The organism is Micromonospora sp. NPDC003944 (genome assembly GCF_053605225.1).
On the sequence record NZ_JBSGIV010000021.1, the window covers coordinates 56916 to 101077 of the forward strand.

Sequence of the window (44162 nt, forward strand, 5' to 3'; positions counted from 1 at the left end):
GCTGCGAGGCCATGCGCGGATGGACACCGGGAAGCAGCGGCAGAATCACCGTCAGTGCGATCCCGACGTGCACGATCCCGAACAGCGCCCCGATCCACCAGTCCGCGCGGTGCAACAGCGCGAACGTGGCCGCGTACCCCAGGGCGAAACCCTGACCGGCGCCAAGGTGAAGGAAGAACCCGACGACCCGGGCCCGGTCGGGGTCCGCGGTGACGAAGGTCCCGAGCACCAAAGGGATGTCGAGCCGGGTGAGACCGGCCAGTTGGGCGGTGATCATCGCCGCAGTGAGCGCCGCGGTGGCGACCAACCCGAACAACGCCCATCCGGCCCAGTCCATCTCAACAGTCGTCGACGCCGCGGGCGCTCTTGGTCATCGGTCCACCCTCCGGCTGAACAGCATGAATCCCACAGCACGGACCGCACACCACCCACCGGCAGTCCGATTTCTCACCATAGGCCACCGGGCCTGTCCCGCTGACCTGCTCGCCCAGACGTCCCCGGCGAGTCGGCGGCAGGGTGGCGAGCGGCGACCTCAGCGCCATGGTGACGCTGCCAGTGGCTACCGCTTCGCCGCCGACCCGCGAGCCTTGTCGACCGGGTAGCGACGAGCCACCTCCTCCAGTTTGGTCGACGCCGCCTCGACCAGGTCGATGCCGAGGACATCGGCGAGCCGGGTCAGGTAGATCATCACGTCGCCCATCTCGGCCTTGACCCGGTCGCCGGCCTCTCGATCGGCCATGACGGCTGCGGCCTGCTCAGGTGTGAGCCACTGGAACTCGGCGATCAGTTCACCGACCTCACCGGCGAGAGCCATGGCCAGGTTCTTGGGCGTGTGGAACTGCTGCCAGTCTCGCTCTTCGGCAAACGCCCGTACGCGGCCCGTCAGGTCATCCATGGATGGGAGCATCCCAGACGTCAGGGAGGGCCCTTTGGACTGCTCTTACTTGTCGGCGAGGCCCACCGAGTTGGCGGCGGCTATGAACGTGAGCCAGGCGCGGTGCTCGAAGCGAAGAGCTGGCCCGTCACCATCCTTGGAATCGCGCACGGCGACCATCCCGGGGACGTTGGTGGCGACCTCGACGCAGTTGCCGCCGTTGTCGCCGCTGCGGGTGCTCTTGCGCCAGGCGGCGCCGGTCAGGTCAGTCATGCCGCATCTCCCCAGCGATCCGCTTGATCATGTCTCTTGAGTCTGCCTGATCGAGGGCGAGGGCATCCAGACCTCTCCAGACGTCTTCATAGGCCCGAAGCTCGTCTGGCTTATCGAGGTAGAGTGCCCCGGTCAGCGATTCGCTGTAGACGACCGACGGTTCCGGGACGGCCCGGCCGCCCTTCGTGGCCGGGAAGTCCAGAAGCACAAAGGAGCCTGCGACCGCACCGGGATGTGGCCCCGCCGCGTGTGGCGCTATGCGAACCGAGACGTTCGGCAGCTCCAATGCTTCGAGCAGGCGAGCAAGCTGCCCAGTCATCACCGTATGGCCGCCCACAACACGACGCAGCACCGCTTCGGAGAGGATGGCGTCCAGGTGTGGCGGCTGTGGAAGCCGACGAGTGAGCAGACTCTGACGCTTCAGTCGCACCTCGACCGCCCGCTCGCGCTCCTCGATGCTCAACCGGCTTGTGGGTCGGAACAAACCCAATGCGTACGACCGGGTCTGCAGCAGCCCGGGGATGAGGTTCTCGCCGTACTCGCGGAGGTGGGCGGCGGCGGATTCAAGCCCCACGTACAGCTCGAACCAGCTCGGCACCGCATCGCCGTACGCGTGCCACCAGCCCTTTGACTTCGTTTCGACGGCCAGCCCGCGCATCGCCTCGGTCATCTCGGGCGACACCCCGTACAGCTCGCACATCGCCTTGACGTCGAGCACCCGGACCGAGCCCTGGCCGCATTCGAGGCGCCAAATCTTCTGCCGACTGTATTCGAGAGCCTCGGCGGCGGCGTCGAGCGTCACGCCGGCCTCGTTGCGGAACTGTCGCAGCAGCCGGCCGAGTTGCCGACGCGGCACGGTCGATCCAACGTCTTCGGGCATCCGCACACTCCCTGGTTCCAAAACGCAACACTGCGTGACCCACTCCTGCAACTCGTACGGGTTTCAGTAAAGAAAGTCAATGCATAACAGGGAAATCACGGTATAGAACGTTGCGTTTCCGCTGCGGAATGTCGCAGGCTGGTTACAGCACGCGGCAGACCGAGGCAGGGCAAACGACCAAGAAGGCGGACGGACATGACCGCTCGTAACCAGGGATCATCCGCGAACGGCGGCGGCGCGACCTATCGCGCTGCCGCGTATACAAGTCTGTTGCCGTGGCAGGTGCGTGAGCGCCGCTTCGCGCAGGTCGGGTTCGGACGTCGCGGTCTGAACCCCGACGACGTGTACGCCTTCCTCGGTCGGGTCGCCGCCGACATGGCCGCTGTCCACGCCGCGCTCGCCGAGAGCCGCCGCGAGACCGCCCGGATCAAGGCCGGCCTGCGTCGTTGGCAGACCGATCAGGCCCGCGCCCGCAACGAGCGGGGCCAGGGGCGATGAGCCAGCGGTACGTCGTCCACCTGCCCGTCGTCGCCCCCGACCTGCCTGCCGCGCAGCGCCTGGCCCGGGTCATCGGCCGGTGGATGCTGGTGCTGCCAATGATCGACCCGGGGGAGACCACCGTCTCCGAAGAGGACCACCAGCTCGTCCGGCACCGGGCCTTCTGTGACCTCCGAATGCCAGGCGGCCGGCGCTGCCTGCTCCGCGATGGCCATGACGGTGCCTGCTCCCGCCGCCTGGGCCGCTGACCAGCCGAACCGCTCTAGCCGAGGTCGCTGCGGGCCCCGTCCTCGTTCCGTCCTCACGTCACCAGGCGGTAGTTAGGGACGCGAGGGTGGCGTTCCTCGGGCGGCTGGTCCATCTGTTGGACGGTGACTCCATCCGGAGTAGGCGCCCGACATATGTGGATGCCACCCGTGCAGGTGTCACACCAGAGCAAGACGCACTTGGCATTGAGCGCAGGCTATGCGGTGAAGACCATCCTTAGGGTCCGCTGCGCGCAGTTCGGGCAGGCAAGACTCGACGTCGCCGGCAGCGCACGGTAGACGACGTCTTACGCCGTCCGCCACTCATCAACGGTGGCCGTTGCGCTGCACTATCTGGTCGGCCCGAAGCGTGACCATGGCGACGGTGCGGCCATCGGTGTCGGTGAACTCGACTTCGTACACAGGCGGGGGGCCGTCGAAGACATCGACGATAGCTCCCACTGCCCCGGCGGGCAGGTCTTCCCACGGTATGGCTTCTCGAAGCTCGACCACGTCGTACAGCTCTAGCATGTCATTCTCCCTTGGGCGGGAACGAGATGGTCACCATCCGAGGTGCAGATGTCTCATTCTTCAATATCCAGGCTGTGCGCACGATGATCGTGCCATTTGGCCCGGTTAGAGGTAGGTCCACGTTCCACCGCTGGCCGAACTCGTCGGCCTTGCCCAGCAGAGGCTTACCGGCGAGTACGCCTTCGCGGATCTGCTGCAAGACTGCGTTGGCGTCATCTGGGCCGAGGCCGGTGGCGGAGTTGATGACGCGATACTTGTGCCCCCCGACAGGGTGGTCCGGGTTCATGGCGTAGTCGGCGATCTTCCGCGAGTCGATCTCGGCCGTGGTGAAGTCCGGTCCGGTGGGATCACGTGGAATCTTTGTCGGCTCTGGGCCGTCAGGTCTCTGCGGTTCGGGTGACTGCTTCAGGAGCCGCCCCAGCGCCTGCTTGAGTTTCTCGATGAGGTCGCCGAGCCGGCGGATCTCCGGCATCAGGCGTCGCAGGCTCGCCAGCAGTCCACGCAGCAGCCGCGCGATCCGCGCCCCCCACGACGCCACGAGCGTGGAGACCTGCTCTACGACCAGCGGTGCGGCCAGTCCGCCGGTGATGAGGAGTTCGCCCGCGTACACGATGATGCGGGACACGCAGGTGGCGATGGCGTCGCGGACGAGGAGCCGGACGGCGGCCACCAGGCCGGCGGCGCCCTCGGTGATCGCGGCCATGGTGTCGGCACCCTGGGCGAGGCCGGTGATGGCCTGTTGCTGCTCGGAGGCCCAGGTTCGGTAGGCGGGACCGGCGCTGCCGCCCCACCTGGCGACGTCCGTGCGCACGGCGCGGGCCAGTTCGGCGGCGTCGTCGCGGAGCGAGCCGGCGACGTTGCGCCAGGTCTGGGCGTGTGCGGTGATCTGAGCGGGGTCGCCGGCGAGCCAGTCCAGCGCTTCGCTGAGCGGTTTGACGTGTTCGATGAGCCAGGCGATCCCGTACTGGAGCAGGGCGCCGACCGGGTCGGAGACGAGGGCGAGGGCATCCAGGCTCGCGCTGACGACGCCGAGGCTGCCGTCGATCCACCTACCGGTGCGGACGCCCTGGGCGATGAGTTCGATGTCCTCGCAGATCCACACCCCTGCCCATGCGCTGGGCGGGGTGTCCGCAGCGGCGGCGACGAGCGGGTTCGACGTCACGGGCGCTGTCGCACCCTGTCGAGCAGCTGCTTGGCGTGGGCGTCGGAGCTTCGGTAGCGGTCGGCGCCGACCCGTAGCCTGCCGGAGGTGTCCCGTATCGATGCGGCGGCGGCGCCGATGCCGTCGACAAGGGTTCGTTGCAGGCCGTCGAGCAGCACCGGCATCATGGCGCAGAGCTGCCCGTATGCGTCGGCGCCCAGTCGGACGTGTCGGCCTGCTTGTTGGGCGGTGTCGAGACTGGCGGCGCTGTGATCAAGGCGTGCGGCGTGGGCGGTCAGGTCGTCCGGGTCGACCTGGATGCCCTCAGCGGCGGGCATCGTCTGATCCCTGGTCGCGGATCAGACGGGTGCGGTACGAGTCGATGATGGCCTGGGCGCTCGGGTCGTCGCCCAACGACTGCGTGGTGGCCTCCCTGACCTGTCGGAGCAGGTCGGCCCGCGCTGCAGTGGTGGTCTCCATGATCTGCTGAGCGGTGTGCGCCGCGGGGTGTTGGCGGACGCGCTCGTCGAGCCGTAGGTCGATCAGCAGGCCGGCCGCGTCGACGGTGACGTCGACGGTCCGGTCGGCGTTGCGGGCGGTGCCGGTCAGATCGCGCATCGTCGCCGACAGGGTCTTCGCTCGTGCTGCCCGCTCGGCGAGCGACGTTTCCCACTCGTTGAGCCGGCGCTCCGCTGCGTCGAGTGCGGCGTCGTCCGCCCACATGTCGACCCTCCCCAGGGGACCACTGCCGGCGACAACCGGCCGACATCACCGGCACGCTACCAACCAGTCGCGCTACGTGCATGCCCGCCAGCGTCAATGCCAAGAGCGTTGCGCCAGACTGTTCGTCAAGCCCCGTCACCTCGTCGATCAAGGAGTTGTGGTGGGCGACAAAGGCCCCGAGGCGACGCCAAACCGGCACCACAACTCCATGATCGACGAGGTGACGGGGCGCGATCTTGCACTTTCTGTCGCGACGAATTGGGCAGAACTGCGCATCTTGACCACCGAAACTGCAAGATCGGCGCAGCGGGGCGGGGCGGGGCGGGGCGCAAGAGGGGTCGGGCGGGGCGTTCGTATTATCTCGGCATGGTGCTGGTCAGTCGGCGGGCGGTGTTGTTGGCTGGCGGCGGGCTGCTACTTGGGTGCTCACCGCGGCCTGAGGCGGACGAGGTCCACCTGCGACTGGCTACCGGGCCGGCGGGGGCGGTCTACCGGCGGATCGGTGGGGCGTTGGCCGAGCACATCTCCGAGCAGGTGCCGGGCGCGACGGTGACCACGGTGCCGAGCGGGGCGTCCACCGACAACATCCGGATGCTGCGGGCCGGCGAGGTGCACCTGGGGTTGACCAGCCTGGATGCGTTGATCACCAGCGATGGCAGCGCGCCCGGTGGGTTGTCGGCGATCTGCCGGCTCTACGACAGTCATCTGCATCTCGTGGTCATGGCCGGTTCGGAGATCGGCGCGTTCGGGGACCTTGCCGGCACGAAGGTGTCCCTCGGTGCGCGCGACTCGGGCACGGAGTTCACGTCGTTGCGGGTCCTGAAGCTCGGCCCGCTCGAAGCCGATGGCCGCAACCTCAGTCAGGCGGAATCGGCGGCGGCGTTGCGAGACGGCACGATCGACGCGATGTTCTCGCTGACAGGTGTTCCGACGCCCGCCATTACCGAGTTGGCGCAGCGGCACCCGATCCGGCTGATCCCGTTGGACGCGCAGGCAGACCGGCTCTTCACGGCGTACCCGGGTCCCTACGCCCCGGCCATGATCCACGCGGCCGCCTATGCCGGGGTTCCGGCGACCCGCACCGTCGCCGTACCGAATGTGCTGCTCGCGCGCGACGACCTGCCCGACGATCTGGTGTACGCCATCACCGACACGGTCTTCCGGCACACCGGGGCGATCACCTCCGCTGGCCGTGATGGCGCCGAGGCCCTTCCGGAGGCGTGGCAGATCAATGTGCGTACCGGAATCTCCACCGCGTCGGTCCCACTCCATCCGGGGGCGGCGGCCTGGTTCCGCGACCGCAAACGCTGACGCCGGGACCAGGTCAGGCCGAGGCGGGAGCGACAGGCAGCACCACCAGCGCGGCCAGCCCGTGCCCGGAGTCGTCCGGACGTGGCAGGCCGTCCGCCAGCCGCAGCTCACCCCCGGCCGCCGTGATCAGGCCGGCGCAGATCGCCAGCCCCAGGCCGGTCCCGGGCACGTTCTGGTGCCGGGGTGAGCGCCAGAACCGGTGCAGCGCCTGGGCCCGCTCGGACGCGTCGATGCCCTGGCCGTCGTCCCGCACGGCGAGCGTGACCACCGCGCCGGCGGGATCGAGGTCGGCGCTCACCTCCACGACCTGCGCGCCGGACAGCCGCAACGCGTTGCTGATCAGCTCGTCGAGGATGCTGCCCAGGCCGCCCGGCGGCTCCAACAACCGCAACCCAGGGGGTACGTCGACAGTCAGTGTCTGCCCGGCCGTGGCTGTCAGGGCCCGCCACCTGTCGACCCGGGTCGCCAGTACCTCGTCGAGGTCCACTGGCGAGGCCTTCCGCATGCTCTCCATCCGCGCGCTGGCCTGGAGGGAGTTCAGCATCCGCTGCATCGCCTTCAGTTCGTCGACGGCGACGTCGTACACCTGCTGCCCGTCGCCCTCGGGCCGCAGGTGCGGTGCCAGGCTCTCCACGGCGAGCCGGAGGCTTGTCAACGGGTTGCGTAACTGGTGCGACGCGTCGGAGATGAACGCGCGCTGCCGCTGGGCGGCGTTCTCGACGGCGTCCATCATGGTGTTGAACGACTGCGCGAGCCGTCGCAGCTCGATCGGGCCGGCCTCGGCGTCGGCGCGGATGGTCAGGTCGCCCGCGGAGATCCGCGAGGTCGCCGCGTCCAGTTTCCGCACCGGCCGCAGCACCCACGCCGACACGGGCCAGGCGACGGCCGTCAGCGCGAGCAGCGGCAGCAGCCCGAGCCCGGCCAGCCGGGCCCAGCGTACGAGGATGAGTTCGCGCGTCCGGGACAGGTCGGAGATCGTCACGACGGCGCCGACCACCTCGCTGTCCCGGCCGACCGGCTCCGCCACGACGAGTGCCGAGTCGTCCCACGGTGCCCACTCCCAGGACGGTTCGGACCGCGAGCCGGCAAGCGCCGCGGTCACGATCGTGGGCAACGTGGCCTCGGTGCGGGCCGCCTTCCGGTACGCGTCGGCCGGTCCGAGCAGCACCGCGCCTGACGTGTCGATAAGCGCGACCGGGATGCCGTAGAGCTCGTGGTACCGCGTCAGCTCCTGCTGCAACGCCTCGGTGCGGCCGGTCGACAGGGCGGTCTCGGCAAGCGAGGCGAACCGGCCCACGTCGCCCAGCCGGTTGACGTACGTCTCCTGCATCTCGCGTTCGGCCACGGTGACGCTGAGCGGCACCCCGAGCGCCGCGACGAGCAGGGCCGCGAGGGGGACGAGGACGACGAGGAGCCGGCGGTGCATGACGTCAGCCGGTCAGCTCCGGCTGGTCGGCCAGCAGCCGATAGCCGACGCCGTGGACTGTACGGATGGCCACGTCCGGCCCCAGCTTGTGCCGGAGCGTCGCGATGTGGGTGTCCAGGGTGCGGCTCGACGACTCCCAGGTCGCGCCCCAGATCTGGTCGAGGATGACGTCGCGGCTGACCACGTTTGGTGCCCGCCGGGCCAGCAGCAGGAGCAGCTCGAACTCCTTGCGGGTCAACGACACGAGGGTGCCGTCGACGCTGACCTCGCGGGTGCCGACGCCGATCCGCATCGGGCCGAGGAGGAGCTTCTCGTCCGTCTGTCCGACGGCGCGAGCGGCCCGGGTCCGCCGCAGGACGGCGTCGATGCGGGCGAGCAACTCCGCGACGCCGAACGGTTTGACGATGTAGTCGTCCGCGCCGGCGCGCAGGCCCCGGACCCGCTCGTGCTCCTCGGATCGTGCGGTCACCGCGATGACTGCGGTCTGCGGGTGGTCGCGCAGCCTGCGGATCACGTCGAGCCCGTCGCCGTCGGGGAGACCCAGGTCGACGAGGACCACGTCGGACGGCGCGGCGCGCACGGCCTGGGCGGCGGTGGCGACGCGGTGGACCTCGAAGCCCGCCTGGGTCAGGACGGTCACCAGCCCTCGCGCCACGCGGTCGTCATCCTCGATGACGGTTATCCGCATAGCAGCGGATTGTACGGCCCGGATCGGCTCTCGTGCCGGCCCTGGTTCTTGGGATTTTTCTGACACCAACCCGGCTCCGACCAGCAGAGACTGGGGGCCACTGACGCGCCGAGGAATGTCCATGCGTTGATGGGGAGGTCGCCGTATGCGAACGACAAGCAGGTACCGGGCCGCCGCGCGGATGATCGCCGCGATCGGTGTCGTCTCGCTTGCCGCCGCGTGTTCCGGTAACGGGGGCGCCACCGGCGGCGACGTCGCGAGTTACCCGGACGAGAACATCACAATCGTCGTCCCGTTCAGCGCGGGCGGTCCGACAGACACGGTCACCCGCATGATCGCCGAGCCGATGGCCGCGAAGCTCGGTGGCAAGATCGTCGTCCAGAACGTCGAGGGCGCCGGCGGTACCGTCGGCGCCGGCCAGGTCGCGCGGTCCAAGTCGGACGGCTACACCGTGCTCATGCACCACATCGGCATGTCGACGGCGCCCGCCCTCTACAAGAGCCTCGGCTACAAGCCTCTGGAGGACTTCGAGACGGTCGGGCTGGTCACCGAGGTGCCGATGACGATCGTCGCCCGCAAGGACTTCGCGCCCGCGACACTCCAGGACCTGGTGACCCACGTGAAGGCGAACGCCAACAAGGTCACGCTCGCCAATGCGGGCATCGGCGCCGCGTCCCACCTGTGCGGACTGCTGTTCCAGACCACCACCGGCGTGAAGCTCCAGGAGGTCCCGTACCAGGGCACCGGTCCCGCGCTGACCGACCTCGTCGGCGGCCAGGTCGACTTCATGTGCGACCAGACGACGAACACCAGCGGCCAGATCGCCGCCGGGAAGGTGAAGGCGTACGCGGTCACCACGCCCGAGCGGGTGAAGAGCCTTCCCGACCTGCCCACCACCACCGAGGCCGGCTTGCCGCAGCTGAAGGTCAGCGTGTGGCACGGTCTCTACGTTCCGGCCGACACGCCGAAGGAGATCGTCCAGAAGCTGTCCGAGGCGCTGCAGGTGGCCCTGGCCGACCAGAAGGTCATCGACCAGATGGCCAAGCTCGGCACCGCTCCCGTCCCGGCCCAGGACGCGACCCCGGACGCTCACCGGGCGAAACTCGACGAGCAGCTCGGCACCTGGGCGAAGATCATCGCCGACGCCGGGGTCAAGGTCTCCTGAGGTGGAGCGCCGTCGGTCGTACCCGGACGTCCTCGCCGGGGGAATCTTCGTCCTGATCGGTGGCGCATTCGTGGTGGGGGCGCTCGGCTACGAGCTGGGCACCCCCACGCGGATGGGTCCCGGCGCCTTCCCGCTGCTGGTCGGCGCGGCCGTGGGCGCGCTGGGCCTGGCGATCATCGGCAAGGGGCTCGTCGCCGGTGAGGTGATCTCGTTCGGGCCGGTCCCGTGGCGGGCGGTCGCCGTCATCGTGCTCGCGGTCCTGTTCTTCGGGTTCACCATCCGGCGCCTCGGGTTCGTACCGACGACGGCGGTGACCGCGCTGCTCACCACCCTGGCCAGCGCACGCGTACGGCCGCTCACGGCGGTGGCCGTGGCCACCGGGCTGACCGTGGCCAGCACGCTCATCTTCGTCGTCGGACTCCAGCTACGGATCCCCCTGTGGGGCCCCTGGCTGGGTCCTGACGCGACATCCGGATTGAGGCATGGAACTCCTCGACAACCTCGCGCTGGGCTTCTCGACGGCCCTGCTGGTCCAGAACGTCCTCTACTGCTTCGTCGGAGTGCTGCTCGGGACCGCGGTGGGTGTGCTGCCCGGCATCGGGCCCACGGCGACGGTGGCGATGCTGCTGCCGATCACGTTCAGCTTCGAGCCGGTCACGGCGCTGATCATGCTGGCCGGCATCTACTACGGGGCCCAGTACGGCGGCTCGACGACAGCCATCCTGATCAACCTGCCCGGTGAGTCGTCCGCCGCGGTGACCGCGCTGGACGGGCACGAGATGGCTCGCCAGGGCCGGGCCGGTCCGGCCCTGGCGGCCGCGGCGATCGGGTCCTTCGTCGCGGGTACGGTCGCCACCGTGGTGCTCGCCGCCGCGGCCCCACCGTTGGCAAGTGTCGCGTTGAAGTTCGGTCCCGCCGACTACTTCTCCCTCGTGCTGTTCGGTCTGATCGTGTCGATCGCGCTGGCACGGGGCACCGCGCTCAAGGCACTGGCGATGATCGCGCTCGGCGTGCTGCTCGGCACGGTCGGCCAGGACATCTACACCGGCACGCCCCGGTTCGTGTTCGAGCAGCGCGAGCTGTACGGCGGCATCGACTTCGTGTCGGTCGCCGTGGGCCTGTTCGGGGTGGCCGAGATCCTGCGCAACCTCGAGAACGAGCAGACCCGGACGGCGATCGTCAGCAGGGTGACAAACCTCTGGCCGACGCGCGAGGACCGGCGTCGGATCGTCGCCCCGATCCTGCGCGGCACCGGCCTCGGCGCCGCGCTCGGCGTCCTGCCCGGCGGCGGCCACGTGCTGGCATCGTTCACCTCGTACGCCGTCGAGAAGCGCATCTCGAAGCGGCAGCAGGAGTTCGGGCGCGGCGCGATCGAGGGCGTCGCCGGCCCCGAGTCGGCGAACAACGCCGCCGCGCAGACGTCGTTCATCCCGCTACTCACCCTGGGCCTGCCCGCCCACCCGGTGATGGCCCTGATGATCGGCGCGTTCATCGTGCACGGCATCACCCCGGGCCCGAACGTCATCAACGACGAGCCGGCGCTGTTCTGGGGCCTGATCGCCTCGATGTGGATCGGCAACGTGCTCCTGCTGCTGCTGAACCTGCCGCTGATCGGCCTCTGGGTACGCATGCTGCGCATCCCGTACCAGGTGCTCTTTCCGATGATCATCCTGTTCGCCGCGATCGGCACCTACTCACTGAACTCCAACGCGTACGACGTCTACGCGATCGCGTTCTTCGGGATCCTGGGATACATCCTGATCAAGTGCGGGTGCGAGCCGGCGCCCCTGCTGCTCGGCTTCGTCCTCGGCCCACTGCTGGAGGAGAACCTGCGCCGCGCGCTCATCATCTCCCGTGGCGACCCGTCGGTCTTCCTGACCCGACCGATCTCCGCGGCGCTGCTGGCCCTGACGGTCGCCGCGCTCGTCGTCGCCGTCCTCCCGACGATCCGCCGGCGTCGCGAGGTCGTCTTCGCCGAGGAGGAGTAGTAATCCGAACCGCGTGACGGTCAGGTCGACGAAGATTGTCCCCGTGACGAGCGACAACCCGCATCGGGGCTGGACCAGCCGAACCGCCTGGGAGGGGCGGTTCAACGCGCCGCTGCGCGCGTTCCTGCGTACCGAGACCGGCGGCGCTCGGGTGGTGCTGGTCGCCGCGGTGGTGGCTCTCGTCTGGGCGAACCTCAGCGCGTCGTCGTACGAGTCGGTCTGGAGCACCTCCTTCTCCGTACAGCTCGGCGACTGGCACCTGTCGGACGACCTGCGGACCTGGGTCAACAGCGGTCTGATGACGTTCTTCTTCCTGGTCGCGGGGCTGGAGTTGCGCCGCGAGTTCGACATCGGCGAGTTGCGGGATCGGCGTCGCCTGGCGTTGCCGATGCTCGCCGGGGTCGGCGGCATGCTCGTGCCGATCGCCATCTACCTCGCCATCAACGCCGGGCACACCACCGCTGCGGGCTGGGGCGCGGTGATGGCCACCGACACGGCGCTCGCGCTCGGCGCCCTCGCCGTCTTCGGGCCGCGCTTCTCGGAACGGCTGCGGGGTTTCCTGCTGACCGTCTCCGTCGTCGACGACGTGGTGGCGATCGCGGTGCTGGCCATCGCGTACCCCCATCACCCCTCGTTGACGGCGCTTGTCGTCGCGGCGGCGATCTTCGGCGTCGTGCTGCTCGTCCGGGGCTGCGGGGTGCGGTTCGGGCCGGTCTACGCGCTGCTGGGCGTGGCGGCCTGGATCGCCGTCTCGATGTCCGGTGTCGACCCGGTCGCGGTGGGCCTGGTGATGGGGTTGCTGACCTACGCCTACGCCCCCGGCCGCGGTGACCTGCAACGGGCCAGCGACCAGTTCCGCCTCTTCCGGGAACAACCCACCCCGCAGCTCGCCCGGATGGCCCGGTCCGGGCTCATCTCGGCGCTGTCGCCGAACGAGCGGCTGCAGACGCTCTACCACCCGTGGGCGAGCTACGTGGTGGTACCCCTGTTCGCGCTTGCCAACGTCGGCATCGTGATCGACGGCGACCTGTTGGCCAGGGCCGTGACCTCCCCGGTCACGCTCGGCGTCGTGGTCGCGTACATCGTCGGCAAGCCGGCAGGTATCACCGCCACCGCGTGGTTGGTGACCCGGTTGAGCGGCAACCGATTCCGGCCACCTGTCGGCTGGCTTGCCGTCGCGGGGGTCGGGACGATCTCCGGCATCGGGTTCACCGTCGCGCTCCTGATCGCCACCCATGCGCTCAACGGCCCGGCCCTGGACGAGGCGAAGTTCGGCATCATCGTGGCGACGCTCGGCGCGTCCCTCGTCACCTGGCTGCTGTTCCGCTCCGTCGGGCGGCTCTCGCCGGCGCGGCGAACCCGCGCGCTGCTGGGCGTCACCGAGGGGATCGTCGACCTGATGCTGCCGGTCGATGCGGATCGCGACCACATGCGCGGGTCGCTCGAGGCGCCGGTGACGGTGGTGGAGTACGGCGACTTCGAGTGCCCCTACTGCGGGCAGGCCGAGCCGGTGGTCAGGGAGTTGCTTGCCGACTTCGCAAACGTCCGGTACGTCTGGCGGCACCTCCCGCTCACCGACGTCCACCCCCATGCCCAACTGGCCGCGGAGGCCGCCGAGGCGGCGGGGGAGCAGGGCGCGTTCTGGGAGATGCACGACCTGCTGCTCGCCCACCAGGATGCTCTCGACCCCGCCGACGTGCTGGGCTACGCCGAACAGCTCGGCCTGAACCTGGACGCGTTCCGCGAGCACATGGTGAAGCGGATGGGCGTGGACCGGATCGCCGAGGACGTCGACTCCGCCGACCTCAGCGGCGTCACCGGCACCCCGACCTTCTTCATCAACGGCCGGCGACACCACGGCGCGTACGACATCGCCGCGCTCTCGGCGGCGGTGAAGGCGGCGTTCGCGAGCGCGAAGCTCCGCCCCGAGTACCACCCCCGCGAACCTGGGCGCCGCGAGGCCGGGCCGGCGCGCTGACCGTCGGGCGCGCGGTCGTTGCGGGCCAGGTGGTCGACGGGCGCCGCGGTCGCCTGTCGGCCGTCGGCGGTGCCGGCTTGCTCAGGGGTACGGATGGACACCTCGCCAACAGTCGGCCTGCGTGACCTGCGTGCTCTGTCTGCGTGACCTGCGGTCCGCCTCCGTGACCTGGGATCCGCCTCCGGGCCACCTCGGTCGTGAGGTGTCGGTCGGCACCTTTGGAGCTGAATCGTTTGCGACATCAGCGACCAGTGTGGGTCGTTCTTTCGGCCAGTGGGGACGAGCCCTCGCCCCCTGCCCCTCGATCAGGGAGTTGTGGTGGCCAAAAGCTCCGTGTAAGCCCCTGATGTGGCGCACCACAACTCCATGATCGACGCAGGCCGGGCCGGCAGCCCCGGCGATCTTGCAGTTTGGGTTGCCGAGATGTGGGAGATGAGCCTTATGTCGCCACAGAAAGTGCAAGATCGCGGTGGTTGGGAACCGCCCGCGCCGAAGCCCTGGGCTCGCAGTTGATTGCGATGCCTGGCCGACTCCGATCACCGGCAGGTTCAGCGCCGCACGCGACAGCGCGCGGCCATGTCCGAAGTGGAACAGTGCGCGGAACGTGTTCGTGGAATCACGCTGGACTCGAGCCCTTGACTCGCGGGAAACATCGAGCCACCATCTGACAACGTTGTCACAGATCCTGTCGTCTGACAACGTTGTCATGTCTGGAGGCTCGATGTCCGACCCATCGCCGATGTCGCGGCGTACCTTCCTCTCCGCCGGCGCGACGCTGCTCGCCTCGGTCGGGGTGACCGCGGCGCTGCCGGACGCCCCCGCGTCCGCCGCCGTGCCGACGCCGCCGGCTACCCCGACCGCCACCCCGACCGCCACCGACCTGGCTCGGTACCGCCCGGTGGCGGTCTCCTCGACCGACTACGCGCCGACACCCGCCACCTTCGCCGTGGACGGTCTGGCGCAGGTCGGCGTCCGGGGGAGTGGGTGGCGCGCCGCCAACGGTGACCCACAGTGGATCTCGGTGGACCTCCAGGCGCTGTGCCGGGTCGAGGCCGTCTCGCTGGTCTTCGAGGCCACGCTCGCCGACGGGCCGTTCGACGGCAACTACACCGACACCGACGGTGACGAGATCCTCTCCAGTGCCGCGACGGCGTACCGGATCGAGGTCTCCACCGACGGCAGTGCCTGGCGCACGGTGTACGAGACCAGCGAGGGCCAGGGCGGCGTGCAGACCATCAAGCTGCCCGAGCCGGTCACCGCCCGGTGGGTACGAATGACCGCCATGAAGCGCTCGAACAGCAACCCGGTGGGCCTCAACGGCTTCCAGGTCTACGGCGTGCCGCTGGCCGGCCGACCGAAAGCCGAGGGCTGGACCAGTTGGGAGGGTGGCAACACCGGCCCGGCCCCCGAGCTGAAGGTCGCCGCCGACGGTACGGTGCCGCTGGAGTCGGGCTGGTCGTTGACGATTGACGACTTTGCCGGCACCGCCGACGGCGCCGAACTCTCCCGCGCCGGTGTCGACGTCCGGTCGTGGCTGCCGGCGACGGTGCCCGGCACCGTGCTGGGCACCCTCGTCGAGCAGGGGCACCTGCCCGACCCGGTGAGCGGCCTCAACAACATGCGCATCCCGGAGGCGCTGTCCCGGCACACGTGGTGGTACCGGCGCGCGCTGCGCCTGCCGCGCGACCTGGACACCTCGGCCGGCCGCCGGGTCTGGCTGGAGTTCGACGGGATCAACCACGAGGCGACCGCCTGGGTCAACGGCGTACAGGTCGGCAGCGTCAAGCACCCGTTCGCGCGGGCGGCCTTCGACATCACCGACGCCCTCGCTGGTCACCGGGGCGAACACGTCCTCGCCGTCCGGGTCACCCCGATGCCGCACCAGGGCACCCCCGGCGACAAGGGCCCCGACGGCCGTACCTTCCTCCAGTCGGCCCACCACTACCTGGACGCGCCGACCTACCTGGCGGTGTCCGGATGGGACTGGATGCCGGCCGTCCGCGACCGGGTCACCGGCCTCTGGGACCACGTCCGGCTGCGCAGCACCGGCGCCGTCGTCGTCGGCGACCCGCACGTGCAGACCACGCTGCCCGACCTGCCCCGCACCGACACCGCCGAGGTCACCATCCGGGTGCCGGTCCGCAACGCGGCCACCACCGCGACCACTGTCACCGTCCGCGCGGAGTTCGACAAGGTACGCGTCGAGTCCACCGTCACCGTACCCGCCGGCGGAAGCACCACCGTCACCTTCGCGCCGGAGCGCTTCCCCGCCCTGCGCCTACGCAAGCCCCAGCTGTGGTGGCCCAACGGCTACGGCGACCCCCACCTGTACGACCTCACGCTCACCGCCACCGTCAAGCGCTCGGTGAGCGACCGGCGCGCACTGCGCTTCGGTATCCGCGAGTTCGCCTACGACTGGCACCAGCCGATCGTGATCTCGCCGCCCGGCGAGCCGGCGCTGGAGTTCGTCGACGGCGCGGCCACCCAGTTGGTCACGTTCGCCCGGCAGTACGCGCGGCACGTGCGCATCCAGGCCGGCCAGCGCGCCACCGGCTGGGGCATCTCGATGTTCTCGCTGTCGGTGGCCGACGGAACCGGCCCGGATCTCGCCCTGCGCCGCGACGCCACCGCCTCGTCGTCGGAGAGCGACAGCAACGGGCCGGCCAGGGCCGTCGACGGCGACCCGGCGACCCGCTGGGCCTCGCAGGCCGAGGACGACCAGTGGATCCAGGTCGACCTCGGCGCGGCTGTCGACTTCGACCGGGTCACCATCGTGTGGGAGCAGGCGTACGCGCTGGACTACCGCGTGCAGGTCTCCGTCGACGGCGACGCCTGGGGCGACGTGACGTCGGTGAGCAACGACACCCCGCTGGGCAGCCGGGCCACCCAGGTCGAGACGTTCGCCAGCCAGACCGCCCAGCACCTGCGCATCCAGACCGGCGCGCGGGTCACCTCGTGGGGCGTGTCCATGTGGGCGCTCTCGGTGCAGCGGCAGGCCGCGCCGGAGGTCGACCTGGCCCTGCGCAAGGCCGCCACCGCGTCGTCGTCCGACGGCGACTCGAACGGCCCGGACCGGGCCGTCGACGGCAACCCGCGGACCCGGTGGTCGTCGGCGTTCGAGGACAACCAGTGGATCCAGGTCGACCTCGGCGCACCTGTCACCTTCGACCAGGTCACCATCGTCTGGGAGCAGGCGTACGCCCGCGACTTCGTCATCCAGGTGTCCGACGACGGGCAGCGCTGGACGGACGTCAAGGCGGTCAGCAACAAGATCACCGAGCTGAAGATCAGTGTCAACGGCGTGCCGGTGTTCGCCCGGGGTGGCAACTGGGGCTGGGACGAGCTGCTGCGTCGGGTGCTGCCCGACCGGCTGGCCGACACGGTCGAGATGCACCGGGACATGAACTTCACGATGATCCGCAACTGGCTCGGCAGCAGCAACCGTGAGGAGTTGTACCAGGCCTGCGACGAGCAGGGCATCCTGGTGTGGAACGACTTCTGGCAGGCCGGCGGGTTCCTGCCCAACCCGCCCGGCTACGTGGACATCGCCGCCGACACGATCCGCCGGTTCCGCCACCACCCGAGCATCGTGGTCTGGTGCGGCGCGAACGAGGGGGACCCGCCGCCGATCGTCGACGCCGGCCTCAAGCAGGCCGTCAGCACCGAGCACCCGGAGATCCTCTACATTCCCAACTCGGCCAGCGGCATCGTGAGCGGGCGCGGGCCGTACCACTGGGTCGACCCGAGCACCTACACCGACGTCACGATGTACGAGGCCGACTCCTTCGGCTTCCACACCGAGATCGGCATGCCGGTCGTGTCGGTGGTGGAGAGCATGCGCAACCTCGTCGGTGACGCGCCGGAGTGGCCGATCAGCGAGGTGTGGAACTACCACGACTGGTCGACGATCGGTAACCAGCGCGTCGGCACGTACCAGGCGGCGATCGACGCGCGGCTCGGTGAGTCCGCCTCGCTCGACGAGTTCGCCACCCGGGCGCAGTTCGTCAACTACGAGAGCCACCGGGCCATGTTCGAGGCGTGGAACGCCAACCTGTGGCAGGACGCCACGGGTCTGCTGCTGTGGATGTCGCACCCGGCGTGGCACAGCACGGTCTGGCAGACCTACGACTACGACCTCGACGTCAACGGCGCCTACTACGGCGCCCGCAAGGGGTGCGAGCCGGTGCACGTCCAGGCCGACCCGGGCAGCTGGCAGGTCCGGGTGGTCAACCACACCGCCGCGCCGCTGAGCGGGGTCACGGTGAGTGCCCGACGGTACGACCTGAGCGGCCGGCCGTTGGGTGCGCCCCAGCGTCAGCGCGTGGACGTGGCCCGGTCGGCCACCACTGCGGTCTTCCCGCTCGCCGCGCCGGACGGCGGCGGGCTGCACCTGGTGCGACTGGAGCTGCGCGACGGCCGCGACCGGCTGCTTGCGGAGAACACGTACTGGCGCTACGACAAGGCCGAGCAGTTGCGGGCGCTCAACGACCTGCCGAGCACCCGACTGTCGACGTCGTCGAGCACCGTCCGCGTCGTGGACGGACGCAACACCGTCACCACGACGGTCCGCAACCAGGGCCGTACGGTCGCCGCGTTGGTGCGGCTCGCGGTGCGCGACAAGGGTGGTGAGCGGGTCCTGCCGGCCCGCTACGACGACAACTACTTCTGGCTCCTGCCGGGGGAGACTCGCGAGGTGCGGATCTCCTGGCCGGTGCGGTCGAACCTCGCCCGCCAGGTCACCGTGACCGCGCAGGCGTACAACTCCTAGGAGTACGCGGTGGGAGGCGGCATCCCGAGCCGCTTCCCACCGTGTCGTGCCTGTCCCGCCACCTGATGCGGGTGTTTAGGTCGGTTACCGCACTCCGGCTCGACGCCGACGCCCATGCTGTACGAGTGACACGGTCCGGTTCCACGTCCGGCGCGGTGCGGGTCGCGTTCGCGTTCTGGATCACGCTCGTGGGCACCACCGTGCCGACCCCGCTCTATCCGCTCTACGAGATGGAGTTCGGGTTCTCGTCGTTGACCGTGACAGTGGTCTACGCCCTGTACGCGCTGGGAGTCGTGGTCGGGCTACTGGTCTTCGGCCGACTCTCCGACCAGATCGGGCGACGTCCGGTCATCCTCATCGCGCTGCTCCTCTCGGTCGCCGCCGACGCTGTGTTCCTGGCCGCCGTGGACCTGGCGATGATCATCGTGGGGCGGATCCTCGCCGGTCTGTCCGCCGCGCTGATCATCGGGGCGGCGACCGCGGCGCTTGCGGAGCTGATCGACCCGCGGCACCCGAGGCGGGCCGCCACCGTGTCGATCTTCGCGAACCTGGGCGGCCTGGCGACCGGCACCCTGCTGTCCGGGATCGTGTCGGACGTGGCACCCGACCCGCTCCGGCTGCCCTGGGTGATCGTGCTGGTCCTGGCGGTGATCGCGATCATCGCGCTGCGAGGGGTGCCGGAGACGGTACGGGAACGGTCCGCGGTGACCCTGCGGGTGCAGCGGTTGCACGTGCCGGCGGCCATCCGCGGCGACTTCGTCCGTTCGGCGATCACCGCCGGTGCGGGCTTCGCGGCGCTCGGAGTGCTGACGTCGGTGAGCGGGTTGTTCCTCGGCATGGTCCTGCACGAGACCTCACACACCCTGGCGGCGCTCGTGGTCTTCGTGGCGTTCACCGCAGCGGCGTTCGGTCAGCTGCTGACCCGCGTCCTGTCCTCGCGCGCCGCGCTCGCCTACGCCTGCCTGGGCCTGGTCGCGGGGGCCGGCCTGCTGGCGTACAGCATGTGGATGGCCCTGCTGGCGACGCTGCTCGCCAGCGCGGCGCTCATCGGGGTCGCGTCGGGAATGGCGGTCGGCGACGGCATCGCGACGATCACGATGAAGACCGAACCGCAGCACCGGGCCGAGGCGGTGTCGACCTTCTTCGCCATCCTGTTCGCCATGCTCGGCGTGCCCGCGGTCGGGGTCGGTCTGCTCATCCAGACGATCGGCCTGCGTCCCGCCGGCGAAGTGTTCAGTGCGGTGGTGGCGGTGCTCGCCCTGGTCGTCCTGCTCAGCCTGGTGCGGGGCGGCCGGACCCGGCCCGCGAGTTGATCCGGACTGACGGTTCCGGGCGCCCGGGGGCGTTCCGGTAAGCCATTCACGGAGCTCTTGCGGCGGTCATCGTATACAACATACGCTCCCCGAATCGCCCACTCGAGGAGCTCTCCATGACGAACCTCTCCGTCCGCGACACGAACCTGCCCCGCCGCCGGGTGCTCCGGGCCGCCGTGGCGGCGGCCGCCGTCGTCTGCACGGTCGTCGCCTGCTCACCGGTGTCGAACAGCGACGGCGGCGACCGGTCCGGCGGCGACCAGTCGGCGGGCCAGGATTCCTTCGGTACGCCCGCAGACCCCGCTGCCGTGAAGCAGGGCGGCAAGCTGGTCATCGCCCTCTCCGCCGAGCCCGACGCGCTGGACCCGACACTGTCCAGAAGCCTCTACTCCCGCTACGTCTTCCAGGCGATGTGCCAGAAGCTGTACGACGTCAACGAGCAGGCGCAGGTCGTACCGCAGCTCGCGACGGCCCTGCCCACCACGAGCGGCGACGGCCGGACGGTGACCATCCCGCTGCGGCCCGGCGTGCGCTTCGCAGACGGGACGGCGTTCGACTCGGCCGCGGTGAAGGCCACCCTGCAACGCCACCTCACCAACGCCAGGTCGGCGCGCAAGAGCGAACTCGGCCCCATCGACGGCATCGACACCCCGGACCCGCAGACCGTCATCCTGCGACTCAAGCAGCCGTTCGCGCCGCTGCTCGGCGCCCTCGCCGACCGGGCCGGCATGATCATGAGCGCACAGGCGCTCAGCGCTCGCGGTGACGACTTCGCCTCGGCGCCGGTCTGCGTCGGCCCCTTCAAGTTCGCCAAGCGCGTACCGCAGAACTCCATCGAGGTGGTGCGGGACCCGAACTACTACGACGCGAGCGCGGTGCACCTGGACGGCATCTCGTGGCGGATCCTGACCGACGCGAGCATCCGCGCGGCCAACCTGCGCTCCGGCGATGCTCAGGTCGCCGACTCGGTCTCCACCCAGGACGTCGCCTCGCTCCGGCAGGACGCGGCGGTCTCCGTCCTGCAGTCGCAGTCCCTCGGCTACCAGGGCCTGACCATCAACGTCGGCAACGTCGACGGCGTCGGCACCACCCCCAAGCCCATCAACCGGCCGCTCGCGCAGAACGCCAAGGTGCGGCAGGCCTTCGAGCACGCCATCGACCGCGAGGCCCTGGTCGACGCGGTCTTCAGCGGTGAGCACGCCGCCGCCTGCTCCCCGATCTCGCCCGCGAGCACGTTCTCGTCCCCGGAGGCGCAGACCTGCCCGGCGCACGACCCGGCCAAGGCCAAGCAGTTGCTTGCCGAGGCCGGCGTCCAGACGCCGTACGCGGTGACGATGCTCGCCTCGAACACCCCCGACACGCTGCGCCTCGCGCAGGCCCTGCAGTCCATGGTCAAGGACGGCGGATTCGACCTGAAGATCAACCCGGTGGAGTACTCGTCGCTCCTCGACGAGCAGGACCGGGGCAACTTCGAGTTGCTGCAACTGGGCTGGAGCGGTCGGATCGACCCGGACGCCAACATCACCAACTTCGTCGGCACCGGCGCCAGCCAGAACGTCGCCGGCTACGGCAACCCGCAGCTCGACACGCTGCTGACCCAGGCCCGCCAGTCCGGCGACGTCGCCGAGCGCCGGAAGCTGTACGGGCAGGCGGTCACCCTGCTCCAGCAGGACGACGCCCTGATCTACCTCTACCGGCAGCGCAACCTGACCGCCGTCGGCAAGCAGATCCAGGGTCTCCAGGTCTTTCCGGACGGCGTGATCCGGGCGGCCTTCGCCGGCTTCGGCAAGTAGGTCGTCGTGGCCCGATACCTGCTCACCCGCGCCTGGCAGTCGGCGCTGACCCTGCTGTTGTCGACGATCGTGGTCTTCGTCGGGGTGCGGGCGCTCCCCGGCGACCCGGCCCTCGCGCTGGCCGGGGAGGACCGGTCACCGGAGGCCCTGGAGGCCATCCGTCGGCACTACGGGCTGGACCAGCCGCTGCCGGTGCAGTTCGCCCAGTACGTCGAGCGGATGGCGCAGGGCGACTTCGGGGTGTCGATCCGCACCGGTACGCCGGTCTCCTCGATGCTCACGACCGCCCTGCCGGTGACCGTCGAACTGTCCGTCCTGGCGATCCTCATCGCGGCGGCGCTCGGGGTCGGCGCCGGGGTGCTCGCGGCGGTCCGTCGTGGACGCCCGGCGGAGTGGCTCGCCAACGGCCTGGCCCTGGTCGGTCTGTCGGTGCCGCACTTCTGGCTCGGCCTGCTGGCGATCCTCTACCTGTCCGTGGCGACCGGGCTCTTCCCCGCCTCCGGCTTCGTGCCGATCCTTGAGGACCCGGTGAGCAACCTGCACCACATCGTCCTGCCGGCCGTGATCCTCGGCACCGGCCTGGCCGCCATCATCATGCGGCAGACCCGGTCGGCCATGCTGGACTCGCTCTCCTCCGACTACGTGCGCACGGCGAAGGCGAAGGGTCTGCGCCCGCGCGCCGTCATCACCCGGCACGCCCTGCGGAACAGCCTCATCGTGGTGGTGACCGTGGTGGGCCTCCAACTCGGCGGGCTGATCTCGGGCGCGGTCGTCACCGAGCAGATCTTCGGGCTGCCGGGCTTCGGCAAGATGACCATCGACGCGGTGTTCCAACGGGACTACCCGGTGATCCAGGCCGTCGTCCTGCTCACCGCGGCGGCCTACATCGTGATCAACTTTCTCGTCGACCTGCTCTACTCGGTCATCGACCCCCGCATCCGGGTGACGGGAGATCCGGCATGACCGTCCTCACCGTACCCCTGGCCGGGACCGGCACCGCCGGTGTCACCCGGCGGACCCGGGTGCTGCGGCGGCTGCGGCGCAACCCGCTCGCCGTGGTGAGCTTCGTCGTGCTCGCGCTCGCGGGCGCGATCGCCGTGCTCTCGCCCTGGCTCGCGCCCTACTCGGTCGACCAGACCGACTTCGCCCGTACGCTCGCACCTCCCGGCACGGCCGGGCACCTGCTCGGCACCGACGACCTCGGCCGGGACGTCCTCTCCCGCATCATGCTCGGTGCGCGGGCGTCGTTGCAGGTGGGGCTCCTGGCGGTGGCCACCTCACTTGTCATCGGGGTGCCGCTCGGGCTCGCGGCCGGCTACTTCCGGGCCTGGGACGCGGTGATCTCGCGTCTCACCGACCTGCTGCTCGCGTTTCCGTTTCTGATTATGGCGGTGGGGTTGGCGGCGATCCGGGGCGCCAGCCTCGGCAACGCCGCGGTGGCCATCGGCATCGCCCAGATCCCCGGGGTGATCCGGGTCGTCCGCTCGGACACTCTGCGCCTCAAGTCGCTTGACTTCGTCGCGGCGGCGGTCGTGGACGGCGCGAGTGACCTGTGGGTGCTCGCCCGGCACATCCTGCCGAACGCGACCTCGGTGATCCTGGTGCAGGCCACTGTCGCCATCCCGGCCGCGATCCTCGGCGAGGCGGTGCTGTCCTTCCTCGGCCTCGGCATCCAGCCGCCGGCGCCGAGTCTCGGCACCATGCTGGCCACCGCCCAGCAGTTCGCCGCCCGCGCACCGTGGGCGGCAGTCTTCCCCGGCGTCGTGATCATGGGTCTGGCGCTGGCGTTCAACGTCTTCGGTGACGCCCTGCGCGACGCCCTCGACCCGAAGGGAGACCGGCGATGACCACGGCCTCCACGCCCGTGCTGGAGATCCGCGACCTGTCCGTGTCGTTCCCGACGGAGACCGGCACCGTGTCGGCGGTCGACGGGGTCAGCCTGGACCTCGCCGCCGGTGAGATCGTCGGGATGGTGGGCGAGTCGGGATGCGGAAAGAGCGTCACCGCGATGAGCATCGCCGGTCTGCTGCCGGGCAGCGCCCGGGTCACCGGTTCGGTACGCCTGGACGGCGCGCAGCTGGTCGGCGCCCGCGAGTCGGCCCTGCGTCGGGTCCGTGGCCGGGAGATCGCCTACATCTTCCAGGAGCCGATGACGTCGTTGAACCCGGTGCTCACCGTCGGACGGCAGATCGGCGAGGTGCTCCAGGTCCACGAGCGGATGTCCGGACGGGCAGCGCGGGCCCGCGCCGTCGAGTTGTTGACGCTCGTCGGGATCCCGTCCGCCGCCCAGCGGGTCGACAGCTACCCGCACCAGCTCTCCGGCGGGATGCGCCAGCGCGTGATGATCGCGATGGCGGTGGCGTGCGGGCCGAAGGTGCTGGTGGCCGACGAGCCGACCACCGCGCTGGACGTCACCGTCCAGGCCGGCATCCTCCAGGTGCTGCGGGACCTGCGCGACCGGCTCGGCACCAGCGTCCTCATCATCACCCACGACCTCGGCGTGATCGCCGACATCGCGGACCGTGTGGTCGTCATGTACGCGGGCCGGGTGGTGGAACGGGCGCCGGTGGACGACCTGTTCGCCACCCCACGGCACCGCTACACGGCCGGGCTCCTGTCGGCGTCACCGCAGCCGGGCCGGCACGCCGGCACCGACCGGTTGACCGAGATCCCCGGGTTGGTGCCGGTCCTGGAGAGTCAACCCGACGCCTGCACGTTCGCCGATCGCTGCCCGGCCGCCGACGAGCGGTGCCGGGCGGCCGCCCCGCCGCTCGAGGGCGTCGGCGGCACCGACCATGTCGCGGCCTGTTGGCACCCGTGCGAGATGGCCCCTCAGGAGGCGAACCGATGACGCCACAGCCGAACGCCCTGGAGATCGCGGACCTGGTGATGCACTTCGGCCCGGTGCGTGCGGTGGACGGGGTGTCCCTGACCATCCCGCGCGGCCGGGTCACGGCCCTGGTGGGGGAGAGCGGTTCCGGGAAGTCGACAGTGGGTCGGTGCGTGGTGCGGCTGGTCGAGCCGACCGCGGGAACGGTCCGTATCGCGGGCACCGACGTCACCCACCTGTCCCGTCGGCGGCTGCGCCCCCACCGCGGCGCGGTGTCGATCGTCTTCCAGGACCCGGCCGCGTCGCTGGACCCGCGCATGCTCGTCGGCGAGATCGTGGCCGAGCCGCTGCGGCTGGCGGGCAAGCGGCTCTCCCGACGTGACCGCGACGCCCGCGTCGCACCCCAACTCGAACGGGTGGGCCTGCGCGCCGAGGTGGCCCGTCGTTACCCCCACGAGCTGTCCGGCGGGCAGCGGCAGCGGGTCAGCATCGCACGGGCCCTGATCTCCGAGCCGATGCTGCTCATCGCTGACGAACCCACGAGCGCGCTCGACGTGTCCGTGCAGGCGTCGGTGCTCAACCTCCTCGCCGACCTGCAACGCGACATCGGGTTTGCTTGCCTCTTCATCACCCACGACCTCTCCGCGGTCGAGTACCTGGCCGACGACATCGCGGTCATGTACCTCGGTCAACTCGTCGAGACGGGCAGTCGCGAGCGGATCTTCGCCCGGCCCGCCCACCCGTACACGCAGGCGCTGCTCTCCGCCGCTCCGGTGGCCGACCCGGTGCGCCAACGGCAGCGTCAGCCGGTGCTGCTCGGCGACGACCTGCCGTCCGCGCTCGACCCGCCGTCCGGCTGCCGGTTCCGGACCCGCTGCCCGCTCGCCTTCGACAGGTGCGCGACGGAGGTGCCGGCGCAGACCCTTGTCGGCGACGGCATGGCCGCCTGCCACCTGGTGCAGTCGGACGGCACCGGGCCCGACGTTCGCTCCGCAGACCCCCGTGAGGTGTTGTCATGACGTTCACCACCCGACCCACGTTGCAGGGCACCTTCGGCATGGTCTCCTCGACGCACTGGCTCGCCAGCCAGGCGGCCATGGGCATCCTGGAGCGCGGGGGCAACGCCTTCGACGCCGCGGTCACCGCCGGGTTCGTCCTGCACGTGGTCGAGCCGCACCTGAACGGGCCGGGCGGCGAGGTCCCCGCCATCGTGGCCACCGCGCAGGACCCCACTCCGAAGGTGCTGTGCGGGCAGGGCCCGGCACCCGCCGGTGCCAACATCGCGCACTTCCGGTCCCTCGGGATGGACCTCATCCCCGGCGCCGGGCCGCTCGCGGCGGCCGTGCCCGGTGCCGTGGACGCCTGGCTCCTGCTGCTGCGCGAGCACGGCACGCTCACCCTCGCCGAGGTGCTGGAGCCGGCGATCGGCTACGCCGGCGCCGGGCACCCACTTGTGGGCCGGGTCGGTGACACCGTGGCCGCCGTCCGGTCGTTGTTCGAGGACCACTGGCCGACCTCCGCCGCGCTCTGGCTGCGCGGCGGCCGACCGCCGGCCGCGGGGGAACTGGTCACCAACCCGGCGTACGCGGACACGCTGCGCCGACTCGTCCAGGCGGCGCAGGCGGCCGGCGCGGACCGGGAGGCCCAGATCGAGGCCGCGCGACGCGCCTGGAGCACCGGGTTCGTCGCCGACGCGATCGACGCGTTCAGCCGGCTGCCGTTCCAGGATTCCAGCGGTCGGCCGCACGCCGGGCTGGTCACCGGCGACGACCTGGCCGCCTACTCGGCGAGCTGGGAGACGCCCGCCACCCTCGACTGGCACGGCTACTCGGTGTCGAAGACCGGGTTCTGGGGCCAGGGCCCGGTGCTGCTGGAGTCCCTGGCCACACTTGACGCGCTCGACGACCCCGCCGCGTACGACCCGGGGACCGCGGCGGGCATCCACGCCCAGGTCGAGGCGCTCAAGCTCGCCTTCGCCGACCGGGAGGCCTGGTACGGCGACGGCGTCGACGTGCCCGCCAAGGCGCTGCTCTCCCCGCAGTACGCGCGGGAGCGGGCCGCCCTGATCGGTGACCGCGCGTCGACGGAGCTGCGGCCGGGGCGTCCGGACGGCGCGCAGCCGCGGCTGCCCGCCCACGTCCGACCCGGTGCCGCGCGGCGTACCGGGCCGACGGACGCCGCCACCGGAGAGCCGACGGTGCAGTCGGACGGGGTGACCCGGGGCGACACCTGTCACGTGGACGTGGTCGACCGCTGGGGCAACATGATCTCCGCTACGCCCAGCGGTGGCTGGTTGCAGAGTTCCCCGACGATCCCGGAGCTCGGCTTCCCGCTGGGCAGCAGGTTGCAGATGTTCTGGCTGGAGGAGGGGCTGGCCTCGTCGCTGGCGCCGGGGCGGCGTCCGCGTACGACGTTGAGCCCGACGATGGTGCACCGAGACGGCGAGCCGGTGCTGGCCTGCGGCACTCCCGGTGGCGACCAGCAGGACCAGTGGCAGCTGCCGTTCCTGCTGCGACACCTCGTCGGTGGTCAGAGCCTCCAGGAGGCCATCGACGCCCCGGCGTGGCACACGCTCAGCCTGCCGGGGTCGTTCTATCCGCGGGACATGGAGCCGGGCGTGCTGGTGGTGGAGGACCGGCTCGACGACGGTGTGCTGGCGGCGCTGAGGGCGTACGGGCACGAGGTGCGGGTCGTCGACGGGTGGAGCCTGGGTCGGCTCTGCGCCGTGACCCGTGACCCGGCGACGGGTGTGCTCGCGGCCGGTGCGAACCCCCGGGGGATGCAGGGCTACGCGTGCGGCCGTTAGGTCGTCACGCCGTAGCCGCCTTCGGCGTTCTCGTGGGCTGCGGCCGATGCCGCGTCGAGGTGGGCGAGCGCGGCACGTTCGGCGCGGTCGCCGTCGCCTGACTCGATGGCGTCGACGAGCTGGATGTGCTCGGCCCACGAGTGTGGTGCGCGTTCCGCCGCCCCGAGCCGGAAGACCCATTGGACATGGAGGTAGAGCGACTTGGCTATCGACGACAGCCAGGGGTTTCCGCTGATCTGGAGGATGCGCAGGTGCAGCGTGCTGTTCAGCTCGGCGACCCGGGCCAGGTCCTGCCGCTGCGTCGCCTCGCGGCCCTGTTCGAGCAGGGCGCGCAGGGACGCCACGTCGGTTGCGGTCGCCCGCTCGGCGGCCAGGCGGGCGGCGAGCGCCTCCAGGCGCTCGCGGACGGCGAACATGTCGGCGATGGTTCCGCTGCTCGGCGCGGCGACGACGGCTCCCCGGCGGGGAAGGATCACCACGAACCCCTCCGCCTCGGCCACCCGCAGCGCCTCCCGCACCGGGTTGCGGGAGACGCCGAAGTCCTCGGCGAGCCGGTCTTCGGTGAGCCGCTCCCCGGGCAGGTAGTCGCCGTCGATGATGGCGGTCCGCAGCGCGGCGAGGACCTGATCGCGGAGCGGCAGGTGTTGCGCGCCGAGCTTGTCCCGTAGGTCTTCAGCCACCTGGTCGCCTCTCCGTGAACGTATCCGGGCAAAGTGTATACGAAGAACAATTACTGGAAGGCGGCCGACAGTGTCGAGCGCAGCGCCCCGGGTCACCCGCCCCCGCGTCTCCCCTCACCACGACGAACGCCTGCTGCGGCACCGGCACGCGCTCGTCGTCGTCCTCACCTTCCTGACCGGCAGCGCGGACGCCCTCGGGTTCCTCGCCCTCGGCGGCGCCTTCGCGAGCGTGATGACCGGCAACATGGTCCTGCTCGGGCTCTCGGCCGGCCGGGGCGAGGCCGAGCTGGCCCTGACGTCGGGCTGCGCCATCGCCAGCTTCATCGTCGGTGTCCTCGCGGGCGCCCGCGTCGTCGGCTCGGCCCGGCCCGACGACCCGGTCTGGCCGCGTCGGGTCACCTGGGCGCTGGTCCTGGAGCTGTCGGTGTTCGTGCTGTTCGCCGTCGTCTGGGAGGTCACGCTCGACACCCCCGACGCACGTGTCCACCTGGCGCTGCTGATGCTGTCCGCGGTCGCGCTCGGCGTGCAGAGCAGCGCGATCCAGCGATTCGGCGTGTCCGGCCTCTCGTCCACGTACCTGACCGGCACGCTCACCAGCCTGATCGCCGGGGTCGCCGCGCGCAGGCCGTGGGCCGTCCTGCGCCCGAAGGCCCAGGTGCTGCTGGCCCTCATGGTCGGCGCGGCGGTCGGCGCGCTCGTCGCCCTGCACCTGCCGGTCGTCGCCCCGGCGCTGCTGATCGTGCCACTGGTGCTCGTCATCGCCGTGTCTGCGCGGATGCGGGCCTGAGCGTCAGACGCCGCGAGCGAACGGGGCGAGACGGACCCGGTGGGGGCGGCGCACAACGGTGGTCATGCCTGCAGATGGTCGTGGCCGCGCGCGCCAATCGCGTCCGACATCGAGCCCTGGTTGCGGCCGCTGGTCGGAACGGTCCTCCTTCCTGGATAGGAGACGAAACCCGTCGAAGTCGTTCTCTCTTGCTGGCACAATGGCCGGCCTGCCGACGGGGACGGAGAGCGACGAGTGACGCCACATGAGGACCAGATCCGGCCCAACGAGACCGCTGTGCCGCTGCTGCACTGCCCGGCGCCGGAGGAGACGGTGGCGTTCTGGCGGGCGCTGGGATTCGAGGTGGCCTTCGAGCAGCTCAAGCCCTACGTGTACCTGGCCTTCTCGTGGAGCGGGTTCCAACTGCACTACGGCCCCGCGCCGAAGGACCTCGACCCGGCGAAGGAGCATTCCGGCGGCTGCCTGGTGATGGTGGACGCGGTGGCGCCGTACCACGCGGTGTTCACCGAGGCGATGCGCCGCGCCTACGGCAAGGTGCTGGTCAAGGGGGTGCCCCGGATCACCCGCTACCGGGCCGGGACGTCGCGGTTCAGCATCGTCGACCCGTCGGGCAACACCATCGTCTTCATCCAACGGGACGAGCCGGAGGACGTGGAGTACGGCGGGTCGAAGGAGCTCGACGGGCTGGCCCGGGTGCTCGACAACGCGCGGATCCTGCGCGAGTTCAAGATGGACGACCGGGCGGCCTACCGGGCGCTCGACTCGGGGATGCGCCGCCGGGCCGAGGACGCCCCGGTGGTCGAGCAGGCGATGGCGCTGGCCGCCCTGATCGAGCTGGCGACCGCGTTGGACAAGGCGGACCGGGTGCCCGAGTGGGGCGCCCGCCTGCAGGCGCTGTCCCTGACCCCGGAGCAGCGGACGCAGGCGGCGCAGTACGTCGCCGACCCGGCCGTCCTCGAACGGTGGTGGCCGGACGCGCCCTGACCGTCCGCCCTTCGCGTCTCGCCCTCCGCTCCGCAGTACGTCATCTCGGGACGTCCGTCCGGCCGTTCCCCGGAACTGCGCATAATTCCCGCTTTAGGGTAAGTGCCACTAACATGCCTACCTGCTCCGATAGCTTTCGGAAGAGAGGAAAACTCGTATTCCTCCCTTCGGGTGCAGAAGGAGTCAGAGATGAAGCGCAGCGTCGCCCTCGCGGCCGCCCTCCTGGCGGGCCTCAGCAGCGTCGGATCGATCCCCGGGACCGCCCTCGCCGACGGCGGTGGCCCTGGATACCACGACGACCGCAAGGGGGGTGATCACCACTACGGCGACGAGGGCGCGGTCTTCGTCCAGACCAACAAGGCCGAGGGCAACACCATCAAGGTGTACGACCGCGACGAGGACGGCCGCCTCACCAGGGCGGGCGAGTACGAGACCGGCGGGCTCGGCGGCTTCACCATCGGCGCGCCGCTCGACGCGTTGGCCTCGCAGGGGTCCCTGACCTACCACAAGGGACTGCTGTTCGCGGTGAACGCCGGCAGCAACACCGTGACGGTCTTCCGCGTCGACGGCACCAAGCTGCACAAGCTCCAGGTCATCTGGTCCGGCGGTCTGCTGCCGGTAAGCGTCGCGGCCCGCGGCGACCTCGTCTACGTCCTCAACGCCGGCGGCGAGGGCTCGGTGCAGGGCTTCGAGCTGCACAAGGGGCGCCTGTCCCGGATCGAGGACGCCAACAGGTCGCTCGGGCTGCACAACGGCAACCCGCCCGCGTTCGGGACCGCCCCGGCCCAGGTCAAGATCGACCCGGACAGCGAGTTCGTGCTGGTCTCGACCAAGGGCGCCAACGTCATGTTCAGCTACGAGATCGGCCGCCACGGCGAGCTGTCCCGCAACCCGGTCATCAGCGACGCGGGGAACGGCCCGTTCGGCTTCACCTTCGACACCAGGGACTCGCTGCTGGTCACCGAGTCGGGTGCGAACGCGGTCAGCCGGTTCGAGCTGGAGGACGACGGTGAGCTCGACCAGATCGGGCCGTCGGTGCCCAACGGGCAGCAGGCGCCGTGCTGGATCCAGCGTGTCGGCGACTACTTCTTCGTGGCCAACGCCGGCAGCTCCACCATCAGCTCCTACCGGGTCGACGACGGCAAGCTCGAACTCGTCAAGGCCGTCGCCGTCGACACCGGCGGTGGCGCGATCGACATGACCACCAGCGACGGCTTCCTGTACGTGCAGAACGCCACCGCTGGCAACGTGCAGGGCTACGAGGTGAACGACGACGGCTCGCTGAAGCTCGTCACCACCGTCGAGGGCCTGCCGAAGTTCGAGAACGGCATCGGCATGGAGGGCATCGCCGCCTCCTGAGCACCACTGCGCTGGTCCCGGTCGTTCGTCGACCGGGACCAGCGTCGTCTGGCCGGGTCGCCGCGCCTAGGAGGCCAACCGCTCGCGTGCGGCGCGAGGTGACCCGGGAAGTTCGGCACCGCCGTCCGACGTGTTGATCTCCGACCAGACGGCGTCGAGGGAGAGGCCCAGGACGTCGGCGATCGCCGCGATGGTCGGGAAGGCGGGGGTGGCTATCCGGCCGGACTCGATCTTTCGAAGGGTCTCCGGCGAGACGCCCGCGTCGAGCGCGGTGAGGAGCATTGAACGCTCCCCGCGGGCTCGACGCAGGAGCGCGCCGAGGCGCTGACCGCGTTCGAGCTCTTCGGGGCTGAGCGGCAACCTGACCATGCCCCGATTCTAGTACCGGGATAATATGGCCGGGATACTTATTGGTGGCCCGAGGAAGGCGCTGCATGATCGAGATCCTGAGCCCCACCGACGTGCTGCGAGCGAAGGACACCGGCGCGCTCGTCGCCGGCATCCTGCAGGCGCTGAAGAGTCGTTGCGCGGTCGGCACCAACCTGCTGGACATCGACAGGTGGGCGCAGGCCATGATCGCTGAGGCCGGGGCGCAGTCCTGCTACGTCGACTACGAGCCGTCCTTCGGGCGCGGGCCGTTCGGGCACTACATCTGCACGTCGGTGAACGACGCCGTGCTGCACGGGTTGCCGTACGACTACGCCCTCGCCGACGGCGACCTGCTCTCGCTCGACCTCGCCGTCTCCCTCGGCGGAGTCGTCGCCGACTCGGCCATCAGCTTCATCGTCGGCGACGTACGACCCCCGGAGAGCGTCGCGCTCATCGACGCGACCGAGCGCGCGTTGCGGGCAGGGATCGCCGCCGCCGGGCCCGGCGTCCGCATCGGTGACATCTCCCATGCCATCGGGACGGTCCTCGACGCGGCGGGATACTCGGTCAACACCGAGTTCGGCGGCCACGGCGTCGGGTCGACGATGCACCAGGACCCGCACGTCTCCAACACGGGGCGCCCCGGCCGCGGGTACCGGCTGCGCCCGGGGCTGCTGCTGGCGCTGGAGCCCTGGGTCATGGCGGACACCGCCACGCTCGTCACCGATGCCGACGGCTGGACGCTGCGCAGCGCGACCGGCTGCCGGACGGCGCACAGCGAGCACACCATCGCCATCACCGACGACGGGGCGGACGTGCTCACCCTGCCGAGGGCCTGATCGGTACGGGACGGCCACCGTGGATGATTAACCGGCCACCGTCCGGGCACGTCCTTGCGGGACGCCCTGCGGGGTCGCGTTCAGAATGAACCGATCGGTCATATTTTCCGTGATGACGGTCAGGGTCACCCACCAGAGTCACGGAGGCACGATGTCAACGGTTCGAACGGGTCCGGTCATCGGGCTGCTCGTGCAGGTCGGCGTGCTGGCGGTGCTCGCCCAGACAGTCGGTCTGGGCGCGCCGGGCTGGGTGGCCGGGCTGGCGTACGGGCTGGTCCTGTGCGCCCTGCTCAGCCGGGGGATGTCCCGCTCGGGTGCGGATGCGCTGAGCCCGGCCGACCGGGTGACCCTGAGCCGGGCGATCCTGGTCGGCGGGGTGACGGCGCTGGCCGCCGACTCGTTCGGCCGGTCGGCGCCGATCACCCTGATGGTCGTCCTCACCAGCGTGGCGTTGGCCCTCGACGCCGTGGACGGCTACACGGCCCGCCGCACCGGGACCACGAGCGAACTCGGCGCGCGCTTCGACATGGAGATCGACTCGTTTCTCGTTCTGGTGCTCTGCCTGCACGTGGCTCCCTCGGTGGGTGGCTGGGTGCTCGCGATCGGCGCGATGCGCTACGTCTTCGTCGCCGCGAGCTGGGTGCTGGGCTGGATGCGCGGGTCCCTGCCGCCGCGCTACTGGCGCAAGGTCGTCGCCGCCGTCCAGGGCGTGGTCCTGACGGTGGCGATGGGCGACGCGCTCCCGAGCCTACTGACGACTGTCGTGCTGGTGGCGTCACTGGCGTTGCTCGTCGAGTCGTTCGGGCGCGACATCGCGTGGCTCTGGACGACCCGTCACCTCCGCCGCACCACCGTCCACGACGCCCCGGCCCTGCTGGTCCACGCGAGCAGCCCGGTGAGCCACAGTGCCCCGAGCACCGCAGCGACGGTGGTGGCCCAGGGCAGGACGGACGGGCGGCCCTGGGCGGACCGCCAGACGGTCGCCGTGGCCCGACGCGGGATCGCCCGCGTCTGAGCCGCCCGGATGCCGCGCACCACGAAGATCATGGAAGGATGCCCGGGTTGTCGCTCTTGACGCGCGTACGTCAGCTGCCGAACCAGGGACGGAGGGCGATGAGGGACGACGTCTCGGACACCACCGGCACCGACGGCAGCGACGTCGAGGGTCGGCCGAAGCGTTCCATCACGGGCCGGCTGACGACCGTCCTGGCCGTGCTGCTCGTGTTGCTCGTCCTCACCCTGCCGTACGACTACGGCCGGCTCAGCCCGGCGGGGTTCGTGCGGATCCCGCTGGAGGCGCTGCTGGTCGTGGCTCTCCTGCTCGCCCTGCCGTCTCGGGGCAGCCGACTTGTCGCGACGCTCGCCGGTGTGGCGCTCGGCCTGCTGGGCCTGTTGAAGCTGCTCGACCTGGGGTTCTCCGCCGCGCTGAGCCGGGCGTTCGACCCGGTGCTCGACTGGGCGCTGCTCGACGAGGGGTTCGCCTTCCTCAGCGAGTCGTACGGCCGGCCCGCCGCCATCGGCGCCGCGGTCACCCTGGCGGTGGTGCTCGTGGCCCTACCCACCCTGGTCACGCTGTCGATGCGGCGACTGCGGCGGTTGGTGGTCCGGCACCACACCGGGACCACCCGGATGGTGGCCGCGCTCGTGGTCGTCTGGGTGGCCTGCGCCGCGTTCAACGTGCGGGTGGTCGAGGGCGTACCGGTCGCCGACACGTCGGCGACCACCCTGGCCAACGGTCACGGCTTCCAGGTGCGCCTGCGTCTCGACGACCGTGAGACGTTCGGCGCCCTGATCGAGGCCGACACATTCGGTGACACCCCGGGCGACCAGCTGCTGACCGCGCTGCGCGGCAAGAACGTGGTCGTCGCCTTCGTGGAGAGCTACGGCCGGGACGCCGTCGAGGACCCGGAGTTCGCGCCGCAGGTCGGCGCTGTCCTGGACCGTGGCACCAGCGAGCTGGGCGCGGCGGGTTTCGCCGCGCAGAGCGGCTTCCTCACCTCGCCGACCTTCGGTGGCGGCAGTTGGCTCGCGCACGACACGCTGCTCTCCGGCCTCTGGATCGACAACGACCAGCGCCACCGCACCCTGCTCGCCAGCGACCGGATGACCCTCAACGGTGCCTTCAGACGGGCGAGTTGGCAGACCGTGGGCGTGATGCCCGCCGTCACGAAGGCGTGGCCGGAGGGGTCGTTCTTCGGCTACGACCGTTTCTACAACGCCAAGACGCTCGCGTACCGTGGCCCGAAGTTCAGCTTCGGCACCCCACCCGACCAGTACACCCTGGCCAGCTGGCAGCGCCTGGAGCAGGCCAGGCCCGACGGCAACGTGATGACCGAGCTGGCGCTGGTGTCGAGTCACGCGCCCTGGACGCCCGTCCCGCCGCTGCTCGACTGGGCCGACGTCGGCGACGGCGCGGTCTACCGCGCGGTCAGGTCGGACGACAAGCGCCGCAGCACCACCCAGATCCGGGCGGACTACCGGAAGTCCATCGAGTACACCCTCGGCGCGCTCATCTCCTACGTGCGGACCTACGGAGACGACGACCTCGTGTTCATCGTCCTCGGTGACCACCAGCCCGCCGCGGTCGTCACCGGCGAGAACGCCAGCCGCGACGTCCCGATCTCGATCATCACGCGGGACCGGGCCGTGCTGGACCGGATCTCCGGGTGGGGCTGGCAGGACGGGCTGAAGCCCGGCCCGCAGGCGCCGGTCTGGCGGATGGACGCCTTCCGCGACCGGTTCCTGACCGCCTTCGGACCGTAGACCCCCGGCGACCTCACTCACGGACTGGACCCAGACGAATGACGGCTACCACCGCCACCAGGATCGCCGCGCTCCGCACCGATCCGGCCCTGTCCCCGCTGCACCGCTCGCTCGACGTCTACTACGGCGATCCCGAGCGGGACACGAGGATGGACGCCTTCTACTCCCGCTTCGTCGGCAGCGGGGACCTCGTCTTCGACGTCGGCTCCCATGTGGGCGACCACATCGGCAGCTTCCGTCGTCTCGGCGCCCGGGTCGTGGCCGTGGAACCGCAGCCGCTGTGTCTGCGGGCGCTGCGGGCGATCTACGCCGACGACGATCAGGTGACGCTCGTCGACGCGGCGTGTGGCGCGCAGCCCGGGCGCACCCGGCTGCACGTCAACTCCACGAATCCCACCGTGTCGACCGCGTCGCTTGACTTCGTCCGGGCGGCGAACGGCGCGGGCGGCTGGGAGAGCGAGGTGTGGGACGCCGACATCGAGGTCCCGGTGGTCACCGTCGACGCGCTGATCGAGACGTACGGTGTGCCGTCCTTCGTCAAGATCGACGTGGAGGGTTTCGAGGACGAGGTGCTGGCCGGGCTGAGCCTCCCACTGCCCGCGCTCTCGTTCGAGTTCACCACCATCGCGCGTGCGGTTGCCCACCGCTGTCTCGATCGGCTGACCGCGCTCGGCTTCGACGGCTTCGACGTCGCGTTGGGCGACGACAAGTCGATGACCTTCCGACGCTGGGTGTCCGCGACCGACCTGGCGACACACCTCGACGAGCTACCGCACGCCGCGAACTCCGGCGACGTGTACTGCGTGAGCCGCGACCGGGAAGCCACCACCGGGCCGTAGTCGGGGCCCGCGGCTAGATCATGCGCAGGACCAGCGCGGCGGAGACCGCCAACTCCCGGTCGAGCACCTGCTCCCTCGGAACGAACACCATGGCCTGCCCCTCACCGAGGACGACGTCCTCCTGCCGGGCCGTGGTGGTGCCGTGGAACACGTGGACGGTCACGGTGTGCGGGAAACCGGCTTCGTACGGACGCGGACCACTCCACAGCGGGTGCAGCGTGTCCGCGGTCAGGCCGGTCTCCTCCAACAGTTCGCGGCGGGCCGCCTCCTCCGGGGACTCGCCCGGCTCGACATGGCCACCCGGCAAGCTCCACTGACCCGGCGAGACAGGCGCGTCCTCGTCGCGGTGCTGTAGCAGCACCGCGCCCGACGGGTCGACGAGCAGCACGAGGGCGACGGCGTAGGTGGCCACCACGAGACGGTGCCACGTCGCCGCGAGCTTGTCGACGACGCTCCGGCACGACGCGCCGGATCACGTACGCTCCGCGGATGGACCTCGATGACCTTCCGCTCGCCGAGTTCGCGTTTCCGGGGCCACTGCGCGACACGCTCGTGGACGCGATCCTGTCCGGGGCGAAGACCTCGACGACCGGCCTGCTTGCCGGTTACGAGTGCGCCAACGAGCCGCTGCCCGAGGTGGGCCAGCTCTCGGCAGTGGTGGACTCCGCCGGCCGGCGGGTCGGGGCCATCGAGCTGACCGACGTACGGGTGATCCGGCTCGCCGACGTCGACCTGCCACACGCCCTGGCCGAGGGGGAGGGCGACGAGTCGGTGGCGCAGTGGCGGGCGGGGCACGAGACGTTCTGGCACAGCGCCGAGGTGCGTGCCGAGCTGGGCGATCCGGAGTTCACGGTCGACGACGACACCCGGGTGGTGACCGAGCGCTTCCGGCTGGTGTACGTCGTCTGAGCAACGATGCTCCACTGTGGATGAATGACGGGCCACGCCACCGTCCAAGGTCACTTATGCTCGGCGCGTGATCCCCCCGGCACTCGAGATCCGCAGCCTGGTCAAGACCTTCGCGGCGCATCGCGCGGTGGACGGCGTCGATCTGACCGTCCACCCCGGCACCTTCCACGGCATCGTCGGGCCCAACGGCGCCGGCAAGTCGACCACCATCGGAATGGCCGTCGGCCTGGTCACCCCGGACGCGGGGCAGATCCGGATCCTCGGCCACGACGTGCTGCGCGAGCGGGGCCTGACCCGCGCGCTGACCGGCGTGCTGCCCGACGGCCTCGACTTTCCGGAGCGCCTCACCGGCGCCGAGCTGCTGCGCTACAGCGCCGGCCTGCGCGGGCTGCCCCGGGCCGCGGCGACCGACCGCGCCGCCGAACTGATCGACGTGCTCGGCCTGGCCAAGGGCGCCGGCACCCCGTTGGCCGACTGCTCCACCGGCACCCGCAAGAAGCTCGGCCTCGCCCAGGCGTTGCTGCACGCGCCCCGGCTGCTCGTGCTCGACGAACCGTTCGAGGCGGTCGACCCGGTCTCCGCGGCCACCATCCGGCGGGTGCTGCGCCGGTTCGTGGCCGGCGGCGGCACCTGCGTGCTGTCCACCCACTCGATGCTGCTCGTCGAGCAGATGTGCGACGAGGTCACCGTGATCCATCAGGGCCGGGTGGTCGCCGCCGGAACGGTCGCCGACGTCGCCGCCGGCAGCAGCCTCGAGGACAGGTTCGTCGAGCTGGTCGGCGCCGAAGCCGCCGGCAGCGCCGGCCTGGACTGGCTGACCGAGGCGCGATGAGCACCCCGACCGTCGCCTCCGGCCCGCTGGTCGGCACCCTCGGCGCGATCGCGGTGCCGGCCCGGATGCGCGCGACGATGCTGCGCCGCTCACTGCGCGAGCACCCCGGGCCCACGGTGGCCGGCCTGGTTGGTCTCCTCGCCGCCGTCTGGTTGATCCGGTACGCGCTCCGCGCCGACGAGCACACCCTCGGTCTGCTCGTCGGGGCCTGGGTTTTCGGCTGGATCGTGTTGCCGCTCCTGCTCGGCGGCGGGCGCGGCCGGGTCCGTCCGGCGCATCTGCGGTTGGAGCCGATCGGCGGCGTACCGGCCGCGCTCGGTCTGCTCGCCGCGTCGGCGATCGGCGTCGGTCCGGCCGTCTCGCTGGTGGCGCTCGCCGCGCTGCCCGTGCACGCCGCCCGGTACGGCGCTGTCGCCGTTGTCGTCACCGCCTGCGGCGCGGTGCTGCTCTGGTTGCTCGGGCTGATCGGCTCGGCCATCGCGCTGGAGATCGTCGGCCACGCCGGGGGCCCGGCCGGGGCGCTCCTCACCGGCATCGTCACCGGGACGGCGATGGGCGTGGCCGGGTCGCTCTGGGCGGTCTTCCCGTGGGTGTCGGTCCTGCTCGTGGCAGCGCCGGAGCAGGTGGTCCGGGCCATGGCGTACGTGCCCAGCGGTTGGCCGGTCTCCGCCGTCACCGGGCCGACCGGGCACGGTGTGCGGCTGATGGCGACCCTGGTGGGCATCGTGGCGCTCTGCGCCGCCGCGTACATCATGCTGGTCCGGAGGGTGATCGCGGCTGGCGTGCCGTTCCGGCCGCGCCGGACCACGGCGGCCTCACCGGCCGTCGCCGCGCGCGACCGTCTGGGGTGGGTTCCCGCGGCGACGCGGGCGGTCGCCGGCCGTGAGGTGCGGGCCTGGGCGCGGCATCCGCTGCGGTTGCAGTACCTGGCGTTCGCGGTGGTGTACGGGGCGCTGCTCGCCGGTCTGCCGCTGCTGTCCAGCGTCGACGTGCTGCTGCCCTGGGCCGGCCCGCTCGCGGTGCTCGGCGCGGCGGCGATGTCGGCCGGGCTGGTCGGCCTGGACGGCACCGCGCTGTGGCTGCCGTTCACCACGCCCGGGGGTGAACGGGCCGAGGTCCGGGGTCGAGCCGTGGCGTGGTTGGTGGTGGTCACTCCGATCGGCGTGCTGCTCGCCGTCGCGGGCGTCCTGCTCGCACCCGACGTCGACCCGCTGGCCGCGCTGTGCACTCTGCCGGCCCTGCTCGGCGCGGGCGCCGCGGTGCCGGTGTGGGTGTCGCTGCTGCGGGTGCGCCCGGTGGCCGACCCCCGACACCCCACCGCGGCGGACAACCCGACCGACATCGTCAGCGTGCTCGTCGCCACGGCGGCGGGCCTGCTCGCCGCGACGCCGGTGCTCGCGTTGGTGGTCTGGGGCCCGCCCGGGGTGGCCTGGCTGCTGCCGCTGGTCGGGCTGCTGTCCGGTGCGGCGGCGTACGGCGGCGGCGTGTGGTTGGCCGACGAGCGCCTCGCCCGACGCGGGACCGACGTGCTCGCGGCGGCAGGCAGGCGAAGCCGGCCCACGGAGACGGTGCTTCCGCTGACGTGGGACGTGCGGTGGTACCGGGAGAACAGGTCGACCGCGTGGGCACTGGTGCTGCTGACCGTGGGGTGGATCCCGGTGGTCCCGCAGGGCGTGATGCCGCTGGCGTTCGGAGTGGACAGCGCGTGGATCGTGGCCGGTCACCTGGACGGCGGCGCGCGCACCACGGTGGCGCTGGTGATGGTCGGCCTGGGCGTCGCGATGCTGCTCACCGGCCTGGTGCTGTGGGATCGTCGACCGCAGTCGGCCGGCGGGGCCGGGACGTCCGACTAGCCCTTGGTGGCGCGGGCGGCGGTGTCGATGAAGTCGGCGACGGGGCCGGGTTGCGAGACTGCCACGGCGTGCGACGCCTCGACCTCGATCGTGGTGGACCCGGCCCGCTCGGCCATGAAGCGTTGCAGGTCCGGCGGGATGCCCTGGTCCTGGGTGCTGATCAGGGTCCACGACGGGATGGTCTTCCAGGCGGCCTTGGTCACGGACCCGCTCTGCGCGTGCTCGGTGGCTGGCCGCTGGGTGACCGCCATCAACTCGGCGACCTCAGGGGCGACGTCGGCGGCGAACACCGCCGGGAACTTGTCTTGATAAATGTACTGATCCATGCCCGTGCTGCCGTCGCTGAGACGAAAGGGAACCATTTTGATGGCGGTGCCCAGTTGACTTCCGGGGTACTTCATCGTCAAGGCGAGCACGCTTTCGCCGACGTCCGGGCTGATGCTGGCGACGAACACCAGAGCCTTGACGTGTGCGGCGCCGTCTGCGGCCTCGGTCATCACCGCCCCGCCGTACGAGTGGGCGGCCATCACGACCGGACCATCGATGGCGTCCAGGACGGACCGCACGTAGGCCGCGTCCTCCTGCACACCGCGCAGCGGGTTCGCGACGGCGATGACCGGGTAGCCCCGACGCCGGAGATTGGCGATCACACCATTCCAGCTCGACGAGTCGGCGAAGGCGCCGTGCACGAGCACAATTGTGGGCTGCCCCGATTCTTTGCCGGGCACCTCAGGGGTAGCGCTCATTCAGCATCACCTTTCCGGAAATCCCGCTGCCGCTGGGCGTTGACGGAATGCGGGGCCTGGTGTGGTTCAGCACCAGTATTCAGCACGACAGGGGCTTCTTTCGGCGATTCCCGAGACGGGTGGATCCCCATGACCTCGGCGGTTGGCCGCCGGGTCTGGTTTTCCCCACCGTGGTCCGCCACACTGCGCGGTATGCGTGATCGTTGGCGCCGGTGGGCGTGGGTCGTGGTGCTCGTCGTCGGGCTGATCCTCTATCTGGCGGTGCTGCGGACGCTGGTCAGCACCAAGAATCCGAACTTCGTGCCAGCGCTGATCCTGCTCGGGGCGACGCTGGTGCCGTTGACGTTCCTAACGTTCGCGCAGGCCCGCACCGGGCGGTGGCAGGTGCCGGCGGCGGCGTTGGCGACGTCGGCGTTCTTCGGCGGTGTGATCGGCACGGTGGTCGCCGGCACCCTGGAGTACGACACCCTGCGCGGCCTCGGCACGCTGCCGATGCTGTTCGTGGCGCTGATCGAGGAGTCGGCGAAGCTGATCGTCCCGGTGGTGCTGCTGTTCACGGTGGTGGCTCAGCATCGGCGTCGGGTGCCCTCGGACGGGCTGGTCATCGGTGTCGCGGCCGGCATGGGGTTCGCCGCGCTGGAGACGATGGGGTACGCGTTCAGCGCGCTGCTGAGTTCGCAGGGCAACATCGGCGCGGTGGAGCAGACGCTCTTCATCCGGGGCCTCACGGCGCCCGCCGGTCACACCGCCTGGACCGGGCTGACCGCCGGCGCGCTCTGGGCGTTGCTGGCCAGCCCGAGCGTCCGTCGGCTTGTCGGGTTCATCGGCACGTTCGTGGGTGTCGTCGCCCTGCACACCCTCTGGGACACGTTCACCGGCTCGCTGGTCTTCGTCGTGGTGGCGATCGCGAGCATCGGCTGGCTCTTCTGGGAGCTGCACCGCTACCGGACCTTCAACGACCACCCGGTCGGCCAGTCGCAACCGCACTGACCGTCGCCGTACCCCATGCCTCCCCCTGCCCGCAGGGGGAGGCATGACTGTTGGTGATCCCGCTGCGACCGGGCCCGCGCCTCCTCTACCGTCAGAGTGTTCATATTTGCCGGGATTGGTCGGGAAGGTGCAGCGATGGGGGTGCGTAGCTGGTTCGAGGGCTGGCCGGTCTACCGCCAGCTCACCGGCACCGACCCGCTGGGCCGGGGCGCTGCGGCGAAGTCCGACGGGTCTCGCGCGCTCACCGCCCGCACCGAGACCGCCGACTCGATGGCCCGGTCCGTCTGTCCGTACTGCGCGGTGGGTTGCGGCCAGCGGGTGTACGTCAAGGACGGGCAGGTCAGTCAGATCGAGGGCGACCCGGACAGCCCGATCTCACGGGGTCGGCTCTGCCCGAAGGGCGCGGCGAGCAAGAGCCTGGTCACCAGCCCGCTGCGGCAGACCACGGTGCGCTACCGCCGGCCGTACGGCACCGAGTGGGAGGACCTCGACCTCGACACGGCGATGAACATGATCGCCGACCGGGCCCTGGCCGCCCGGGACGAGACCTGGGAGGACGTCGACGCCGAGGGTCGACCACTCAACCGGACGCTGGGCATCGCCAGCCTGGGCGGGGCGACGCTCGACAACGAGGAGAACTACCTCATCAAGAAGTTGTTCACCGCGGCGGGGGCCTTGCAGATCGAGAACCAGGCCCGTATTTGACACTCCGCCACCGTCCCCGGTCTGGGGACCAGCTTCGGTCGTGGCGGCGCCACCCAGTTCCAGCAGGACCTGTCGAACTCCGACGTCATCGTCATCCAGGGTTCCAACATGGCCGAGGCGCACCCGGTGGGCTTCCAGTGGGTGATGGAGGCCAAGCGTCGCGGCGCGAAGGTCTTCCACGTCGACCCGCGGTTCACCCGCACCAGCGCATTGGCCGACTCGTACCTGCCGATCCGGGCGGGCACCGACATCGCGCTGCTCGGCGGGGTGATCCGCCACATCCTCGAGAACGAGTTGGACTTCCGGGAGTACGTGGTCGCCTACACCAACGCGGCGACGATCGTGACCGAGGAGTACGCCGACACCGAGGACCTGCACGGCCTCTTCTCCGGCTTTCAGGAGAAGAACGCCTCCTACGACCAGACCAGCTGGCGGTACGAGGGCCACGCGCAGACCCAGACGACGCGGGACACCGAGATCCAGCGCGAGACCGGCGCCGGGCTGGAGCACGAGTCGCACGGCGCCCCGGTCGGCGGCGAGACCGAGCGGGACGAGACGTTGCAGCACCCGCGCTGCGTCTACCAGATCCTCAAGCGGCACTACGCCCGCTACACCCCGGAGATGGTGGAACGGGTGTGCGGCATCCCGCAGGAGAAGTTCCTCGAACTGGCGCAGGCGTGGACGGAGAACTCCGGCCGGGAGCGCACCGGCATGCTCGTCTACTCGGTGGGTTGGACCCAGCACAGCGTGGGTGTGCAGTACATCCGTACCGGCGCGATCATCCAGCTCCTACTCGGCAACGTCGGTCGTCCCGGCGGCGGGGTGATGGCGCTGCGCGGGCACGCGAGCATTCAGGGCTCGACGGACATCCCGACGCTGTTCAACCTGCTCCCCGGCTACCTGCCGATGCCGCACCACGCGAATCACCCGACGCTGGAGAAGTGGGTGGACAGCATCGCGCACCCCGGGCAGAAGGGCTTCTGGGGCAACGCCCGCACCTACGGCGTCAACCTGCTCAAGGCGTACTGGGGTGCGGCAGCTACCGCCGACAACGACTACTGCTACGGCTACATGCCCCGGATGACCGGCGACCACGGCACGTACCAGCAGGTGCTCGACATGATCGACGGGAAGATCAAGGGGTACTTCCTGCTGGGCCAGAACCCGGCGGTGGGGTCGGCGCACGGTCGGGCGCAGCGGCTCGGGATGGCCAACCTCGACTGGTTGGTGGTTCGCGACCTGTTCGAGATCGAGAGCGCCACCTTCTGGAAGAACGCGCCGGAGATCGAGACCGGCGAGATCGTGACGACCGAGTGCCGCACCGAGGTGTTCTTCCTGCCCGCCGCCTCCCACGTGGAGAAGGAAGGGACCTTCACCCAGACGCAGCGGCTGTTGCAGTGGCGGGAGAAGGCCGTCGAGCCGCCGGGCGACGCTCGCTCCGAGCTGTGGTTCTTCTACCATCTCGGACGCGTCATCCGGGAGCGGTTGGCGGCGTCGACCACGCCGCGCGATCGGGCGCTGCTCGACCTCGCCTGGGACTACCCGACGCACGGTCCGCACGAGGAGCCGAGCGCCGAGGCGGTGCTGCGGGAGATCAACGGGTACGACGTGGCGACCGGCCGACCTCTGGCGTCGTTCACCGAGATGAAGGACGACGGCTCCACCGTCGGCGGTTGCTGGATCTACAGCGGGGTGTACGCCGACGGCGTCAACCAGGCCGCCCGCCGCAGACCCGGCGCGGAGCAGTCCCTGGTGGCGCCCGAGTGGGGTTGGGCGTGGCCGGCGAACCGGCGGATCCTCTACAACCGCGCGTCCGCCGACCCGGACGGCAATCCGTGGTCCGAGCGCAAGCGCTACGTGTGGTGGGACGCGGGGAAGGGCGAGTGGACCGGCTACGACGTGCCGGACTTCGAGAAGACCAAACCCCCGTCCTACCGGCCGGAGCACGACGCCTCCGGCGTGGCGGGCATCGCCGGCGACGACCCGTTCATCCTCCAGGGCGACGGCAAGGGCTGGTTGTACGCCCCGACCGGTGTGCTCGACGGGCCGCTGCCCACCCATTACGAGCCGGTGGAGTCGCCGGTGCGCAACCCGCTCTACCGGCAGCAGGCCAACCCGACCCGCAAGGTCTACACGCACCCGATCAACACGCTCAACCCGAGCCCGCCCGAGCCGCACAGTCAGGTGTTCCCGTACGTGTTCACGGTCAGCCGACTCACCGAGCACCACACCGCCGGGGGGATGAGCCGGACCGTGTCACCGCTCGCCGAGTTGCA

The 44162-nt window shown here is 70.7% G+C and carries 39 protein-coding genes and 2 pseudogenes (1 of these 41 only partly in view); 27 read left to right on the forward strand and 14 right to left on the reverse strand.

What is annotated here, in order from left to right; all coding sequences use genetic code 11:
- The 4 genes from ACWER9_RS13285 to ACWER9_RS13300 all read right to left on the reverse strand — a co-directional run.
- On the reverse strand, nucleotides 1-337 hold the 5' portion of the coding sequence (locus ACWER9_RS13285) for a hypothetical protein (protein ID WP_452302075.1). Its footprint begins 140 nt before the window's first position; 337 of the gene's 477 nt are visible here — the first part of the coding sequence; it begins with the start codon at nucleotides 335-337; the stop codon falls past the left edge of the window.
- A 222-nt stretch (nucleotides 338-559) separates the two neighbouring features.
- A complete protein-coding gene (locus ACWER9_RS13290) occupies nucleotides 560-895 on the reverse strand; it encodes a nucleotide pyrophosphohydrolase (protein ID WP_452302076.1) in 336 nt (111 codons plus the stop codon).
- A 45-nt stretch (nucleotides 896-940) separates the two neighbouring features.
- Nucleotides 941-1147, reverse strand: coding sequence for a DUF397 domain-containing protein (locus ACWER9_RS13295; protein ID WP_452302077.1), 207 nt, complete (start codon nucleotides 1145-1147; stop codon nucleotides 941-943).
- Nucleotides 1140-2027, reverse strand: coding sequence for a helix-turn-helix domain-containing protein (locus ACWER9_RS13300; RefSeq protein ID WP_452302078.1), 888 nt, complete (start codon nucleotides 2025-2027; stop codon nucleotides 1140-1142). Before ACWER9_RS13300 ends, ACWER9_RS13295 begins: the two co-directional genes overlap by 8 nt.
- Before the next feature lie 195 nt (nucleotides 2028-2222).
- Here ACWER9_RS13300 and ACWER9_RS13305 point away from each other — a divergent pair, with 195 nt between their 5' ends.
- Nucleotides 2223-2525, forward strand: a complete 303-nt coding sequence (locus ACWER9_RS13305) for a DivIVA domain-containing protein (protein WP_452302079.1) — start codon at nucleotides 2223-2225, stop codon at nucleotides 2523-2525.
- The gene (locus ACWER9_RS13310) at nucleotides 2522-2773 is read left to right on the forward strand and encodes a hypothetical protein (protein WP_452302080.1); all 252 of its coding nucleotides are present in this window, start codon (nucleotides 2522-2524) and stop codon (nucleotides 2771-2773) included. The genes ACWER9_RS13305 and ACWER9_RS13310 overlap by 4 nt, the downstream gene beginning before the upstream one ends.
- Nucleotides 2774-3097: 324 nt before the next feature.
- Here ACWER9_RS13310 and ACWER9_RS13315 read toward each other — a convergent pair whose 3' ends face one another.
- From ACWER9_RS13315 to ACWER9_RS13330, 4 genes are read right to left on the reverse strand one after another with little or no spacing between them, the layout of a single operon-like run.
- Nucleotides 3098-3301 carry a DUF4926 domain-containing protein gene (locus tag ACWER9_RS13315; protein ID WP_452302081.1) on the reverse strand — a complete coding sequence of 68 codons (204 nt, stop codon included), beginning with the start codon at nucleotides 3299-3301 and terminating at the stop codon, nucleotides 3098-3100.
- A gap of 1 nt (nucleotide 3302) precedes the next feature.
- On the reverse strand, nucleotides 3303-4463 hold the full coding sequence (locus ACWER9_RS13320; protein WP_452302082.1) for a WXG100 family type VII secretion target: 1161 nt from the start codon (nucleotides 4461-4463) through the stop codon (nucleotides 3303-3305).
- Complete coding sequence (locus ACWER9_RS13325) at nucleotides 4460-4780, reverse strand: type VII secretion target (protein ID WP_452302083.1); 321 nt, start codon at nucleotides 4778-4780, stop codon at nucleotides 4460-4462. The genes ACWER9_RS13320 and ACWER9_RS13325 overlap by 4 nt, the downstream gene beginning before the upstream one ends.
- Nucleotides 4767-5165, reverse strand: a complete 399-nt coding sequence (locus ACWER9_RS13330) for a YbaB/EbfC family nucleoid-associated protein (RefSeq protein WP_452302084.1) — start codon at nucleotides 5163-5165, stop codon at nucleotides 4767-4769. Before ACWER9_RS13330 ends, ACWER9_RS13325 begins: the two co-directional genes overlap by 14 nt.
- A gap of 366 nt (nucleotides 5166-5531) precedes the next feature.
- On the opposite strand from ACWER9_RS13330, the gene ACWER9_RS13335 reads away from it, so the two are divergent.
- Nucleotides 5532-6476, forward strand: a complete 945-nt coding sequence (locus ACWER9_RS13335) for a TAXI family TRAP transporter solute-binding subunit (protein ID WP_452302085.1) — start codon at nucleotides 5532-5534, stop codon at nucleotides 6474-6476.
- Nucleotides 6477-6489: 13 nt separating this feature from the next.
- Here the strand turns inward: ACWER9_RS13335 and ACWER9_RS13340 are convergent, their stop codons facing one another.
- Together ACWER9_RS13340 and ACWER9_RS13345 are read right to left on the reverse strand one after the other, a co-directional pair.
- A complete protein-coding gene (locus ACWER9_RS13340) occupies nucleotides 6490-7902 on the reverse strand; it encodes an ATP-binding protein (RefSeq protein ID WP_452302086.1) in 1413 nt (470 codons plus the stop codon).
- A 4-nt stretch (nucleotides 7903-7906) separates the two neighbouring features.
- On the reverse strand, nucleotides 7907-8590 hold the full coding sequence (locus ACWER9_RS13345) for a response regulator transcription factor (RefSeq protein ID WP_452302087.1): 684 nt from the start codon (nucleotides 8588-8590) through the stop codon (nucleotides 7907-7909).
- 145 nt (nucleotides 8591-8735) lie between these two features.
- Here ACWER9_RS13345 and ACWER9_RS13350 point away from each other — a divergent pair, with 145 nt between their 5' ends.
- The 12 genes and pseudogenes from ACWER9_RS13350 (at nucleotide 8736) to ACWER9_RS13405 (ending at nucleotide 27231) form a co-directional block, all read left to right on the forward strand.
- On the forward strand, nucleotides 8736-9755 hold the full coding sequence (locus ACWER9_RS13350; protein WP_452302088.1) for a tripartite tricarboxylate transporter substrate-binding protein: 1020 nt from the start codon (nucleotides 8736-8738) through the stop codon (nucleotides 9753-9755).
- A gap of 73 nt (nucleotides 9756-9828) precedes the next feature.
- A pseudogene (locus ACWER9_RS13355) lies at nucleotides 9829-10131 on the forward strand (tripartite tricarboxylate transporter TctB family protein); the annotation flags it as partial.
- A gap of 106 nt (nucleotides 10132-10237) precedes the next feature.
- Nucleotides 10238-11743 (forward strand): tripartite tricarboxylate transporter permease, encoded by a 1506-nt coding sequence (locus ACWER9_RS13360; RefSeq protein ID WP_452302089.1) that lies wholly within the window; start codon nucleotides 10238-10240, stop codon nucleotides 11741-11743.
- Nucleotides 11744-11786: 43 nt separating this feature from the next.
- Nucleotides 11787-13721: a Na+/H+ antiporter NhaA gene (locus ACWER9_RS13365; RefSeq protein WP_452302090.1), complete on the forward strand. Its 1935-nt coding sequence runs from the start codon at nucleotides 11787-11789 to the stop codon at nucleotides 13719-13721.
- 721 nt (nucleotides 13722-14442) lie between these two features.
- Nucleotides 14443-18489: a discoidin domain-containing protein gene (locus tag ACWER9_RS13370; protein ID WP_452302091.1), complete on the forward strand. Its 4047-nt coding sequence runs from the start codon at nucleotides 14443-14445 to the stop codon at nucleotides 18487-18489.
- A 125-nt stretch (nucleotides 18490-18614) separates the two neighbouring features.
- Nucleotides 18615-19802 carry an MFS transporter gene (locus ACWER9_RS13375; protein WP_452302092.1) on the forward strand — a complete coding sequence of 396 codons (1188 nt, stop codon included), beginning with the start codon at nucleotides 18615-18617 and terminating at the stop codon, nucleotides 19800-19802.
- A 116-nt stretch (nucleotides 19803-19918) separates the two neighbouring features.
- Nucleotides 19919-21595 carry an ABC transporter substrate-binding protein gene (locus ACWER9_RS13380; RefSeq protein ID WP_452302093.1) on the forward strand — a complete coding sequence of 559 codons (1677 nt, stop codon included), beginning with the start codon at nucleotides 19919-19921 and terminating at the stop codon, nucleotides 21593-21595.
- Between the two features lie 6 nt (nucleotides 21596-21601).
- Nucleotides 21602-22558, forward strand: a complete 957-nt coding sequence (locus ACWER9_RS13385; RefSeq protein ID WP_452302094.1) for an ABC transporter permease — start codon at nucleotides 21602-21604, stop codon at nucleotides 22556-22558.
- Nucleotides 22555-23442 carry an ABC transporter permease gene (locus ACWER9_RS13390; RefSeq protein ID WP_452302095.1) on the forward strand — a complete coding sequence of 296 codons (888 nt, stop codon included), beginning with the start codon at nucleotides 22555-22557 and terminating at the stop codon, nucleotides 23440-23442. The genes ACWER9_RS13385 and ACWER9_RS13390 overlap by 4 nt, the downstream gene beginning before the upstream one ends.
- Nucleotides 23439-24446, forward strand: a complete 1008-nt coding sequence (locus ACWER9_RS13395) for an ABC transporter ATP-binding protein (RefSeq protein ID WP_452302096.1) — start codon at nucleotides 23439-23441, stop codon at nucleotides 24444-24446. The genes ACWER9_RS13390 and ACWER9_RS13395 overlap by 4 nt, the downstream gene beginning before the upstream one ends.
- The gene (locus tag ACWER9_RS13400; RefSeq protein ID WP_452302097.1) at nucleotides 24443-25444 is read left to right on the forward strand and encodes an ABC transporter ATP-binding protein; all 1002 of its coding nucleotides are present in this window, start codon (nucleotides 24443-24445) and stop codon (nucleotides 25442-25444) included. The genes ACWER9_RS13395 and ACWER9_RS13400 overlap by 4 nt, the downstream gene beginning before the upstream one ends.
- On the forward strand, nucleotides 25441-27231 hold the full coding sequence (locus ACWER9_RS13405; RefSeq protein ID WP_452302098.1) for a gamma-glutamyltransferase family protein: 1791 nt from the start codon (nucleotides 25441-25443) through the stop codon (nucleotides 27229-27231). Before ACWER9_RS13400 ends, ACWER9_RS13405 begins: the two co-directional genes overlap by 4 nt.
- Here the strand turns inward: ACWER9_RS13405 and ACWER9_RS13410 are convergent.
- A complete protein-coding gene (locus ACWER9_RS13410) occupies nucleotides 27228-27911 on the reverse strand; it encodes a GntR family transcriptional regulator (protein WP_452302099.1) in 684 nt (227 codons plus the stop codon). The genes ACWER9_RS13405 and ACWER9_RS13410 overlap by 4 nt on opposite strands.
- A 70-nt stretch (nucleotides 27912-27981) precedes the next feature.
- Between ACWER9_RS13410 and ACWER9_RS13415 the strand changes: the two genes are divergently transcribed.
- From ACWER9_RS13415 to ACWER9_RS13425, 3 genes are all read left to right on the forward strand, one after another.
- Entirely contained in the window at nucleotides 27982-28698 is a 717-nt protein-coding gene (locus tag ACWER9_RS13415; RefSeq protein ID WP_452302100.1) for a YoaK family protein, read from the forward strand.
- Nucleotides 28699-28932: 234 nt separating this feature from the next.
- Nucleotides 28933-29682, forward strand: coding sequence for a glyoxalase (locus tag ACWER9_RS13420; RefSeq protein WP_452302101.1), 750 nt, complete (start codon nucleotides 28933-28935; stop codon nucleotides 29680-29682).
- A 189-nt stretch (nucleotides 29683-29871) separates the two neighbouring features.
- Nucleotides 29872-31041, forward strand: coding sequence for a lactonase family protein (locus ACWER9_RS13425; protein ID WP_452302102.1), 1170 nt, complete (start codon nucleotides 29872-29874; stop codon nucleotides 31039-31041).
- 66 nt (nucleotides 31042-31107) lie between these two features.
- Here ACWER9_RS13425 and ACWER9_RS13430 read toward each other — a convergent pair whose 3' ends face one another.
- Nucleotides 31108-31410, reverse strand: a complete 303-nt coding sequence (locus ACWER9_RS13430; RefSeq protein WP_452302103.1) for a helix-turn-helix transcriptional regulator — start codon at nucleotides 31408-31410, stop codon at nucleotides 31108-31110.
- Nucleotides 31411-31475: 65 nt separating this feature from the next.
- Between ACWER9_RS13430 and map the strand changes: the two genes are divergently transcribed.
- From map to ACWER9_RS13450, 4 genes and pseudogenes are all read left to right on the forward strand, one after another.
- Entirely contained in the window at nucleotides 31476-32249 is a 774-nt protein-coding gene (gene map / locus ACWER9_RS13435; RefSeq protein ID WP_452302104.1) for a type I methionyl aminopeptidase, read from the forward strand.
- Nucleotides 32250-32400: 151 nt separating this feature from the next.
- A pseudogene (locus ACWER9_RS13440) lies at nucleotides 32401-33102 on the forward strand (CDP-alcohol phosphatidyltransferase family protein); the annotation flags it as partial.
- A gap of 260 nt (nucleotides 33103-33362) precedes the next feature.
- Nucleotides 33363-35012: a sulfatase-like hydrolase/transferase gene (locus ACWER9_RS13445; protein ID WP_452302105.1), complete on the forward strand. Its 1650-nt coding sequence runs from the start codon at nucleotides 33363-33365 to the stop codon at nucleotides 35010-35012.
- 38 nt (nucleotides 35013-35050) lie between these two features.
- A complete protein-coding gene (locus ACWER9_RS13450) occupies nucleotides 35051-35851 on the forward strand; it encodes an FkbM family methyltransferase (RefSeq protein WP_452302106.1) in 801 nt (266 codons plus the stop codon).
- Nucleotides 35852-35864: 13 nt separating this feature from the next.
- On the opposite strand, the gene ACWER9_RS13455 is transcribed toward ACWER9_RS13450, so the two are convergent.
- Nucleotides 35865-36263, reverse strand: a complete 399-nt coding sequence (locus tag ACWER9_RS13455) for an NUDIX hydrolase (protein ID WP_452302107.1) — start codon at nucleotides 36261-36263, stop codon at nucleotides 35865-35867.
- Nucleotides 36264-36340: 77 nt separating this feature from the next.
- On the opposite strand from ACWER9_RS13455, the gene ACWER9_RS13460 reads away from it, so the two are divergent.
- The 3 genes from ACWER9_RS13460 to ACWER9_RS13470 all read left to right on the forward strand — a co-directional run bounded on the left by ACWER9_RS13460 (nucleotide 36341) and on the right by ACWER9_RS13470 (nucleotide 39445).
- Nucleotides 36341-36760, forward strand: a complete 420-nt coding sequence (locus ACWER9_RS13460) for an ASCH domain-containing protein (RefSeq protein WP_452302108.1) — start codon at nucleotides 36341-36343, stop codon at nucleotides 36758-36760.
- A 67-nt stretch (nucleotides 36761-36827) separates the two neighbouring features.
- Complete coding sequence (locus ACWER9_RS13465; RefSeq protein ID WP_452302109.1) at nucleotides 36828-37592, forward strand: ABC transporter ATP-binding protein; 765 nt, start codon at nucleotides 36828-36830, stop codon at nucleotides 37590-37592.
- Nucleotides 37589-39445: a hypothetical protein gene (locus ACWER9_RS13470; RefSeq protein WP_452302110.1), complete on the forward strand. Its 1857-nt coding sequence runs from the start codon at nucleotides 37589-37591 to the stop codon at nucleotides 39443-39445. Before ACWER9_RS13465 ends, ACWER9_RS13470 begins: the two co-directional genes overlap by 4 nt.
- Here ACWER9_RS13470 and ACWER9_RS13475 read toward each other — a convergent pair.
- Nucleotides 39442-40191: an alpha/beta fold hydrolase gene (locus ACWER9_RS13475; RefSeq protein ID WP_452302111.1), complete on the reverse strand. Its 750-nt coding sequence runs from the start codon at nucleotides 40189-40191 to the stop codon at nucleotides 39442-39444. The two genes, ACWER9_RS13470 and ACWER9_RS13475, sit on opposite strands and share 4 nt — an antisense overlap.
- Nucleotides 40192-40383: 192 nt before the next feature.
- Between ACWER9_RS13475 and ACWER9_RS13480 the strand changes: the two genes are divergently transcribed.
- Nucleotides 40384-41181: a PrsW family intramembrane metalloprotease gene (locus ACWER9_RS13480; RefSeq protein WP_452302112.1), complete on the forward strand. Its 798-nt coding sequence runs from the start codon at nucleotides 40384-40386 to the stop codon at nucleotides 41179-41181.
- Between the two features lie 135 nt (nucleotides 41182-41316).
- A partial coding sequence (gene fdh / locus ACWER9_RS13485) for a formate dehydrogenase (RefSeq protein ID WP_452302113.1) occupies nucleotides 41317-44162 on the forward strand: 2846 nt, incomplete at its 3' end.

Coding starts and splice junctions, on each gene's coding strand:
- ACWER9_RS13290 (WP_452302076.1), bottom strand. CDS start 895: ATGGATGACCTGACGGGCCGCGTACGGGCGTTTGCCGAAGAGCGAGAC.
- ACWER9_RS13295 (WP_452302077.1), bottom strand. CDS start 1,147: ATGACTGACCTGACCGGCGCCGCCTGGCGCAAGAGCACCCGCAGCGGC.
- ACWER9_RS13300 (WP_452302078.1), bottom strand. CDS start 2,027: ATGCCCGAAGACGTTGGATCGACCGTGCCGCGTCGGCAACTCGGCCGG.
- ACWER9_RS13305 (WP_452302079.1), top strand. CDS start 2,223: ATGACCGCTCGTAACCAGGGATCATCCGCGAACGGCGGCGGCGCGACC.
- ACWER9_RS13310 (WP_452302080.1), top strand. CDS start 2,522: ATGAGCCAGCGGTACGTCGTCCACCTGCCCGTCGTCGCCCCCGACCTG.
- ACWER9_RS13315 (WP_452302081.1), bottom strand. CDS start 3,301: ATGCTAGAGCTGTACGACGTGGTCGAGCTTCGAGAAGCCATACCGTGG.
- ACWER9_RS13325 (WP_452302083.1), bottom strand. CDS start 4,780: ATGCCCGCCGCTGAGGGCATCCAGGTCGACCCGGACGACCTGACCGCC.
- ACWER9_RS13330 (WP_452302084.1), bottom strand. CDS start 5,165: ATGTGGGCGGACGACGCCGCACTCGACGCAGCGGAGCGCCGGCTCAAC.
- ACWER9_RS13335 (WP_452302085.1), top strand. CDS start 5,532: ATGGTGCTGGTCAGTCGGCGGGCGGTGTTGTTGGCTGGCGGCGGGCTG.
- ACWER9_RS13340 (WP_452302086.1), bottom strand. CDS start 7,902: ATGCACCGCCGGCTCCTCGTCGTCCTCGTCCCCCTCGCGGCCCTGCTC.
- ACWER9_RS13345 (WP_452302087.1), bottom strand. CDS start 8,590: ATGCGGATAACCGTCATCGAGGATGACGACCGCGTGGCGCGAGGGCTG.
- ACWER9_RS13350 (WP_452302088.1), top strand. CDS start 8,736: ATGCGAACGACAAGCAGGTACCGGGCCGCCGCGCGGATGATCGCCGCG.
- ACWER9_RS13360 (WP_452302089.1), top strand. CDS start 10,238: ATGGAACTCCTCGACAACCTCGCGCTGGGCTTCTCGACGGCCCTGCTG.
- ACWER9_RS13370 (WP_452302091.1), top strand. CDS start 14,443: ATGTCCGACCCATCGCCGATGTCGCGGCGTACCTTCCTCTCCGCCGGC.
- ACWER9_RS13380 (WP_452302093.1), top strand. CDS start 19,919: ATGACGAACCTCTCCGTCCGCGACACGAACCTGCCCCGCCGCCGGGTG.
- ACWER9_RS13390 (WP_452302095.1), top strand. CDS start 22,555: ATGACCGTCCTCACCGTACCCCTGGCCGGGACCGGCACCGCCGGTGTC.
- ACWER9_RS13395 (WP_452302096.1), top strand. CDS start 23,439: ATGACCACGGCCTCCACGCCCGTGCTGGAGATCCGCGACCTGTCCGTG.
- ACWER9_RS13400 (WP_452302097.1), top strand. CDS start 24,443: ATGACGCCACAGCCGAACGCCCTGGAGATCGCGGACCTGGTGATGCAC.
- ACWER9_RS13405 (WP_452302098.1), top strand. CDS start 25,441: ATGACGTTCACCACCCGACCCACGTTGCAGGGCACCTTCGGCATGGTC.
- ACWER9_RS13425 (WP_452302102.1), top strand. CDS start 29,872: ATGAAGCGCAGCGTCGCCCTCGCGGCCGCCCTCCTGGCGGGCCTCAGC.
- ACWER9_RS13430 (WP_452302103.1), bottom strand. CDS start 31,410: ATGGTCAGGTTGCCGCTCAGCCCCGAAGAGCTCGAACGCGGTCAGCGC.
- map (WP_452302104.1), top strand. CDS start 31,476: ATGATCGAGATCCTGAGCCCCACCGACGTGCTGCGAGCGAAGGACACC.
- ACWER9_RS13445 (WP_452302105.1), top strand. CDS start 33,363: ATGAGGGACGACGTCTCGGACACCACCGGCACCGACGGCAGCGACGTC.
- ACWER9_RS13450 (WP_452302106.1), top strand. CDS start 35,051: ATGACGGCTACCACCGCCACCAGGATCGCCGCGCTCCGCACCGATCCG.
- ACWER9_RS13460 (WP_452302108.1), top strand. CDS start 36,341: ATGGACCTCGATGACCTTCCGCTCGCCGAGTTCGCGTTTCCGGGGCCA.
- ACWER9_RS13470 (WP_452302110.1), top strand. CDS start 37,589: ATGAGCACCCCGACCGTCGCCTCCGGCCCGCTGGTCGGCACCCTCGGC.
- ACWER9_RS13475 (WP_452302111.1), bottom strand. CDS start 40,191: ATGAGCGCTACCCCTGAGGTGCCCGGCAAAGAATCGGGGCAGCCCACA.
- ACWER9_RS13480 (WP_452302112.1), top strand. CDS start 40,384: ATGCGTGATCGTTGGCGCCGGTGGGCGTGGGTCGTGGTGCTCGTCGTC.